Annotated in this window: 50 protein-coding genes, 1 tRNA gene and 1 pseudogene (1 of these 52 running past the window's edge); 30 read left to right on the forward strand and 22 right to left on the reverse strand. The window is 70.2% G+C overall.

Translation table 11 applies throughout. From position 1 onward, the window contains the following. Positions 1-288: 288 nt before the first annotated feature. Positions 289-723: a helix-turn-helix transcriptional regulator gene (locus IWX89_RS11295; RefSeq protein ID WP_196903664.1), complete on the reverse strand. Its 435-nt coding sequence runs from the start codon at positions 721-723 to the stop codon at positions 289-291. 165 nt (positions 724-888) lie between these two features. Here IWX89_RS11295 and IWX89_RS11300 point away from each other — a divergent pair, with 165 nt between their 5' ends. After that, positions 889-4815 carry a Pls/PosA family non-ribosomal peptide synthetase gene (locus tag IWX89_RS11300; protein ID WP_307836523.1) on the forward strand — a complete coding sequence of 1309 codons (3927 nt, stop codon included), beginning with the start codon at positions 889-891 and terminating at the stop codon, positions 4813-4815. Between the two features lie 8 nt (positions 4816-4823). Then, positions 4824-6152, forward strand: a complete 1329-nt coding sequence (locus tag IWX89_RS11305; protein WP_196903665.1) for a M1 family metallopeptidase — start codon at positions 4824-4826, stop codon at positions 6150-6152. A gap of 18 nt (positions 6153-6170) precedes the next feature. Here the strand turns inward: IWX89_RS11305 and IWX89_RS11310 are convergent, their stop codons facing one another. Beyond that, positions 6171-6890: a 4'-phosphopantetheinyl transferase superfamily protein gene (locus IWX89_RS11310; protein ID WP_196903666.1), complete on the reverse strand. Its 720-nt coding sequence runs from the start codon at positions 6888-6890 to the stop codon at positions 6171-6173. Between the two features lie 89 nt (positions 6891-6979). On the opposite strand from IWX89_RS11310, the gene IWX89_RS11315 reads away from it, so the two are divergent. After that, positions 6980-7996, forward strand: a complete 1017-nt coding sequence (locus IWX89_RS11315) for a magnesium and cobalt transport protein CorA (RefSeq protein WP_196903667.1) — start codon at positions 6980-6982, stop codon at positions 7994-7996. Between the two features lie 38 nt (positions 7997-8034). Here IWX89_RS11315 and IWX89_RS11320 read toward each other — a convergent pair whose 3' ends face one another. Further along, complete coding sequence (locus IWX89_RS11320; RefSeq protein ID WP_196903668.1) at positions 8035-9027, reverse strand: adenosine deaminase; 993 nt, start codon at positions 9025-9027, stop codon at positions 8035-8037. 139 nt (positions 9028-9166) lie between these two features. Between IWX89_RS11320 and IWX89_RS11325 the strand changes: the two genes are divergently transcribed. Together IWX89_RS11325 and IWX89_RS11330 are read left to right on the forward strand one after the other, a co-directional pair. Continuing rightward, complete coding sequence (locus tag IWX89_RS11325; RefSeq protein ID WP_196903669.1) at positions 9167-12895, forward strand: AAA family ATPase; 3729 nt, start codon at positions 9167-9169, stop codon at positions 12893-12895. Next, complete coding sequence (locus IWX89_RS11330; RefSeq protein WP_196903670.1) at positions 12892-13125, forward strand: hypothetical protein; 234 nt, start codon at positions 12892-12894, stop codon at positions 13123-13125. Before IWX89_RS11325 ends, IWX89_RS11330 begins: the two co-directional genes overlap by 4 nt. 133 nt (positions 13126-13258) lie before the next feature. Here IWX89_RS11330 and mscL read toward each other — a convergent pair whose 3' ends face one another. The 3 genes from mscL to IWX89_RS11345 form a co-directional block, all read right to left on the reverse strand. Beyond that, positions 13259-13678, reverse strand: a complete 420-nt coding sequence (gene mscL, locus IWX89_RS11335) for a large conductance mechanosensitive channel protein MscL (RefSeq protein ID WP_196903671.1) — start codon at positions 13676-13678, stop codon at positions 13259-13261. An 11-nt stretch (positions 13679-13689) separates the two neighbouring features. Then, on the reverse strand, positions 13690-14019 hold the full coding sequence (locus IWX89_RS11340) for an FmdB family zinc ribbon protein (RefSeq protein ID WP_196903672.1): 330 nt from the start codon (positions 14017-14019) through the stop codon (positions 13690-13692). Between the two features lie 96 nt (positions 14020-14115). Then, positions 14116-14694 (reverse strand): 5-formyltetrahydrofolate cyclo-ligase, encoded by a 579-nt coding sequence (locus tag IWX89_RS11345; protein WP_196903673.1) that lies wholly within the window; start codon positions 14692-14694, stop codon positions 14116-14118. Between the two features lie 34 nt (positions 14695-14728). Here IWX89_RS11345 and galU point away from each other — a divergent pair, with 34 nt between their 5' ends. The 5 genes from galU (at position 14729) to IWX89_RS11370 (ending at position 18602) form a co-directional block, all read left to right on the forward strand. Then, the gene (galU, locus tag IWX89_RS11350; RefSeq protein WP_196903674.1) at positions 14729-15622 is read left to right on the forward strand and encodes a UTP--glucose-1-phosphate uridylyltransferase GalU; all 894 of its coding nucleotides are present in this window, start codon (positions 14729-14731) and stop codon (positions 15620-15622) included. A gap of 96 nt (positions 15623-15718) precedes the next feature. Then, on the forward strand, positions 15719-16378 hold the full coding sequence (locus IWX89_RS11355) for a GNAT family N-acetyltransferase (RefSeq protein WP_196903675.1): 660 nt from the start codon (positions 15719-15721) through the stop codon (positions 16376-16378). 72 nt (positions 16379-16450) lie between these two features. Continuing rightward, positions 16451-17479 (forward strand): hypothetical protein, encoded by a 1029-nt coding sequence (locus tag IWX89_RS11360; RefSeq protein WP_196903676.1) that lies wholly within the window; start codon positions 16451-16453, stop codon positions 17477-17479. 107 nt (positions 17480-17586) lie between these two features. Further along, positions 17587-17659: transfer RNA gene (locus IWX89_RS11365), tRNA-Ala, on the forward strand. A gap of 337 nt (positions 17660-17996) precedes the next feature. Then, positions 17997-18602: a TetR/AcrR family transcriptional regulator gene (locus IWX89_RS11370; RefSeq protein ID WP_196903677.1), complete on the forward strand. Its 606-nt coding sequence runs from the start codon at positions 17997-17999 to the stop codon at positions 18600-18602. 30 nt (positions 18603-18632) lie between these two features. Here IWX89_RS11370 and IWX89_RS11375 read toward each other — a convergent pair whose 3' ends face one another. After that, on the reverse strand, positions 18633-19436 hold the full coding sequence (locus IWX89_RS11375) for an IclR family transcriptional regulator (RefSeq protein ID WP_307836525.1): 804 nt from the start codon (positions 19434-19436) through the stop codon (positions 18633-18635). Between the two features lie 177 nt (positions 19437-19613). On the opposite strand from IWX89_RS11375, the gene IWX89_RS11380 reads away from it, so the two are divergent. From IWX89_RS11380 to IWX89_RS11390, 3 genes are read left to right on the forward strand one after another with little or no spacing between them, the layout of a single operon-like run. After that, positions 19614-20330: a CoA transferase subunit A gene (locus IWX89_RS11380; RefSeq protein WP_196903679.1), complete on the forward strand. Its 717-nt coding sequence runs from the start codon at positions 19614-19616 to the stop codon at positions 20328-20330. Between the two features lie 44 nt (positions 20331-20374). Then, entirely contained in the window at positions 20375-21028 is a 654-nt protein-coding gene (locus IWX89_RS11385) for a CoA transferase subunit B (RefSeq protein ID WP_196903680.1), read from the forward strand. Then, positions 21025-22218 (forward strand): acetyl-CoA acetyltransferase, encoded by a 1194-nt coding sequence (locus IWX89_RS11390; RefSeq protein ID WP_196903681.1) that lies wholly within the window; start codon positions 21025-21027, stop codon positions 22216-22218. The genes IWX89_RS11385 and IWX89_RS11390 overlap by 4 nt, the downstream gene beginning before the upstream one ends. A 72-nt stretch (positions 22219-22290) precedes the next feature. Here IWX89_RS11390 and IWX89_RS11395 read toward each other — a convergent pair whose 3' ends face one another. Together IWX89_RS11395 and IWX89_RS18825 are read right to left on the reverse strand one after the other, a co-directional pair. Next, the gene (locus IWX89_RS11395) at positions 22291-23160 is read right to left on the reverse strand and encodes a metal-dependent hydrolase (RefSeq protein ID WP_196903682.1); all 870 of its coding nucleotides are present in this window, start codon (positions 23158-23160) and stop codon (positions 22291-22293) included. A gap of 111 nt (positions 23161-23271) precedes the next feature. Beyond that, entirely contained in the window at positions 23272-23394 is a 123-nt protein-coding gene (locus tag IWX89_RS18825; RefSeq protein ID WP_255453709.1) for a hypothetical protein, read from the reverse strand. A gap of 188 nt (positions 23395-23582) precedes the next feature. On the opposite strand from IWX89_RS18825, the gene IWX89_RS11400 reads away from it, so the two are divergent. Then, positions 23583-23825 (forward strand): hypothetical protein, encoded by a 243-nt coding sequence (locus IWX89_RS11400; protein ID WP_196903683.1) that lies wholly within the window; start codon positions 23583-23585, stop codon positions 23823-23825. Between the two features lie 30 nt (positions 23826-23855). Here IWX89_RS11400 and IWX89_RS11405 read toward each other — a convergent pair whose 3' ends face one another. The 3 genes from IWX89_RS11405 to IWX89_RS11415 are packed head-to-tail and all read right to left on the reverse strand — an operon-like array spanning position 23856 to position 27235. Beyond that, positions 23856-25202: a threonine/serine exporter ThrE family protein gene (locus IWX89_RS11405; RefSeq protein WP_196903684.1), complete on the reverse strand. Its 1347-nt coding sequence runs from the start codon at positions 25200-25202 to the stop codon at positions 23856-23858. Then, positions 25195-26361: an acyl-CoA dehydrogenase family protein gene (locus IWX89_RS11410; RefSeq protein ID WP_196903685.1), complete on the reverse strand. Its 1167-nt coding sequence runs from the start codon at positions 26359-26361 to the stop codon at positions 25195-25197. The genes IWX89_RS11405 and IWX89_RS11410 overlap by 8 nt, the downstream gene beginning before the upstream one ends. A 10-nt stretch (positions 26362-26371) precedes the next feature. Further along, complete coding sequence (locus IWX89_RS11415; RefSeq protein WP_196903686.1) at positions 26372-27235, reverse strand: DUF4349 domain-containing protein; 864 nt, start codon at positions 27233-27235, stop codon at positions 26372-26374. Between the two features lie 114 nt (positions 27236-27349). Between IWX89_RS11415 and IWX89_RS11420 the strand changes: the two genes are divergently transcribed. The 3 genes from IWX89_RS11420 to IWX89_RS11430 all read left to right on the forward strand — a co-directional run bounded on the left by IWX89_RS11420 (position 27350) and on the right by IWX89_RS11430 (position 30006). Then, positions 27350-28243: an alpha/beta fold hydrolase gene (locus IWX89_RS11420; RefSeq protein WP_196903687.1), complete on the forward strand. Its 894-nt coding sequence runs from the start codon at positions 27350-27352 to the stop codon at positions 28241-28243. A gap of 35 nt (positions 28244-28278) precedes the next feature. Continuing rightward, the gene (locus IWX89_RS11425; RefSeq protein WP_196903688.1) at positions 28279-29265 is read left to right on the forward strand and encodes an aldo/keto reductase; all 987 of its coding nucleotides are present in this window, start codon (positions 28279-28281) and stop codon (positions 29263-29265) included. Between the two features lie 204 nt (positions 29266-29469). After that, the gene (locus IWX89_RS11430) at positions 29470-30006 is read left to right on the forward strand and encodes an SRPBCC family protein (protein WP_196903689.1); all 537 of its coding nucleotides are present in this window, start codon (positions 29470-29472) and stop codon (positions 30004-30006) included. Positions 30007-30119: 113 nt separating this feature from the next. Here the strand turns inward: IWX89_RS11430 and IWX89_RS18525 are convergent, their stop codons facing one another. From IWX89_RS18525 to IWX89_RS11450, 5 genes and pseudogenes are all read right to left on the reverse strand, one after another. Continuing rightward, positions 30120-31088 (reverse strand): hypothetical protein, encoded by a 969-nt coding sequence (locus tag IWX89_RS18525; RefSeq protein WP_231383198.1) that lies wholly within the window; start codon positions 31086-31088, stop codon positions 30120-30122. A gap of 65 nt (positions 31089-31153) precedes the next feature. Beyond that, positions 31154-31801, reverse strand: a pseudogene (locus tag IWX89_RS19130) (hypothetical protein); the annotation flags it as partial. Between the two features lie 213 nt (positions 31802-32014). After that, a complete protein-coding gene (locus IWX89_RS11440; RefSeq protein ID WP_307836526.1) occupies positions 32015-33643 on the reverse strand; it encodes a GMC family oxidoreductase N-terminal domain-containing protein in 1629 nt (542 codons plus the stop codon). A gap of 8 nt (positions 33644-33651) precedes the next feature. After that, on the reverse strand, positions 33652-35259 hold the full coding sequence (locus IWX89_RS11445; RefSeq protein ID WP_196903692.1) for an AMP-binding protein: 1608 nt from the start codon (positions 35257-35259) through the stop codon (positions 33652-33654). Positions 35260-35344: 85 nt separating this feature from the next. Then, a complete protein-coding gene (locus tag IWX89_RS11450; RefSeq protein ID WP_196903693.1) occupies positions 35345-37114 on the reverse strand; it encodes an aldehyde dehydrogenase family protein in 1770 nt (589 codons plus the stop codon). A 181-nt stretch (positions 37115-37295) separates the two neighbouring features. Here IWX89_RS11450 and IWX89_RS11455 point away from each other — a divergent pair, with 181 nt between their 5' ends. Further along, the gene (locus tag IWX89_RS11455) at positions 37296-38531 is read left to right on the forward strand and encodes a CdaR family transcriptional regulator (RefSeq protein ID WP_196903694.1); all 1236 of its coding nucleotides are present in this window, start codon (positions 37296-37298) and stop codon (positions 38529-38531) included. 50 nt (positions 38532-38581) lie between these two features. Here the strand turns inward: IWX89_RS11455 and IWX89_RS11460 are convergent, their stop codons facing one another. Both IWX89_RS11460 and IWX89_RS11465 read right to left on the reverse strand, forming a co-directional pair. After that, entirely contained in the window at positions 38582-39406 is an 825-nt protein-coding gene (locus tag IWX89_RS11460) for an aldo/keto reductase (protein ID WP_196903695.1), read from the reverse strand. 78 nt (positions 39407-39484) lie between these two features. Beyond that, positions 39485-40693, reverse strand: a complete 1209-nt coding sequence (locus IWX89_RS11465; protein ID WP_196903696.1) for an MFS transporter — start codon at positions 40691-40693, stop codon at positions 39485-39487. Positions 40694-40760: 67 nt separating this feature from the next. Here IWX89_RS11465 and IWX89_RS11470 point away from each other — a divergent pair, with 67 nt between their 5' ends. The 10 genes from IWX89_RS11470 to IWX89_RS11510 all read left to right on the forward strand — a co-directional run bounded on the left by IWX89_RS11470 (position 40761) and on the right by IWX89_RS11510 (position 49611). Then, positions 40761-41609 (forward strand): sulfurtransferase, encoded by an 849-nt coding sequence (locus IWX89_RS11470; protein WP_196903697.1) that lies wholly within the window; start codon positions 40761-40763, stop codon positions 41607-41609. A 72-nt stretch (positions 41610-41681) separates the two neighbouring features. Further along, entirely contained in the window at positions 41682-42683 is a 1002-nt protein-coding gene (locus IWX89_RS11475; RefSeq protein WP_196903698.1) for a siderophore-interacting protein, read from the forward strand. Between the two features lie 8 nt (positions 42684-42691). Next, positions 42692-43732, forward strand: a complete 1041-nt coding sequence (locus tag IWX89_RS11480) for an iron chelate uptake ABC transporter family permease subunit (protein ID WP_307836527.1) — start codon at positions 42692-42694, stop codon at positions 43730-43732. Further along, positions 43729-44799: an iron chelate uptake ABC transporter family permease subunit gene (locus IWX89_RS11485; RefSeq protein ID WP_196903699.1), complete on the forward strand. Its 1071-nt coding sequence runs from the start codon at positions 43729-43731 to the stop codon at positions 44797-44799. Before IWX89_RS11480 ends, IWX89_RS11485 begins: the two co-directional genes overlap by 4 nt. Continuing rightward, on the forward strand, positions 44799-45626 hold the full coding sequence (locus IWX89_RS11490) for an ABC transporter ATP-binding protein (protein ID WP_196903700.1): 828 nt from the start codon (positions 44799-44801) through the stop codon (positions 45624-45626). The genes IWX89_RS11485 and IWX89_RS11490 overlap by 1 nt, the downstream gene beginning before the upstream one ends. 47 nt (positions 45627-45673) lie before the next feature. Then, the gene (locus IWX89_RS18535) at positions 45674-46069 is read left to right on the forward strand and encodes a hypothetical protein (protein WP_231383200.1); all 396 of its coding nucleotides are present in this window, start codon (positions 45674-45676) and stop codon (positions 46067-46069) included. 6 nt (positions 46070-46075) lie between these two features. After that, a complete protein-coding gene (locus tag IWX89_RS18540) occupies positions 46076-46672 on the forward strand; it encodes an ABC transporter substrate-binding protein (protein WP_307836536.1) in 597 nt (198 codons plus the stop codon). Between the two features lie 234 nt (positions 46673-46906). Continuing rightward, complete coding sequence (locus tag IWX89_RS11500; RefSeq protein WP_196903701.1) at positions 46907-47794, forward strand: ABC transporter substrate-binding protein; 888 nt, start codon at positions 46907-46909, stop codon at positions 47792-47794. Between the two features lie 3 nt (positions 47795-47797). Continuing rightward, positions 47798-48814: an amino acid ABC transporter permease gene (locus tag IWX89_RS11505; protein WP_196903702.1), complete on the forward strand. Its 1017-nt coding sequence runs from the start codon at positions 47798-47800 to the stop codon at positions 48812-48814. After that, the gene (locus IWX89_RS11510; RefSeq protein ID WP_374220511.1) at positions 48811-49611 is read left to right on the forward strand and encodes an amino acid ABC transporter ATP-binding protein; all 801 of its coding nucleotides are present in this window, start codon (positions 48811-48813) and stop codon (positions 49609-49611) included. Before IWX89_RS11505 ends, IWX89_RS11510 begins: the two co-directional genes overlap by 4 nt. Before the next feature lie 132 nt (positions 49612-49743). Here IWX89_RS11510 and hrpA read toward each other — a convergent pair whose 3' ends face one another. Next, on the reverse strand, positions 49744-53664 hold the full coding sequence (gene hrpA, locus IWX89_RS11515; RefSeq protein ID WP_196903703.1) for an ATP-dependent RNA helicase HrpA: 3921 nt from the start codon (positions 53662-53664) through the stop codon (positions 49744-49746). An 87-nt stretch (positions 53665-53751) separates the two neighbouring features. Between hrpA and IWX89_RS11520 the strand changes: the two genes are divergently transcribed. Together IWX89_RS11520 and IWX89_RS11525 are read left to right on the forward strand one after the other, a co-directional pair. After that, on the forward strand, positions 53752-54513 hold the full coding sequence (locus IWX89_RS11520) for a metalloregulator ArsR/SmtB family transcription factor (RefSeq protein ID WP_196903704.1): 762 nt from the start codon (positions 53752-53754) through the stop codon (positions 54511-54513). A 55-nt stretch (positions 54514-54568) separates the two neighbouring features. Further along, positions 54569-55402, forward strand: coding sequence for an aldo/keto reductase (locus IWX89_RS11525; RefSeq protein ID WP_196903705.1), 834 nt, complete (start codon positions 54569-54571; stop codon positions 55400-55402). Between the two features lie 7 nt (positions 55403-55409). On the opposite strand, the gene IWX89_RS11530 is transcribed toward IWX89_RS11525, so the two are convergent. Both IWX89_RS11530 and IWX89_RS11535 read right to left on the reverse strand, forming a co-directional pair. Beyond that, the gene (locus IWX89_RS11530) at positions 55410-56903 is read right to left on the reverse strand and encodes an aldehyde dehydrogenase family protein (RefSeq protein ID WP_196903706.1); all 1494 of its coding nucleotides are present in this window, start codon (positions 56901-56903) and stop codon (positions 55410-55412) included. Positions 56904-56952: 49 nt separating this feature from the next. Further along, a protein-coding gene (locus IWX89_RS11535; RefSeq protein ID WP_196903707.1) for a PDR/VanB family oxidoreductase crosses the window boundary here: on the reverse strand, positions 56953-57494 show its 3' portion. 442 nt of this gene lie beyond the right edge of the window; 542 of the gene's 984 nt are visible here — the last part of the coding sequence; its start codon lies beyond the right edge, outside the window — the gene reads right to left on this strand; its stop codon occupies positions 56953-56955.

The raw sequence follows: 57494 nt of genomic DNA on the forward strand, positions 1-57494 counted from the left end.
CTGGTACGACCCGAAACAAAACTGGCACCCCGCCAACCAGAACCGCGCCCGCACGGCCAGCACAACCCGGCCCTGACCCCCGGTCACGGGGTCTCTGGGTCTCGGGTCGGGGTACCGGGTCTGGGGTCTGGGGTCTCGGGTCTCGGGTCTCGACAAGCTCGACCACCGACGGTTCGACCACCGACGGTTCGACCACCGACGGTTCGACCACCGACGGCTCGACCGACGGCGGTTCAACCACCCGGGGTTCGCTTCGACCACGGCGAACCGGCGGCCCGGCCGTGACGATCAGCGGCCGGCCGGAACTGCAGTGGCCTGCGCCGGAGTGACCCGGGTCGGCCGGGTCGCCGCTTTCGCCACACAGGCGGGCATCGCGGACACGGCCGGGTGCTCCCGGCGGCGATACGCGCTCGGCGTCTCGCCGACGAGCTCGGAGAACCGTGAACTGAACGAACCGAGCGACGTGGAGCCGACTGCCAGACACGCGTCGGTCACGCTCGTCCCGGCCCGGAGCAGGGCCATGGCCCGTTCGATCCGTCGCGTCATCAGGTAGTTATAAGGGGTCTCGCCGTAGGCGGCGCGGAACTGCCGTGAGAAGTGCGCCGGCGACATGAGGGCGCGGGCGGCCATCGTCGGCACGTCCAGGGGGAGGGCGTAGTCCCGGTCGATCATGTCCCGCGCCCGCCGCAGGTACGCGAGGTCGACGAGTCGTTCGGGGTTCATGAGAGTGAAAGTAGCATTCGCCGGCGGGGCAGGGAAGAGGCGCCGGGCCGGCCCGGGCGGCGGCCTGGACTCGTGCCGACACAGTTTCCCTGCCGGTCACCTGCGGGCTCTAAACTGGGGCATCGCGTCGCGGGACCGCCACTCCGCCGCGGACGAGGAGCCTGCGTGACCCAGATCCAGCCCGACCAGAACGTGCTCGCGGCCGGAACGAAAGCCGCGCCGGTGCGTACCCTCGTCGATATCCTCGTCGAGACGGCGTCCGCCCACCCGAGCGCGCTCGCGCTCGAGGACCAGGACGGCGCCGTCAGCTACCGCGAACTCATGCGCCTGGTCTCCGAGCAGGCTGGGGAACTGAGCGCGTCTGGGGTGCGCCGGGGCGACAAGGTCGGCATCCGGATTCCGTCCGGCACCCGCGAACTCTACGTCTCCATCCTCGCCACCCTCGTCGTCGGGGCCGCGTACGTGCCGGTCGACGCCGACGACCCGGAGGAACGTGCCCGGCTCGTCTTCGGCGAGGCCCGGGTCATCGGGGTCGTCGGACGGGCCGGCCGGTTCGAACTTGCCGACACCGTCGACGAGGCGACGCTGGCCGAACGACCGCTGCCACCGGGGGACGACCTGGCGCTGGCCCACGCGCCCGGGGTCATCCCCACCCCGGACGACGACGCCTGGGTCATCTTCACCTCGGGGTCGACCGGGGTGCCCAAGGGCGTCGCCGTGACCCACCGGTCGGCGGCGGCGTTCGTCGACGCCGAGGCCGGGCTTTTCCTCCGCTCCGAACCGATCGGGACCGCCGACCGGGTGCTGGCCGGCCTGTCGGTGGCCTTCGACGCCTCCTGCGAGGAGATGTGGCTGGCCTGGCGCTACGGCGCCTGCCTCGTCACGGCTCCCCGCTCACTCGTGCGATCCGGCGCCGACCTCGGGCCATGGCTGATCGCCCACGGCGTGACGGTGGTGTCGACGGTGCCCACCCTCGCCGCGCTCTGGCCGGACGAAGCCCTCGAGCAGGTGCGGCTGCTCATCTTCGGCGGCGAGGCCTGCCCGCCGGAGCTCTCCGCCCGTCTGGTCGCCCCCGGACGCGAGGTCTGGAACACCTACGGACCGACCGAGGCCACCGTCGTGGCCTGCGCCGCGCTGATGGACGGAACCGACCCGGTACGGATCGGGCTTCCGCTCCACGGCTGGGACCTCGCCGTCGTGGATGCCGCCGGCACCCGGGTGGTGCACGGCGGCACCGGCGAACTCATCATCGGCGGCGTCGGGCTGGCCCGCTACCTGGACCCGGCCAAGGACGCGGAGAAGTACGCCCCGCACGCGGGGCTCGGCTGGGAACGCGCCTACCGGAGCGGCGACCTGGTGCGGTTCGAGCGGGAAGGCCTGGTGTTCGTCGGCCGCGCCGACGACCAGGTGAAGCTCGGCGGCCGGCGGATCGAACTCGGCGAGGTCGAGGCGGCCCTGCGTTCGCTGCCCGACGTGGCCGGCGCGGCCGCGGTCGTGCAGAAGACCCCCGCCGGAAACCAGGTGCTCGTCGGCTACCTCGCCCTCGCTGACGGGGCGACCTTCGACCGGGCGGCAGCCACCGACCGGCTCCGTGAGGCACTCCCGGCCGCGCTCGTGCCGCTGATCGCCCTCGTCGACGAGCTCCCCACTCGCATCTCCGGCAAGGTCGACAAGGCCGCGCTGCCGTGGCCTCTCCCGGCCACCAGCGGAGGGGAGGCCGCCCCGTTGACCCCCACGGCGGCCTGGCTGGCCGGGCATTGGGCCGCGATCCTCGGCGTTCCGGTCGACGGGCCCGACGCCGACTTCTTCGGCCACGGCGGCGGGTCGCTCTCCGCCGCCCAGTTCGTCTCCGCCATCCGGGAGCGCTACCCCGATACGCGCATCTCCGACGTCTACGACCATCCCCGGATCGGCGCCCTCGCCGAGGAGCTCGACGCCAGGGTGCCCCCGGCGCCGACGATCGTGCGCGAGGTCCTCCCGGTGCCCGCGCGCAGCCGGATCGCCCAGACGCTGCTCGGCATCCCTCTGCACGTTCTCGTCGGCGCGCGCTGGCTCGTCTTCCTCGCCGTGGCGAACAACCTGCTCGCGGCCTGGGCTGGGGCGACGTTCGCGCCGACCATCTCCTGGTGGTGGGTCGCCCTCGGTTTCCTGCTCTTCGTCACCCCGCCCGGAAAGATGGCCATCTCCGTCGTCGCCGCGAGGCTGCTGCTGCGCGGCGTGGAACCGGGGGACTACCCGCGGGGCGGATCCGTTCACCTGCGCCTGTGGCTGGCCGAACAGGTCGCGTTGCTCGTCGACGCGGCCAGCCTGGCCGGGGCGCCGTGGATCAGCTACTACGCCCGCGCCCTCGGCGCGGAGGTCGGCGAGGACGTCGATCTCCACGCGCTCCCCCCGGTCACGGGGATGCTGACCATCGGCGCCCGCGCGGCCGTCGAACCGGAGACCGACCTGGCCGGCTACTGGCTCGACGGGGACGTGCTCCGGCTCGGACGGGTGCAGGTCGGCGCCGAGGCGACCATCGGTGCGCGCAGCACCCTGCTCGGCGGTGCCCGGATCGGCGCCGGCGCCGTGATCGAACCGGGTGCCGCCGTCTCCGGCGAGGTGCCCGACGGTGAACGGTGGGCCGGATCGCCGGCCGTGCGGGTCGGTGCGGCCCGCGGGTCGTGGCCGGCCGAGCGTCCGCCGCGGGCCCGCCGCTGGCTGATCGCGTTCGCGGCAGGGGCGGTCGGCATGACCGCCATCCCGGCCGTGGCCGCCGGGCTCGGCGTGCTGGTGGTGGGCGCCGCCGTGGGCGACGCTGCGACACTCGCCGATGCGCTCTGGCGGGCCGCCTGGGCCACCCCGCTCGCCGTCGTGGTCGCCGGACTGGTCTACGCGACGCTGGTCGTCGCCACGGTGCGGCTGGTCGGAGTCGGCCTCCGGGAGGGGTACTACCCGGTGCGCAGCCGGATCGGCTGGCAGGTCTGGATGACCGAACGCATCCTCGACGGCGCACGCACCCTGCTGTTCCCCATCTACGCGAGCCTGCTCACCCCGGTCTGGCTGCGCCTGCTCGGTGCCAGGGTCGGCGCCGGGGTCGAGGCGTCGACCGTGCTGCTGATCCCGTCGCTGACCACCATCGCCCCGGCCGCCTTCCTCGCCGACGACACCATGGTGGCCTGCTACGAGCTCGGCGGAGGCTGGCTGCGCATCGGCCGGGCCAAGGTCGGACGAAGGGCGTTCCTCGGCAACAGCGGCATCGCCGGCCCGGGTCGCACGGTTCCCCGCAACGGGCTCGTCGCCGTGCTCTCCTCCACGCCGCGCAAGGCCAAGCGCGGCTCGTCCTGGCTGGGCAACCCGCCCGAGCGGCTGCGGCGAACCGTGACGGATGTCGACGAGGCCCGCACCTTCCTGCCGCCGGTCCGCCTGCGCACCGCCCGTGCCCTCTGGGAGGTGTTGCGGATCGTGCCGGTGATCGTCACGGCCCTGATCGCGCTCGGCGTGCTGGCCGCCCTCGACGGGCTGTGGCTCAGCCTCGGCCTCGGCTGGACGGTCGCGCTGTCGGGGATCGTCATGCTCGGCGCCGGCGCCGTCGCCGCCGGGGTCACGACGGTGGCCAAGTGGAGCCTGGTCGGACGGATCGACGCGACCGAGCATCCGCTCTGGTCGTCCTTCATCTGGCGCAACGAAGTCTCGGACTGCTTCGTCGAGATGGTGGCCCGGCCCTGGTTCGCCGCCAAGGCCGCCGGAACCCCGGTGCTCTCGGTCTGGCTGCGCAGCCTCGGCGCCCGGATCGGCCACGGGGTGTGGTGCGAGACCTACTGGCTGCCCGAGGCCGACCTGGTCAGCATCGACGACGGGGCGAGCGTCAACCGGGGCTGCGTGGTGCAGACCCACCTGTTCCACGACCGGATCATGCAGCTCGACCGGGTGCATCTCGGTGCCGGCTCGACCCTCGGCCCGCACAGCGTCATCCTCCCGGCCGCGGCCGTGGACGAGGGGGCCACCGTCGGGCCTGCCTCCCTGGTGATGCGCGGCGAACGCGTGCCGGCCGGGTCGCTCTGGGCAGGGAACCCCATTTCGCCCTGGTACCAGCCGCCGTGGCAGACTTGATCCCCATCATGCCTCAAACCCTGCTCCCGACCTTCGGCTCGGCGTCCGCCGGCGACGCCTACCTTCCCTCGAACGGGAACGGCGGCTACCGTGCCGTGCACTACGACCTCGACCTCGACTACCGGGTGGCCACGAACCAGCTTCGGGCGACCGCGACCATCACGGCCGTGGCCTCGATGCGGCTCGATCGGTTCAGCCTCGATTTCGACGGGCTCAGCGTCGACCGGGTCACCGTCGACGGGGTCAGGCCGCGAAAGGTCTCCCAGTCGGCGCGCAAGCTCACGATCACCGCGGCGACCACGATCGAGGCCGGCCAGCGGTTCGAGGTGACCGTGCGGTACCGGGGGGCGCCGCATCCGCTGCGCAGCATCTGGGGTGAGGTCGGCTGGGAGGAACTGGACGACGGCGTGCTCGTGGCGAGCCAGCCGACCGGCGCTGCCTCCTGGTTCCCGTGCAACGATCACCCGAGCAACAAGGCCTCCTTCCGGCTCCGGGTGACCTGCGAGGACCCGTACACGGTCGTCGCCAACGGGAACCTGGTCTCCCGGTCGTCCCGCTCGGGGCGCACCTCGTGGACCTTCGTGGTGGTCGAGCCGATGGCCACCTACCTGGCCTCCGTGCTGATCGGCCGGTACCGCCGCACCGACGTGGCCGCGGCCCCGGTCGCCCAGCGGATCTTCTTCCCGGCCAACCTCGCCCACGAGACCAGCGTCGACTTCGGCCGGCTGGGCGAAATGATCTCCCTGTTCAGCGGCCTGTTCGGGCCGTACCCGTTCGACACGTACTCGGTCGTCGTCACCGACGACGAACTCGAGATCCCGCTCGAAGCCCACGGCCTGGCCGTCTTCGGCCGCAACCACGTGGACGGGCTGCACGGCAGCGACCGGCTGATCGCGCACGAACTCGCCCACCAGTGGTTCGGCAACAGCCTGACCGTCGGGCTCTGGAAGGACATCTGGCTGCACGAGGGGTTCGCCTGCTACGCCGAATGGCTCTGGGCGGAGGCCAGCGGCGGCCGCACGGCCGACGAGAGCGCCGCTTGGTACCGGGCCAAGGTCGACGCGTTGCCGCGCGACATCATCGTGGGCGACCCGGGCCCGCACGACATGTTCGACGACCGGGTCTACAAGCGCGGCGCCCTGGCCCTGCACGCGTTGCGGCGGGCGCTCGGCAACGACGCTTTCTTCGGGGCGGTGCGCGCGTACACCAGGGAACGACGGCACGGCTCGGTGTCGACCGGCGACTTCGTCGAGTTCTTCACCGTGCACACGGGCAGCGGTGAGGTTCACCGCATCATCGACCGCTGGCTGTTCCGCACCGCACTGCCCAAGCTCTGACCGGGCCACGGCCGCGGGTCAGTCCGGCGGTTCGGCGGCCTCGGTCACGGGCTGCGTCAGGCCGCGGATGCGCCCCGTCGGGAGCACCCGCACGGCCGGCTCGGCCGCGGTGAACACGGCGACCGTGCCCGCCAGGCCGGGCCCGGCATCGAAGGCGGCGAGCCGGGGGAGGACGCGGGGGAGTGCGTGGCCGGGCTGGGCCCTGAGATGCGGGTGCACCTCTCCCGGCCGCGGGAGGCGGACGGTGAGCGTTCTCGGGTCTTCCCGGAGGCCGACCCCGACCGCCTTGAGCGCGGCCTCCTTGCCGGTCCAGATCTCCGCGCGGGCCCGGGCGGCGTCCCCGGCCGGCAGCTCGGCCAGTGCGGCGAGCTCGACCGGGTTGAAGGCTACGTCGTCGAAACCGGCGCGGCCGACCGCATCGACGCTCTCGATGTCGATCCCGACGGGGCCGGCGAACGAGAGCGCGACCCCGACGGTGGCTCCCGCCCGGCTGAGGCTGACGTCGAGCCGGCGTCCGGTGCCGGACGTGCCGCCCGCCGCGATGCCGGCCCCGCGGACGAACGGCCGGCCGTGGTCGGCGCCGCCGCAGGTCGGGCAGCGCCGGTCGAGCGACAGGGTGCTGGGGACGGAACCGAGAACCCAGCCGGCGGCGGCCAGCAGGAAGGCGCGGTCGGCGGCATCCGTCTCGCCGCGCGGCCCCACGACGACGAAGACATCGGGCGTTCGCTCGTCAGTCACGCCCCCACGCTAGCGGGCGGATCGGGCCGTGTCCTGCACTTCCCCGCTCGCCCCGGTGCGACACTGGAACCTGCACACGAGGAGAACCGATGGCACTGATCGACAACGCGATCTACGTGGACGGCCACCGGGCCGCGACCCCGAAGACGCTGGACGAGACCTACGAGGTCATGAAGGCGAACAACGGATTCGCCTGGATCGGCATGTACCGGCCGTCGGAGCGGGAGGTGCGCTCGGTCGCGGCCGAGTTCAGCCTGCACCACCTGGCCGTCGAGGACGCCCTCAAGGGTCACCAGCGCGCCAAGCTCGAGCGCTTCGACGACATCCTGTTCGTGGTGCTGCGCCCGGCCCGCTACATCGACGACGAGGAACGGGTCGAATTCGGCGAACTTCACGTGTTCGTCGGACCGGACTTCGTCGTCACGATCCGCCACGCCGAATCCCCGAACCTGGCCAAGGTGCGCGAACGGATGGAGTCGACCCCCGAACTGCTGGCGTTCGGCCCTGAGGCGGTGCTCTACGCCATCCTCGACCAGATCGTCGACGAGTACGGTCCCGTCGTCGCGGGCCTCGAAAACGACATCGACGAGATCGAGGACCAGCTTTTCGACGGGGACCAGAAGGTCTCCCGGCGCATCTACGCGCTCTCCCGTGAGGTGATCGAGTTCCAGCGGGCCACCCAGCCGTTGGTCGGCATGCTCGAGGCTCTCCAGCGCGGCTTCGGCAAGTACAGCGTCGACGTCGAACTGCACCACCACCTCCGGGACGTGCTCGACCACACCCTGCGCGTCGCCGAGCGCGGCGACGCGTTCCGGCAACTCCTCGACAACGCCCTGATCGTGCACAGCACCCTCGTCACCCAGCGGCAGAATGACGAGACCCGGCGGCTCTCCGAGACCAGCCTGGCCCAGAGCGAGGAAGTCAAGAAGATCTCCAGCTGGGCGGCCATTCTGTTCGCGCCCACCCTCGTCGGCACGATCTACGGCATGAACTTCACCCATATGCCCGAGCTGAAATGGGTGTTCGGTTATCCGTTCGCGCTCGGGCTCATGGTGGCGATGGGGTTCGGCCTCTACTGGGTCTTCAAGAAGAACGGCTGGCTCTAGCTCTAGCTCTAGCTCTAGCTCTAGCTCTGAGTCGAGGTCTAGGCCTGCGCGGCCCGCCAGGCGTCGACCTCGGCGGCCAGCGTCGCCTTCCCGGCGGCGTCCAGGAACGACGCCTCGATCCCGTTCCGGGCGAGCAGGGCGAGCCGGTCCGGGCCGAGCCCGAACTCGCGGTCGAGCGCGGCCAGGTTGTCGTCGATGTACCCGCCGAAATAGGCGGGGTCGTCGGAGTTGATGCAGGCGAGCAGCCCGCGGTCGAGCATCCGCACGATCGGATGGTCGGCGAGGGTGTCGATCACCCGCAGGCGCACGTTGGAGAACGGGCAGACGGTCAGCGGAATCCGCTCCCGCACCAGCCGGTCCAGGAGCACTTCGTCCTCCAGGCTGCGGATGCCGTGGTCGACCCGTTCCACGCCGAGCAGGTCGAGGGCCTGCCAGACGTACGCGGGCGGGCCCTCCTCGCCGGCGTGCGCCACGAGGTGCAGCCCGTTCGCCCGGGCGAGCTCGAAGACCTCGGTGAAAAGCTCGGGCGGGTAGCCGACCTCGGCGGAATCGAGTCCGATCCCGTCGATCCGGAAGTCGCTGGCCAGGATCTCCCCGAGCATGGCCAGCGCCTCGGCGGCCGGCCGGTCCCGCAGGAAGGTCACGATCAGCTTCGTGCTGATGCCCCAGTCCACCTCCGAGGTGTCGAGGGCGTCGCGCACCCCGCCGAGGGCGGTGAGCAGCGGGATGCCCCGGCTGGTGTGGGCCTGCGGGTCGAAGAAGATCTCCGCATGGCGCACCCCGGCCGTTCGTGCCCGCTCGAGGTAGGCGCGGGTCAGGTCGCCGAAGTCGACCCGCTCACGCAGCACGTTGAGGTTGCGGTAATACAGGTTCAGGAACGACTGCAGGTCGTCGAACTCGTACTGCGCTCGCAATTCGGGCAGGGACGCCCAGGGCAGGGTGACCCCGTTGCGCGCGGCCAGGTCGAAAATAAGCTCGGGTTCGAGGGTGCCCTCGATGTGCAGGTGGAGTTCGACCAGGGGGATTTTCATTGCCCCATTCTCGCAAGCGGAGGAGCCGGCTGCCGCCCACCCGCCGCCAGGGGCATTCCCGGGCCGATTTTCCGCGCAAATCCGGCGAAACCCGGGCCGCCTCACCGGGAAACGGGCGAGTCTGACTTAGGGTGTCGATGTGTGGCGCCTCGATAGAAAACTAGATGATGACGGCATCCTGTCGGAAATTCAGGATGCTTCCCCCGCCGACCCGCACAATCTCGCCTCGGCGCATGCGGTCAGCCTCGGCGACCCGGCCCTCTCGGTGGGCAATGTGGCGGACCCGGCCTGGCAGCGCTGGCGTGACGAACTCGCCGACGTCGGCGGCCGTTCGCCGCTGCTGCATTTCAGCGACGGTCCCCGCACCCGGATCGAGCTCAGCGCCACCCACCCGGGCGGGCTCCCGCAGTTCATCACCGGCAAGACCACCCTGCTCTCCAACCTGATCCGCGACGAACTCGCGCTGCGCAACGCGCGTCTCGCGGCCGGGGAGATCACGCAGAAGGGGATCGAACTGCGCTCGATGCGCGGCATCGAGTCGGTGCACCTCGCGATCGGCCTGGCCGAGTGGCGCCACGGCGATGTCGACTACACCGCCCCGGTCCTGCTGCGTCCGCTCGCGATCCGCCGTTACGGCCGCGACTTCGAGCTCAAGCTCAAGGGGGCGCCGTTCCTCAACCCCGAGCTGGCCCGAGCCCTGGCGGACCAGTTCCAGATCACCCTCGATGCTGACGCGTTCGTCGCCCTCGCGGTGACCAACGGTGCCTTCAAGCCGCAACCCGTGATCGACCGGTTGCGCGGGCTCACCTCCCACCTGCCCTGGTTCAACGTCGTCCCGCGCCTCGTCGCCTCGTCGTTCGCCGACGTCGGGCGGGCGCTGGCCGCCGACGCGGCCCGGCTGGAGCATCCGCTGCTCGACGCCGTCGCCGGCAACCAGAACGCGCGACGCGCCATCGAGACCGCCTACAACCCGGTCGTGCCGATCGGGCAGGATGCCCGCCCGCCGGCCACCGACACGCTCCTCCTCGACGCGGACTCCGAGCAGGAGAACGTCGTCGCCCAGATCGCGGCCGGCAACTCCCTGGTCGTGAAGACCCTGCCGGGCACCGGTGGCACGCAGACCATCGTCAATGCGATCGGCTCGCTCATCTCCCAGCACAAGCGCGTGCTCGTGGTCAGCGCCCGGCGGTCCAGCCTCGACGGCATCGCCCACCGCCTGGTGCAGGTGGGGCTGCCCGGCGTGGCCGTCACCCCGCGCACCCTGCGCCGCGACCTGATCCAGTCGATCACCCGCAACGAGAAGGCCGCCCAGCCGATGGTCGGCGATGTGGACGATGCCCTTGTGCGCCTGCGGAAGGTGCTGCTCGACTACCGCTCGGCCCTCACCCGCCGGGACAGTGCCCTCGGCGTCTCGGTGCTCGACGCCCTCGGCGAGCTCGCGCGTCTCGCCCAGCTCCCCTCGCCCCCCTCGACGACCGCCCGGCTTGACCGCCGCGCCCTCGAACGCCTGGCCCAGGGGCGCGCGGCCGCCGCTGCGACGCTGATCAAGGCTGCCGCGCTCGGTGAGTTCCGGTACGGGCCCGGCGATTCGCCCTGGTACGGAGCCTCGTTCACGTCGACCGCGGACGCGTCAGCGGCGCACCAGCTGGCCAAACGGGTCAACCAGGTCGAGCTGCCGCGCCTGCTCGAGCGCGCGGCCGGACTCGTCGGCCAGACCCGGTTGCGTCCGTTCGAGACGATCGCCGAACTCGGGATCTACCTGCGGCTGCTCCTCGACATCCGGGAGACCCTCGACAAGTTCCAGCCTGCCGTTTTCGACCGGCCGCTGACCGAGCTGATCGCCGCGACCGGGTCACGCCGGGAGTCGGCGGAGATGCCCTCATCCAGCCGCCGCCGGCTGCGCAGGCTCGCCGAGGAATACCTGCGTCCGGGCGTGCACGTCAGCGACATGAACGAGAGCCTGCGGCGCATCCAGCAGCAGCGCACCCTGTGGCAGCGCTACGTCGTCGCCGGGGTCACTCCCGAGGTCCCGGTCGGGATCTCGGATGTCCACGTCGCCTTCCAGCGCGTGTCCGAAGACCTGGCGAGCCTGGACATCCCCCTGGGCACCGCCGGCACCACCCGCCAGCTGTCCGCCCGGCCGATCAAGGAACTCATCTACACGATCTCCGGGCTCGCCGCCGAGAGCGAGGTGCTCGCCAACCTGCACGAACGCACCGCACTGCTCGCGACGCTGCGCGAGCACAACCTCGACCCTCTGATGACCGACCTCTCCCAGCGCCACGTCTCCGAGAAGGACGTCGCCGGCGAACTCGAGCTCGCCTGGTGGCAGTCCGTGCTCGAGACCATGCTCGGCGGCGACAAGGCCCTCCTGAACGCGAACACCCAGGTGCTCGACCGACTCGAGGCCGACTTCAAACTCGTCGACGAGGCGCACGCCTCCACCACCGGTCAGTTGCTCGCCTGGCTGCTCGCCGAGACCTGGAAGATCGGCGTCGTCGACTGGCCCGAGGAAGCCGACAACCTCCGCCGGCTGCTCCGCGCCGACCGGGCGACGCCCACCCGGCTGCACAAGGCGGCGCCGCACCTGGGCCGTGTCCTCGCGCCGGTCTGGCTCGCCTCGCCGTACGAGGTGGCCGGCCTCGACGATGTGATGGGCTTCGACACCGTGCTGCTGGTGGACGCCGGGGCGACCACCTTCGCCGAGAACGTCGGCGCCATCCGCCGGGGCAAGCAGATCGTCGCCTTCGGCGACCCGGTGACCCAGACCCCGTCTGCGTTCGAGACCGGGATCAGCGAGTCAGGCGACGACAGGTCGGGCCAGGACACCAACGTCGACGCCCTCCACGCCGACTCCGCCCTCGCTCGCCTCGGCGAGCTGCTGCCCACCCTCACGCTCACCCGCAGTTACCGGGCCGGCGGCGAGGACCTGGCCGAAATCGTCAACCACCGCTTCTACGGCGGCCGGATCGACTCCCTGCCCTGGGCCGGCAGCTTCCTCGGCCACGGCAGCCTCACGCTCAACTACGTCGCGGGCGGGCACGGCATGCCCGACGCCGACAGCGGGGCCGTCGAGAGCGTCGACGCCGAGGTGGCCAAGGTCGTCGAACTCGTCATGGACCACGCCGTCAAGCGGCCCAGGGAATCGCTCATGGTCATCACGGCCAGCGCCCGCCACTCGGTGCGGGTGCACCAGGCAGTGCTCTCCGCGTTCTCCAAGCGCACCGACCTGTCCGACTTCATCCTGAAGGACCGCGCCGAACCGTTCACCGTGCTCACCCTCGAGCAGGCTGTGGCGCAGAGCCGCGACCGGGTCATCTTCTCCATCGGCTACGGCCGTACCCCGCACGGGCGCCTGCTCACCAACTTCGGCTCGCTCGGCGAACCGGGCGGCGAGCGGCTGCTGGCGATCGGGATGACGAGGGCAAGGCGGGCGATGGACATCGTCTCCTGCTTTCGTCCGGCCGACATCGACGAAGACCGCCAACGCCACGGCATCCTCGCCCTGTCCCAGGTGCTCAGCGAAACCGAGGCGCGCCGCAATGAGGCGCAAGTGCCCGACGCGAGCGAGGCCATGCTCGTCGACCTCGCCCGCCGGCTCGAACGCCTCGGCCTGACCGTCTCGCTCGGCCACCGCGGCAAGCTGGCCCTGGCCGGCTCCCACGCCGGCCGTGCCGTCGTCGTCGAGACGGACGCCGTGGTCGGCCGGTCAAGCCTCCGCGAGTCGCTGAGGCTCCGGCCCGAGGTGCTGCGGCGCCTGGGCTGGCACTACCTGCGGGTGCACAGCTTCGAACTGTTCAGCAACCCCGATGCCGTCGCCGCGCGGGTGGCCGCCCTGGCCGGGGTCAAGCGGTCCCCGGCCGAATGAGCGGGGATACCCCCGCCGGCTCGGATTCCAGCAAGCCGCGGCAGGCGGTCGTCAAGCAGCCGGGGCGGTCACGCCGCGCGAAGCTGATGCCCGCGCCGGACACCGACCCCAACCCGCATCCGCCGGTGCTCCGCGAAGAGGGCGGTGTCGCGCCGGCGAGCGGGGACGCCAGGGCTGCCCGCAGCGAGAACGATTCCCGGCTCCGTCAGGACCGTCCGCCGCACTGGTAGGCGCCCGGCGCATCCGAATCCGGATCCGCGCCCGATCCGGCAGGACGCGACCGCCGGGGCGGCAGCGGGGTGCGGAACCGGGCGCGGCGACAGGATCGGCGTCGACGCGGGACTGCCGCGCCGGCCCGTTCGGCTACGGCGCTTTGGGTGCTTCGGTGGCGAGGAGGTCGCGGATCTCCGCGAGAAGGTCGAGCTCGGTGAGCGGAGCCGCGGTCTCGGCGCCGGCGGGAGCCAGGGCGGCGCGACGGCGCTCCTGGGCCTCCTTCATGCGGTTGATCGGCATCACGAAGACGAAATACACGACGGCGGCGATCAACAGGAAGTTGATGATGGCCGAGAGCACGAGGCCGAACGCCAGGTTGCCGCCACCCGGCAGGCCGACCAGCAGCGCGGTCTTCAGGCTGTCCGCGTTGAAGATGGCACCGATCAGCGGAGTGAAGAGTCCCTCGACTATGGCGGTGACGACCGCAGTGAACGCCGCGCCGATGACGACAGCGACTGCCAGGTCGATGACGTTGCCACGCATGATGAATTCTTTGAAACCGTTGATCATTGTCGTACCTCCTAGGGGGCGGCTGGGGTCGCCGCGCTCTTGATGGTAGTGGGTGGCGCGGCCGGGCTGGAGGACTTAGTTTCGGACTTCAAAGAACTAGTCGAGTTCTTCTCAGCTGGCGTGGGTGACGGTTTCGTCTTGGCCTGCTGGGCCGATTTCGCGTCGGATCGGGCGTCGTTCTGGTAGAAACCCGACCCGGTGAAGCTCACGCCGATCGATGAGAACACCTTGCGGAGTTTGCCGCCGCAGCTGGGGCACTCGGTCAGCGTGTCATCGGTGAAGGCCTGCTGGATGTCGAAGGCGGTGTCGCACTCGGTGCAACGGTAGGAATAGGTAGGCACTGGAACTCCGGGGGTGGGACCCGGGCCGCGAGCGCGGACCGTGATCTCCGATTGTGGATGTGATGTGAGAAGGCGTGTTGTGAGAATGGTTTCGGGTTAGAACGCGATGATCCGCGTGGGGGTGACCAGACCGTCGACGGGCTGGTCGTGTACTTCGCGGGGCACCTCGTCGAGGTACTCGCCGTCGAAGACGACTGCGTAGACCGGGGGGCACTTCTCCATCGACCCGAGGGTCTTGTCGTAGTAGCCGCGGCCCCAGCCCATTCGCAGGCCGGTGCGGTCGACGGCCGCCGCCGGAACGATGATGAGGTCGACGTCGTTGATCGCGATCGGACCCAGCAACTCGCCGGCCGGTTCCGGAACGCCGGCGAGACCCTCGACCTCGGTTTCGTCTTCCCCGACGGTCCAGTCGAGCAGTCCGTCGTCACGGGAGACAGGGAACAGCACCTTGATGCCCTGGGCCTCGGCCCAGTTCACGAATGGGCGGGTGTTCGGCTCGTTGCGGGCGGACAGGTAACAGGAAATGGACCGGGCGGAGAGGTCAAGGACGGTGTTCTGCAGGTTTTCGGTGAACCCGGCCGTGGCGGCATCCCGTTCCGCAGACGTCATGTTCTGGCGGCGCTCCCGCAACTCGGCGCGGAGCGCCCGCTTTCGGTGAGCGATGTCGGAGTCCATACAAGTCATCCTAGATGCCGATAGCGTAGGGGCCATGGGTACACGTATTACGAAGGCTGTCATTCCCGCTGCCGGGCTGGGGACTCGCTTCCTGCCGGCGACCAAGGCGATGCCGAAGGAGATGCTGCCCGTCGTTGACAAGCCGGCGATCCAGTACGTGGTCGAGGAGGCCGTGGATGCGGGCCTGACCGATGTGCTGATGATCACCGGCCGCAACAAGAACGCCCTGGAGAACCACTTCGACCGGATGACCGAGCTCGAGTCGATCCTGGAGAAGAAGGGCGACCAGAGCCGGCTGGCCAAGGTCAACCACGCCACCGATCTGGCTGACATGCACTATGTGCGCCAGGGTGACCCGCTGGGCCTGGGCCATGCGGTGCTCCGCGCGAGGATGCACGTGGGAGATCAGCCGTTCGCGGTGTTGCTCGGCGACGACATCATCGACGCCCGCGACCCGTTGCTCTCCAAGATGCTCACCGAGCAGGGCAACCGCAACGCGAGCATCATCGCGTTGATGGAGGTGGACCCGTCACAGATCCACCTTTACGGTGCGGCCGCGGTCGAGCCCACCGATGACCCCGACGTGGTGCGGGTGACCGGCCTGGTCGAGAAGCCGGCCGCGGAGGATGCCCCGTCGAACCTGGCCATCATCGGCCGGTACGTGCTCCGCCCCGAGGTGTTCGACGTGCTCGAGCACACCGCGCCGGGCAAGGGCAACGAGATCCAGCTCACCGACGCCCTGCAGGAGATGGCCGAAACCCCGGAGACCACCGGCGGCGTCTACGGCGTCATCTTCCGCGGCCGCCGCTACGACACCGGCGACCGCCTCGACTACATCAAGGCCATCGTGCAGCTCGCCGTGGACCGCGACGACCTCGGCCCCGACCTCCGCCCCTGGCTGCACGACTTCGTCGCCACCCTCGACTGAACGAGGCGACTCAGGCGCGGCGCCTGAGGAGCGGCGGGCCCGGCAGGTCGGCTACATTGTGTGACACACCATCGGGCATGAGGAGACGGGCAGGCAGTGGCGATCGCGATTCCGACGCTTCACGAGGGTGAAGTGACGTTGCGCCCCGTGCGGCTGCGCGACGACAAGGCGCTCGAGCAGGCGCTGATGGAGAACCGCGGCTGGCTGCGAAAGTGGGAGGCGACAAGCCCGTACGCGCCAATGTCCTTCGACACGAGGTCCAGCATCCGAAGCCTGCTCTCGCACTCACGCAGCGGGCACGGCCTGCCGTTCCTGATCGAGTACGGTGGCGAGCTCGCCGGCCAGCTGAACGTGTCCTCGATCACCTGGGGGTCGCTGTCGTCGGCGACCATCGGCTATTGGGTGGGAGAACGGTTTGCCGGCAAGGCGATCACGCCGATCGCCGTCGCCCTGGCCACGGACTACTGCTTCGGGCAGCTCGGCCTGCACCGGATGGAGATCTGCATTCGCCCGGAGAACGCGCCGTCGCTGCGGGTGGTCGAGAAGCTCGGCTTCCGCTACGAGGGCCTGCGCCGCCGGTACATCCACATCAACGGCGACTGGCGCGACCACTACTGCTTCGCCCTCGTGGCCGAAGAGGTTCGGCAGGGCGTGCTGCGCCGCTGGCGTGAGGGCGCGGTCTCCCCGGAGGCCGCCATGGTGAGCGTGCTGGACCGGGCTGCGGCGGCGCATCCGTTGCCGATCAGCGACCGATGAATTCTGCCGATCTCGGTGACACACCCTCGGTAATCAGCCGCAGATGGCCGCTGCGCTCCTAGCGTAGACAGCATGAGTAGCGAGGTCCTGGGTGGGGGAGTGATGGTGGCGGTCGCCGCTGCCCTCTGGGTGGCCTATCTCATGCCGACCTGGGCGCGCCGGCACCAGTATGTCACCACCGAGAGAAACGCCGTTCGGCTGCAGCAGACGCTGCGCATCCTCGCGGAGACCTCGGAGGTGCCCCAGCAGGTGCGCCTCGAAGCGAACGCCCGCACCGTGGTCTCCCAGCGCAAATTGCTGGCCCAGGCCGAAGACGACGCCAGGGCAGAGGCCCGCGCCGTGGCGGGCGCCGCGACGGCCGAGCGGCGTGCGGTGGCGGATGCCGCGGCCGCCGGGCGTCGTGACACGGCGGCGCGGGCCGCAGCCAACCGTTCGGAAAGGCGAGGACCTCCCATTTCAGCAAGCCTCCTGCGCTCCCGGCGACTTCGTCGCGGTCGGGCGCTCTCCACCCTTGTCCTGCTCGTCGGTGTCGTGCTCCTGGTCAGTGGTGTACTGTCCGGCGTGGCGGGCGGCACCTGGACACTGGCTGCGGTCGGCGCGGCTGCGGCCGCGCTCGCCTTCGGATCCCTGTCGCGACTGGCCCGCACGACCCGGGACGCGTCCCGGCTCCGGGGCAGCGGCACCGGCGGCGAAAATGCGGAAGCGCCGGCGAGGGCCGGCCAGCGGTTCGAGCCGGTTCAGTTCGACGAGGTCCCGGTGGTCACCCCGACCTGGACGCCCCAGCCGCTCCCGCTTCCCCTTCACCTTGCTCCTGGCACAATCGCCCAGACAGCCATGGCGTCGGCGGATGCCGCGGCCGGACTCCGGAAGGCGGCCGCGGAGGCCGAGGTGGCCAGACGCGCCGCCCAGCTCGCGGTAGCCGTCACGCCGCTCAAGCGTGGGGTTGCCGGCCGCGAAGCCGCGCCGGCCGCCGCGCAGACAGCCGCACCGGCCGTCTCTGCCGCAGCGAACCGGTTCGCGTCGATGGGCGTGGTCGGCGAGACCGCCCCGGGAATGACCGACCTCGACGCTGTGCTGCGCCGCCGCCGCGCCGTCGGCTGACCCTCCGAACTGCCGGAGTATTCGGCCCAAGGACCGCCCGAATCGAGGCGCGACGGCCGGTCTGCTCAAACGTGGTCCTCGCGCGTGATATTCTGCATAAGCGGTAAGGGGCTATGGCGCAGTTGGTAGCGCGTCTCGTTCGCAATGAGAAGGTCAGGAGTTCGAATCTCCTTAGCTCCACCGAGCACGATGAGAAGGCCCCCGGGAAACCGGGGGCCTTCTTCGTGCCGCTAATGCGGGCTGGGCGGCATCCGTCTTCGGTCTTCACTCGCCCGGCGCCCACGGTCGAACCGGAGAATTTCGCAACACGCCGGGATTCGCGCCCGCTCAGTCGGCGCGGCGCGGGTTTCTCCGTCGTGGCCGACTGCCTCGCGGGGCGAATCGGAGGGCTGCCCCAGCCAGGCCGTAAGCCTGGCCGGGGTGGCCTCGTCCCGGGCCCCTGTATCCCCCACGGTCATTCGAGTATCGAATCTCACCACGGAACTAGTACGATCGTACAACATGTGGGGAGGTTCTGGTGGTTCGCAGTGATGCTCGCTCCGTGGAGACCCGCGAGCGCATACTCGCCGCCGCCGCGATCGAGTTCGCCGACCGCGGTTACGCCGGCACCTCGATCGCCCTCATCGCCGAGAAATCGGCCACGGGGAAGGGTCTGGTCCAGTACCATTTCAAAGCGAAATCGGACATTGCCCTGGCCATTGTGCGCTCCGCGTTCTCTCAGGCGCCGTTCGCGAATGTGCTCGGAGTCGACACCGTTCACGGGCTCGAAGCCGTGGTCACGTCGATCCGCAGCGTCGCAGGCGCGTTCCGCGACGACGTGCGGGTTCGGGCCGCCGTGCGGCTCATGCGGGAATACCACCTGATTCCCGTCGCACTGCCGATGCCCTACGTGGGGTGGATTGCGCGCATCGGCGCGCTGCTCCGGGAGGCCGAGGCTGCCGGCGAGATCCGCCCGGGGCTCGATGCCGATAGGGAGGCCTGGCACCTCGTCGGCTACTTCTCCGGCGTCCAGGAGATCTCCAATCGCCTCTCCGCGCGGGAGGACCTCCCCGAGCGGATCGAGGAAATGCTGGACCGTGCGCTCGTGACATTGGGGGCCGTAGCACCGGAACGGTACCTCTGACGACTCGACCGCGGTCGCGGCGCGCACTTCTCAGGCGGAATGGCCGGGGAGGCCCGGTTTCTGCAGGAGCCGGGTGATCCGGTTGGCTTCCTCGAGCAGCAGCTGGCCGAGCACCTGCTGCCGCTCGGGCCGGAATCTCGGCTCGATCCCGGTCAGGGAGAGCGCCCAGGTCGGCCGGTTGGCGCGGTCGAAGATCGCGGCGCCCATGCCCCAGCTGCCCTCGAAGATGAGCCCGGGGTTCACCGAGTACCCGGTCACCCTGGTTCGACTGAGGTTGGCGCGGATGGCGTGGGGCGAATGCTCCTCTCCCCACCGGGCGACGAAGGGCTCGTCCTGCACGAGCAGCTGCTCCACCTCTGCGTCGGGGAGGAATGCCAGGATGGCGATCCCGGCCGAGGCGACACCGAGCGGGAAGCGCACGCCCTCGTGCAGCACGAAGGAGCGGATCGGGAAGCTGCCCTCCTCCCGCAGGAGGCAGACGGTCTCAGCGCCGCGCCGGATGGACAGGAACGCGCTCTCCCCGGATTCCTCGGCCAGGCGCCGCAGGCTGGGCCGGGCCAGCTCCTCGATCGGATAGCGCTGGGCGGCGACAGCCCCCATCACGAAGATCTCCGGGCCGTAGTGCCAGGTGTGGCTGATCGGGTCGTGGTCGAGGATGCCTTCAGCCGCCAGCGAGCTGAGCAGGCGGTGCACGGTGGGTCTGGTCAGGCCCGAATCCCGCACGATCTCGGCCAGGGGGGTGCCGGCCGGGTTGCGCCCCACCAATCGGAGCAGCAGGGCGATGCGCCCGACGACCTGCGCGCCCTGCACGGGGCTTCCGTGGTTCTCGGTCACAATCTCTCCAATGCGTCCATAATGTGGATATCCGCGAGCCTGCTGTTCACGGAGTGGTTGATCGCAAGCATAGCGAATCGTAGGCAATTGACAGAGGTCCAATTCGCCGCCTAGCATGGCCGACAGACGACGTGTCCACAAAGTGGATACTCAGAATTGCTCGATGAGGAGAATTCCATGTCCAAGGTTTTGGGAAGCGCCGCCGACGCGCTAGTAGATGTGTTGCGCGACGGGATGGTGCTGGCCGTCGGCGGATTCGGGCTCAGCGGGATCCCCGCGGACCTGATCGACGCGGTGCAGGCGTCCGGGGTGACCGGCCTGACCATCGTCTCCAACAACATGGGCGTCGACGGCCTGGGCCTGGGTCGCCTGCTCGATGCCGGCCAGGTGCGGAAGGTGATCGCCTCCTACGTGGGCGAGAACAAGCTTTTCGCCGAGCAGCTGCTCGCCGGGAAGCTCGAGGTGGAGTTCAGCCCCCAGGGGACGCTCGCGGAGCGACTGCGGGCCGGCGGCGCCGGCATCCCCGCGTTCTACACGAAGACCGGTGTCGGCACTCTGATCGCCGAGGGAAAGCCGCTCGCCGAGTTCGACGGCGTCACCTACCTGCAGGAACGCGCGATCATCGCGGACGTCGCCTTGGTGCACGCGCATCTCGCCGACACAGAGGGCAACCTCGTCTACCGCTACACGGCCCGCAACTTCAACCCGATCGTGGCGACGGCCGGACGCATCACCGTCGCCGAAGCCGAGCACATCGTTGCGCCGGGAGACATCGACCCGAACCACGTAGTGACCCCCGGGGTCTACGTGCAGCGCCTGGTCCAGGCGACCCGGCGCAACAAGAACATCGAGCAGCGCACCGTGCGGCCCCGGCCCGTCGCCGTGCCGGCCTGACGCGGCCTGACCCGGACCGAGATTTTCGACCAAGGAGCCTGACAATGACCTGGACCAGAGACGAGATGGCTGCGATCGCGGCCGAAGAACTGAGCGACGGCGACTACGTCAACCTGGGCATCGGCATCCCGACCCTTGTCGCCAACAATCTGCCGGACGGCATCCGCGTCACGCTGCAGAGCGAGAACGGCCTGCTCGGCATGGGACCGTTCCCGTGGGAAGGGGAGGAGGACGCGGACCTGATCAACGCGGGCAAGCAGACCGTGACGGTGCTGCCGGGAGGGTCGATCTTCGACTCCGCAACCTCGTTCGGAATGATCCGCGGCGGGCACGTGAAGGTCGCCATCCTCGGTGCCATGCAGGTCTCCGGCACCGGCGACCTCGCCAACTGGACCATCCCCGGGAAGATGGTCAAGGGCATGGGCGGTGCAATGGACCTGGTCGCCGGGACACCTCGGGTCGTCGTGCTGACCGAACACGTGGCCAGGGACGGCTCCCCGAAGATCGTCGAGACCTGCACCCTGCCGCTGACCGGAGTCGCGGTGGTCGACCGGATCATCTCCGACCTGGCCGTGTTCGACGTCACCGACGCCGGCCTCGTGCTCCGCCGGCTGGCGCCCGGGGTCAGCGTTGAAGAGATCCGCAACAAGACCGAGTCGGCGTTCAGCGTCGCGATACTGGAAGTGGTGGGCGAATGAGTCTCAAGGAACAATTCGGCACGGACGTGCTCCTGACCGGCTGGGGCCACAGCCGGTTCGGCAAGCTCACCGAGGACACCCTCGAATCGCTGATCGTGCGGGTCGCCGCCGAGGCGATCGAGAACTCCGGCGTCGAGGCCGCCCAGATCGACGAGATCTACCTGGGCCAGTTCAATTCCGGCCTGGTCCCGCTGGGCTTCCCGTCATCGCTGGCGCTGCAGACCGACCCGGCGCTCGCCAATGTGCCGGCCACCCGGGTCGAGAACGCCTGCGCGTCCGGCTCGGCCGCGTTCCAGCAGGGCGTGAAGGCGATTCTCGCCGGAACCGCCCGCACGGTGCTTGTGATCGGCGCGGAGAAGATGACGGATGCGTCGCCGGAGCTGGTCGGTTCGGCCCTCCTCGGCGCGGACTACGACCTGGCCGGGCAACCGTCCACGTCGGGCTTCGCGGGGCTCTTCGCCGTCGTGGCCGGCGCCTACGAGGACCGGTACGGCGCCATCGGCGACGTGCTCGGCTCGATCGCCGCGAAGAACCACCGGAACGGGGTCGACAACCCGTTCGCCCAGTTGCGGCGTGACCTGGGTGAGGACTTCTGCCGGACCGTTTCGGACAAGAACCCGATCGTGGCCGGAACGCTTCGCCGCACCGACTGCTCCCCGGTCTCCGACGGGGCCGCGGCCCTCGTGCTCACGACGGGGACGGCCCGCTCCGCCGGCGCCGCCACCGATCCGGTGCGCCTGGCCGGCTTCGGCCACGCCAACGACTTCCTGCCGGCCGCGCGCCGCGACCCGACGGAGTTCGCGGCCACCCGGGTCTCCTTCGAACGCGCCCTGCGAATGGCGGGGGTCGGGCTCGACGACCTCGACTTCGCCGAGGTGCACGACTGCTTCACCATCGCCGAGCTGATCATGTACGAGGTGATGGGCCTGACCGCCCCAGGCGAGGGGCGCCGGGCGGTCGAGGAGGGCTGGGTCTACCGCGACGGGAGGCTGCCGGTCAACATCTCCGGCGGGCTCAAAGCCAAGGGCCACCCGGTCGGCGCGACCGGGGTCTCGCAGCATGTCGTCTCGGCCATGCAACTCACCGGCACGGCCGGCGACATGCAGCTGCCGGCGCCGCGCCGCGCGGTAGTGCAGAACATGGGCGGCGTCGGCGTCGCCAACTACGTCAGCGTGCTCGAGGCCGTCTGACCCGAGCCCGAGCGGTGTCCGCCGCCCGTGGACGCGCTCTCGAACCGGAATGGAACCCGCCGGCACGGCCGATCAGCCGACGAACGCGACCATGGTCAGCACGGTTGTGCCGTCGATATCGGCGGTCGACAGCTCGACCCGGGCCGAACCCAGTTCCGCCAGCGACGACGGATGCGTGCCGCCGCACGGAATCCGCACGGTGTGCCCGGGAAGTTCGAGCACCCAGTACCGGCGGTCGGTGAGGCGGTCACCGTCTCGGTCGATCCGTACGCTCGCCCCCGTGGCCATCCATTCGGCCAGGCTCGCGTTGACCTGGGCCTCCACCTCGGCGAGGCCGTCGACGAAGCCGTCGGTGACGAAGCCCTTGCGGCGCAGGGACTTGCCGAGCCGGTAGGTGTCGGTGGACCCGTTTTCGCCGATCAGGGACACGTCGATGGCCACGCCGTCGAAATCGGGGTGGCCGAGGCCGTCGGGCCGGGTCTCCTTCTTCCACCGCTCGGCGAGGGCGCGGTTGAGCGCGAGCGAGGCCAGGTGGCATCCGGTATGCCCCGCGGACATCTGGCGACGGTAGCCGGGATCGACGACGGCCTCGGCCTGGTCGCCCTCGGCGATGGCGGCGTCGCCGGCCAGGAGGTGCACGACGACGAACGCCCATCCTTCCGTGCTCTTGCCGACCGGGATGTCCCGGCCGAGGTGCAGCGTGGCACCGTCCGTCGCTCCGACGACGCAGTCCTGCACCGGCAGTTCGGCTCCAGCGACGCGGAGCACGGCACGGTCGGCACCCTGGTCGGGCCAGCCGGCGTCGACCGGGTGCACGCAGGTGCGCTCCAGCAGCACCGCGAGGCGACCGTCGGGCCGGCGTTCGGCGTGCAGGACTGTGGTGGAGTTCTCGGTCTCACCGGACGGGTACCCGACCAGGGTGTCCTCGAGGGGCAGCGTCACGATCGGATCCTTTCGAACGGGCCGCCGCGCGCGGACGGGCGCGGGGCGGACACAGCAAAAGTGCCGCCGCGTACACACGTGGCGGCACCCTCGGTAATGGTGGAGGAGGCGCTAGGCCTTGCGGGCCTTTTCAGCCGTTTCGTTGGACTTGGCGTGCTTGTCGGCACGCTTTTCCTTCAAGGACTTTCCGGCAACCTTCTTGGTCGCGTCTTTTTTGGGCGATTTGTCAGCCATGTGTACTCCTTCGATCCGAGCCCCAGCGGCACCGTGACTTCGACCCTACGCGGATTCGCGGGAATCGGCATCTTCCGGCTCCGCCCTGTGCAACAGTGCTTCTCCGTCGTAGTCTGTCTGCAGCGAGCCGCCGACCCGCGGCGGGCGATCCTGAGCGGCACACCCTGACCGACACAGATTGGGAGATCATGAACGAGAAGACCACCTACCGAGCAATCTTCTACGGCGCCAACCCGATCGCGGCCGGCACGGAGCGGGAGTTGGAATACGTCGACGGCGGCTACCAGCAGACCGTCACTCTCGAGGTGACCGAGGACGGTGCCACCGTTCGCCGCGTATTCAAAATCGGGCATGTGACCGAAGAGCCGATCTCCTACCGCTACGTCGAAGACCTGCACGACACCGAGGGAGAAGCGGACGTACCCAACTAGGGCGTGCCCGACTAGGCCGTTCCCGACTAGTTAGATCCGCTTGCCCGGACTGCGGCTGAGCCGCACAGGCAGTGCCATCAGCGGGCCGACGAACCGACGCTGCAGGCGCCGGGCCGGGCCCCAGACGAACTGAACGACGTATTGGGAGAGGATGGCACCCGCAGCCAGGGCGACCGCGACCGCGCCGGCCGTCAGCAGGCTGAGCAGCCCGTTGATGTCGCCGTCGGAGAGCTGCAACAGCCCGCGGAACAGGATCAGGCCTGGCACGAGCGGCACGAGCGAGGTGACGACGATGACCAGTGGGGGAGTGCGCACGATCCGGGCGGCGACCGCCGCGGCCAGGCCGACGCCGATGGCACTGGCACCGGACGACCAGACCAGACCGAACCCGGCGGAGGCGGCCGCCAGGTAGAGGAACTCGGCAACGGCGCCGAGCGCGCAGACCACCCAGAACGCGCGCCAGGGAACCTGCACGGCCAGGCCGAAACCGATCACGATGACCATGGATGCCAGCAGCAGCACCGGCAGGTCGGCCAGGGTCGGCGTCAGGTTGGCGTCCACTCTCAGCTGGAGTCCGAACCGCGCGAGCAGCAGCGACGCGCCGGCGACGCCGGTGACCAGCCCCCCGGTGATCAGGAGCGCCTCCATCAGCCGCGCCGTGCCGGTCAGGTAGAACCCGGAGAGGGTGTCGTGCACCGCGCCGAAGGTGGTCACCCCGGCGAGGAGCATGATGATGGTCGCGATGACGACGAGGGACGGGTTCGCCGTCGGGTCGATCAACGCCACGATCGCGGCCACGATCGGGCCGATCGCGCCGCCGACGACGTTCTGGTAGAACAGCGGAGCCTGGCGCCGGTCGAGGGCGGTCGTGATCATGTCGATGAAGAAGGTGGCCACGAACGCCGCCGCGAGCACGATCGGCCCGCCGCCGATGAGCACGGCGGCCCCGGCGCCGACGAGGCTCCAGCCCAGTCGCCGGTAGAGGGCCGGGACCTGCGGCTTGGAACTGACGATGGTGGCGAGGGCCTTGCGGGCGTCCGAGACCTCCATCGGCTGGTCGAGCAGGTCCACGATCAACTCGGAGGTGGCGGTGAGCTTGCCGTAGTTGAGAGATCGGTACTTCACATTGCGGCTGCGGGTGATCGACTCGTGGGTTCCCGGGTCTTCGTGTGTGAGCGAGATGATCGTGTGGGTGATGTTGGCCTCGGTGCCCTTCAGCCCGTAGGCGCGGGTGATGGCCTCCATCGCGGCCGTCGCGTCCTCCGCGCCGGCGCCGGCGGCGAAGATGACCTCGGCCAGGCGCATCGTGAGGTCGAGAACCGAACGGGTGTAGGCGGCGTTGTCGAAGACGCCGATGCTGGTGGTCGGATCAGACATCGATCGGCCCCAGCCAGGCCGCCGCGACCGTGGAGTGTGCGGATTCGGCGTCGGACGGGTGGAACAGACCGGCAAGCACATCCCGGTAGAGCCGCCCGAGCTCGCTGCCCGCGTAGTAGCTGCTGCCGCCGGTCACGCGAATGGCCTGGTCGACGGTCAGCCTTGCGGTCTCGGTGGCACGGTGCTTGAGCCCGGAGAGCAGGGCGAACCACTGTGGGCCGTGGTCGACGAGGGTGTCGACATCGGCGGCGAGCGCGTCGATCTGCGGATAGATGCCGTCCATCAGGATCGCGGCCTCCGCGACGCGCCAGCGGATGTCCGGATCCTGGGCGAGGGTGCGCCCGTCATGTCGCAGGGAGGTGCGTCGCTCGGCCGCTTCGACGGCGAGTTCGACGGCGCGGCGGCCGATGCCGCTGTACACGGCGGCGAGGAGGATCTCGAAGTTGGCGAAGATCGCGAAGATCAGCCGGTCGCGGCTGGGCCCGGGATCGAGCCGGCGGAACACCCGGTCGGGCCGGGCGAGGGCGCCGTCGAGCACGGTGGTCTGGCTCTGGCTGGCGCGCATGCCGAGCGTGTCCCAGTCGTCCTTGCGGCTGATGCCGGGATCGCTGCGGTCGAGGAAGGCCCACACGATCTTCGGTGCGTCCGGGAAGGTCGTGTCCAGCCCCATGGTGCCGAGCCTGGTCCAGGCAGGGGAGAGGGTGGTGAAGATCTTGGTGCCGGTGAACCGGTAGCCGCCGCCTGGCTGCGGGCGGGCATCCGTGATCGAACCGGTCAGGACCAGGTCGTTACCTGGCTCGCTCACGCCGAAACCGAAGATCTCCCCGGTGCCGGCCTCGTGCAGGAGGAACGAGAGTGACGTGTCGCCGTGGTCGTGCAGGGTGCGGGCGACCCCCGTCCAGACCAGGTGCATGTTGACGGCGAGGGCCGTCGCCGGGGCGTGGGCCGCGAGGCGAACCTGGTCGCGGGCGACGTCGCGGAGGCTCCGGCCGAGGCCGCCGAACTCGATCGGAACGAGGGCGCGGAGGTAGCCGCAGGCGGCGAGCTCGGCGAGGTCCTCCGTGGGGAAGGTGTTGGCCTGGTCGTGGCCGGGGGCCCGGGAACGGATTCGTTCGAGGAGGTCGTCGCCGAGCGGGGAGAGGCTGTCGGACGTCGTCACAGACTCCAGCCTAGGCAGCCTTGCGCTTCCTCGTCGACAGCCAGACGATCAGCAGCACGATCGCGGCGACCGCGCCGAGCGCGAGCAGCCACGGCAGGACGAAGCCGATTCCGATCAGGGCGCCGCCCAGAGCCGCGACGAGGGCGTTCCAGCCGGCGACGATTCCGGTCCAGAAGCTGTCGGGGGAACCGGGAGCGACCGTGCCCGTGGAGTAGAGGTCGAGGCTGATGGTCGAAAAATCAACCTGATCGGAGAGGTAATCACGCTGGGACTGGAGCCCCTCGAGCTCGCTCTGCCTGGCGGACAGGGCGCTTTCGATGGCGATCAGGTCGGTGGTGTTGGTGGCCTGCTGCATCAGGGTGAGCAGCCGGTCGACCGAGGTCTTCAGCGACGTGATGCGGGCGTCGAGGTCGGTGGTCTGCTGGGTGATATCCGATGCGTTGAGTGAGACGAAATTGACGGTGCCGAGCTTCTTCAGCTCGGCGAGCGTGCGATCGAGCTCGTCAGAGGGGATGCGCAGGGTCAGGTTGGCACTCGCCGGCTGGTTCGGGGTGGCCGGATTCTCGGTGCGGCTGTCGATGCGTCCGCCCGCCTGTTCGGTGATCATCACGGCATCCTGGGCGGACTTGATCGGGTCGTCAACGGTGATCGACACCGACCCGGTCGTGATCACGTCGCGGTTGGAGGACTTGATCTCACCCGTTGTGCCTCCCTTGGCGGCTGAGTCGGGCGAGACGGGTTGGGGGGCTCCGACGACGCCGCCGGACGAGTCGGAACTGGACGAGCCCGACCCCGATGTCGACGCACCCTGCGCGGTGCAACCGGCCAGCAGCAGAACGGCGACAGCCAATGCGACAACGGATATGCGCTTCATGGCCCCACTTTAGGGTCAGGGTTGATGCCACTGTCTGAATGCTCTCTGGGAGTCGAATCACAATCGGATCTCGGTCCCCTGAACGGACACGGCCCGGGCGGGGATACTGGAACCATGACGTGGTGGACGGCTCTGATCGAACGGCTTCGCCGGCGACGCCCACCGCTCCTGCACATCGCCACAGACGAGGGCAGTGGGCCGGTCGTGATCCTGGTCCACGGCATCGCGTCGTCGTCGGTGACCTTCCGGGAGGTCGTGCCCCTGCTCGTCCCCGGGCATCGGGTGATCGCCGTCGACATCCTCGGTTTCGGTGAGTCACCGGCCCCCGAGGGCTGCGAATACCGGCTCGAAGACCACGTCGAAGCGCTCGACGCGACGATCCGGTCCCTGAACCTGCGGGAGCCGATCATCCTCGTCGGGCACTCGCTCGGCAGCCTGATCGTGGCCCGGTACGCGTCGCTGCCGCGAACGCGGATGTCCCGGCGCAGCCAGGTCTCCCGGGTGGTGCTGGTCGGGCCGCCGGTCTACCTCTCGCCCTCCGACATCGGCGACCGCTGGGTGCGGGCGCGGGTGAGCGCCTACCTGCGTGCCTACGATTTTCTGCGTCTGAACAAGGACTTCACGATCAGCAACGCGGCCATCATCTCCCGGCTGCTGCCGAAGGGGATCTTCGAGATCTCCGAGCGCAACTGGACCCCGTTCGTGAAGTCCCTCGAGCACTGCATCGAGTCCCAGACAGTGGTCAGTGACATCGCCAGCCTCGCGGTGCCGGTCGACGTGGTCTACGGCACCCTCGACGCCTTCATCGCACTGGGCAGCATGACGGTGATCGAACGGATGCGCCACGTCACCATGCATCGGGTCGAGGCCAACGACCACCTGATCCGGCCGAGGCTGGCGAAGGCGCTCGTGGCAGTGATCGACGCGGATGGCGCGGTCGAGACAATGGCGTCGCCGGTGACGGAACCGGCCGGTGAACCGAGCGGAGAGCCGGCCGCAGACCGATGACCCGTCGGCGGGCGTGCGGTGGCTAGGCTGGACGTATGGACACTCGAACCCTCGGCAAGACCGGCCGCACCGTTTCCGTGATCGGCCTCGGCACCTGGCAGCTCGGCGCGGACTGGGGTGACGTGTCGGAGGCCGAGGCGACGACCGTGCTCGCGGCATCCGTTGACGCCGGAGTCACCTTCTTCGACACCGCCGACGTCTACGGCGACGGCCGGAGCGAGCAGATCATCGGCCGGTTCCTCGCCGGCAGCCCGGCTGGCGCCGGCATCACCGTGGCGACGAAGATGGGCCGCCGGGTCGACCAGCTCGCGGAGAACTACGTGCTCGCGAATTTCCGGGCTTGGACCGACCGGTCGCGCGCCAACCTCGGCATGGACACCCTGCACCTCGTGCAGCTGCACTGCCCGCCGAGCGCCGTGGTCGAGTCGAATGAGGTCTACGACGCGCTCGACACCCTCGTGGCCGAGGGCGCGATCGCCAGCTACGGCGTCAGCGTGGAGACCTGCGACCAGGCCCTCGCCGCCATCAGTCGGCCCGGCCTGGCCACCGTGCAGATCATCCTCAACGCATTCAGGCTCAAGCCGCTCGAAGAGGTCGTGCCGTCCGCGCGCGCCGCGGGTGTCGGAATCATCGCCCGGGTTCCGTTGGCGAGCGGCCTGCTGACCGGCAAGTACACCCGCGACACGGCCTTCGCGACGAACGACCACCGCAATTACAACCGTGACGGCAGTGCCTTCGACGTGGGCGAGACCTTTTCCGGGGTCGACTATGAAACCGGCCTCAAGGCCGCGGCGGAGTTCGCGGCGATCGTGCCCGACGGCCTCACTCCGGCGCAGGCTGCGCTGGCCTGGGTCGCGCAGATCGACGGCGTGAGCTCGGTCATCCCCGGCGCCCGGTCGGTGGCCCAGGCCGAGGCCAACGCTGCGGCAGGCTCCATCCCGCAGCTCAGCCTCGAGTTCAATGAAGGCGTGCAGGACATCTACGACCGGATGCTGCGCGACCAGATCCACCCGCGCTGGTAGCGGATCCGTCACTGGTCGGGACCTCGGCCCTGCCGTCGAGTCTGCCCTGCCGGTGGCCCGAGGCTGTCGCCGGCGATTGAGCCTGGCCCAGGCGATTGAGCCTGGCCCAGGCGATTGAGCCTGGCCCAGGCGATTGAGCCTGTCGAAATCCGAGGCCATACTGGTGCGCAACAACGGGTGCAACAGGTCCCCGAGGAGGCCGCCATGGGTGACGACTACAGCTTCCACACCGAGTGGCGGATCGCCGGAACGACGGCCGAAGTGGCCAGGGTTCTGGGCGACGCGCGGAGTCTCCCCGTCTGGTGGCCCTCGGTCTACCTGTCGGCGCGCATCCTGGCCCCGGGTGCGGCGGATGGCCGTGGCGCGGTCACCGACCTGCACACCAAAGGCTGGCTCCCGTACACGCTCCGGTGGACCGTGACGGTGAGCGAGCCGGTCACCGAGGCCGGCTTCGCGGTGACGGCGACCGGCGACCTGATCGGCACCGGCCGTTGGAGCTTCGCCCAGGACGGCCCGGAGGTCGAGATCGGCTATGACTGGCAGGTCAGCGCGGCCAAGCCGCTGCTCCGTCGGCTGACGTGGCTGCTGCGGCCCGCGTTCTCGGCCAACCACCGGTGGGCGATGAGGCGTGGCGAGGAAAGTCTCAGGCTGGAACTACGCCGGCGCCGAGCGGCGACAGCCCAGGACGCGAAGCGAATCCCCCAGCCGCCGGGCCCCACCTTCCGCCGCCGCACGGTGTGATCCACCGGCCACCCGGTTCACGCCGCGGCCCTGCGGCGGTCGAGCTTGTCGAGACCCCCGTGTCATGATTCGGCGAGGTCGCCGACGGTACTGGCGGCGGTCCCGTGTACCGGTCAGTGCGTGTCCTGGTCCAGGGCCGCCGTGCCCGGGTCGAGCTGCCGGTGGGTCTTGCCGGGGAGGGCGATGAGCGTTTGCGCCGGGTCGACCGAGACCGGTGGTTTCAGCCAGTACTGGTCGCCGTCGCGGAGGATGACCCAACCCTTGTTGTGGAGGAGCAGGTGGTGGGGGTGGCAGAGGCAGACTCCGTCGGCGAGGTCGGTGAGCCCGTGTTCGAGGAGCCATTTCTTGACGTGGTGGGCTTCGGTCCAGGATGGTGGCCGGTCGCAGTCGGGCCAGACGCAGCCGCCGTCGCGGGTGCCCATGGCGGTGCGTTGGGCGGGGGTGAAGAGGCGTTGCTCTCTCCCGACGTCGAGGGGTTGGCCGGTGTTGTCGAAGAGGATTCCGATGTAGCCGGTGTCGCAGAGTTGTCGTTCGACGGTGGCGAGGGAGATCGGGGCGGGGCTGCCCTCGATGGAGCCATGCCCGTTCGCCAGGACCACGGCCGTCCCGGGCTGATCTGGCTGGCCGGGCTCGCTGGGATGGCCGGGCTGGCCGGACAGGTCGGGGCGGCTGGGTTGGCCGGACAGGTCGGGTTGGCTGAGTTGGCTGGGTTGGCCGGGTTGGCTGGCTTGGCCGGGTTGAGTGGAGGTGGTGTGGGGTGTTGATGGTGTTGAAGGGAATGCACCGGCAGCGTCGGCTGCGTCGGGTGCGCTGCCGCTCCCGATGCCGGTGTTGGTGCGGGTGGTGTTGGTGAGGTCTTTTTGGGTGACGATGATGCGTACGGCGGGGCGGCGGCCGCCGAGCATCTGGCCGGGGTCTGCTTCGCCGGCGATTTTGAGTAGTTGCACGAAGGAGTCCGCGGCGATCTGCGCGGTGCTGCGCGGGTCGTCCTGGATGGCCTTGGCCCAGGCGGTGCGCTTCGGGTCCACGAAGCGCACCCCGCCGCGTCTCGGGCTGGTGATGGAGTCGTAGGTGGAGAGCACGAACTCGCCGTCTTCGGGGCGAAGAGGCCGTGCAGGCGGACCTTGCCGTCGGGGAGGCGGTAGACCTTGAGGAACCGGTCGTCGTAGGCCTGTTTCTCGCGGGCGGCGATGCCGGCCTGGTCGAGGTCGTCGCGCATCCGTCGGGCCCGGGTGAAGCACTGGTCCGCGTTGAGCGTCGCGGACTCCGCCAGCAGCTGGGTGAGGGCGGTGGCGAGTTTGTCGGCGGTGACGGCGGTGTCGATGTCACCCAGGCCCTTGCGGATGGATTCGGCGGCGTCGACGGAGAGAGTTCCCGCGGTCACGGCCCGGGCGATCGGCGCCTGCCACGACCCGGCTCTGCCGCTCTCGGGAGTGGAATCGGTGGGGCCGCCAGTGCCGCCCGTGCCGTCGAGGCCGCCCGAGTCGCCGCCAAAGCCCGTCCCGTCGACAGCAGTCCCGTCGGCGTCGGTCCCTTCGACACCGGTCCCAGCGACACCGGTCCCGTCGGCACCGGCCGCCTCGAGCGCCTCTGCGGCCTGCCGGTCGGCGGCCTCCGCCCGGGCGAGCATCGTGCCCACCGCGACGAGCTTGAACGCTTCGTTCTTGCTCGAGCCGGTGACCTTCTGGATCATCGCCTCCGGGGAGAGGAAACCCTGCTGCGCGGCCAGGCCGGAGTGGCCCAGCTCCGGGCGGGAGCGGTCGGCGATGGTCGCGGCCATCCACGCCGCGTACATCTCGAGCAGGCGGCGGGCCTCCGCGATCTGGGACTGACCGGTCAGCACCGCCGCATCAGGAAGGGCCGCCAGGTCAGCGCTGGAGCAACCCAGGCGGGCGACGGCATCCGCCGCCTCTCTGAGCTGCTCTGCTGGGTTAATGCCACGAAGATACCAAAACACGAACACAAATATGAGCGTTTGTCACGTCTTGTGGATATCTCATTCGAAGATTCATTCCCGGGTCTCGACAGCCTCACCCAGCGCGGCCCTGGCTGCGAGTAACAGGTCTGCCGCCTTCTCTCCGATGACGATCGTAGGAGCATTCGTGTGGCCGCGGATGATCATCGGCATGATCGATGCATCGGCAACCCGGAGCCCGTCGACTCCGCGCACACGCAACTCCGGGTCGACGACCGAGTCGGGGTCGGAGCCCATCCGCGCGGTGCCGACCGGGTGGTAGAGGGTGTGCGCATGGTCGGTGACCGCCCGGGCCAGGCGCTCGGCGCTGCTCATGGCAGCGCTGTCGGGCGGCATGATCAACCGGCCGGTGGTGTCTCCCCGCATCGCCGGGGTCTGGAGGAGCCGTTCGCACCAGGCCAGTCCGGCGAGCAGGGTGGCGAGGTCCGCCCCGTCGGGGTCGCTCAGATACCGAGGATCGACGATCGCCTTGGCGAACGGGTCCGGTGAGGCCAGGCTGACCATCCCGGTGCTGCGGGGCTGCAGCAGGATCGCCCCGACCGTCAGCCCGTGCTCAGGCGTGGGCACCAGACCCTCCCCGACGTAGGCGACCGGCGCGAAGATGATCTCGATGTCCGCGAGGTCCAGCTCGGGGTTCGTACGGATGAACCCGTAGGCTTCGGCGACGTTCGAGGTGAGCATACCGCGTCGGCGGAGCAGATAGTCGGCGATCTGGCGGGGTTTCTGCGCGTCGAACAGAGTGTCGCCGGCAGTTTCGGCGACGAGTCCGGAAAGCAGGTGGTCGCGGAGGTTCGCGCCGACCTCCGGCGAGTGGGCCACGACCGGGATGCCGTGCCGTCGCAGTTCGCCGGAGTCGCCGATGCCCGACAGCATCAGCAACTGCGGGGTGTTCACGGCGCCGCCGCACAGGATCGTCTCCCGCCGCGCGACCACCCGGTGCCGGCTGCCGCCCTGCAGGTATTCGACCCCGCTGGCACGACGGCCCTCGAACAGAACCCGGGAGGCCTGGGCGCCGGTGCGCACGGTGAGGTTGCGTCGTCGCCTGGCCGGCTTCAGATAGGCGTCCGCCGTGCTGACCCGTGCGCCCCGATGCTGGGTGACCATGGTCTGGCTGAAACCCTCCGGCTGGGCGGCGTTCGGAGACTCGACTCTCAGGCCGAGCTCGGACACCGCGGCCAGGAAAGCCTTCGTGTGGCGGCTGGGACTCCTCTGGGGTTCGACGCTGACCGCTCCGTCACGGCCGTGCGAGGCATCCGTGCTTCCGGCGACGCGTTCGACCCGGCGGAAATAGGGCAGCAGCGCCGCCCAGGACCACTCCGGTCCGGCCTGGTCGGCCCAGCTGTCGTAGTCGGCTGCGAACCCTCGCACCCACATCATGGCGTTCATCGAGGAGGAACCGCCGAGCACCTTCCCGCGCGGCCAGTAGACGCTGCGCCCGCCGAGGGGAGCCTGCGGGGTGGTGTCGTAGTTCCAGTCCAGGCCGGAACGGAACAGCTGCGCGAACGCCGCCGGAATGTGGATCTCCGTCTTCGTGTCGGCCGGCCCTGCTTCGAGGAGCAGCACCGAGCAGTCCGGGTCGGCGCTCAGCCGGGCCGCGAGGGCGGAGCCGGCCGACCCTGCCCCCACGATGACGTAGTCGAAGGTCTCCGTAGTGCCCGGCACCGGCCCGCTCATCGCGTTGCCGCCGCAACCCGCAGCGCCTCGGCGGCGCGCAGGTCCTTCCGCAGGATCTTGCCCGACGTCGACTTGGGGATGCGGTCGACGAATTCCACTCGGCGCACCTTCTTGTGCGGGGCAACCTGCCCGGCCACGAACGCGATCACCTCCGCGTCGGTGAGCTCGGCGCCCGGCTGCAGCACGACGAACGCCTTCGGCACCTCTTCGCCGTGTTCGTCCGGAACGCCGATGACGGCCGCGTCGTAGATCGACGGATGCCCGAGCAGCAGCGCCTCCAGCTCGGCCGGCGCCACCTGGTAGCCCTTGTATTTGATCAGCTCCTTGAGCCGGTCGACGATCGTGACGTAGCCCTCCGAGCTGACCGTGGCGATGTCGCCGGTGTGCAGGAACCCGTCCGCGTCGAGCGTCTCGCTGGTGGCCTCGTCGTTGCCGAGGTAGCCGAGCATGATGTTCGGGCCTCGGCAGAGCAGCTCGCCGGGCTCGCTCGTGCCCTCGGCCGGCTGGTGGATCTCTTCCCCGGTGGCCGGGTCGATCAGCTTGCACTCGATGTTCGGCAGCGTCAGTCCCACCGAATCGAGCGGGATGTCGTCGCGATCGAGAGGGATGGCGTGCGAGACCGGGCTCATCTCGCTCATCCCGTAGCCCTGCCGCACCCGGCAGTCCAGCCTGGCGGCCACGGCGGCGCCGAGCGTGTGGTTGAGCGAGGCGGCGCCGGAGAAAATGGTGTGCACGCTGGTCAGGTCGTAGTCGTCGACGAGCGGATGCTTCGCCAGGGCCACCGCGATCGGCGGCGCGATGAAAACATAGGTGGCCGAGTAGTCCTGGATGAAGCGCAGGAAGTCGGTCAGGTCGAAGCGGGGCATGGTCACCAGTCCGGCCCGGCCGGCGAGGGCGATGTTCAGCAGCACCGTCATCCCATAGATGTGGAAGAACGGCAGCACGGCCAGCACCCGGTCGTCGGGCTTCGCGCCGAGCAGCGGCAGGGACTGGGCGACGTTCGCGACCAGGTTCCGGTGCGTGAGCATGACGCCCTTGGGGTGCCCGGTCGTGCCGGAGGAGAACGGCAGCACGGCCAGGTGCGTGGCCGGGTCGATGCTCACCGTGGGGGCAGGATATCCCGCGGCCAGGAGGTCCCGGAGGGACGCGTGCCCGGGGGAGCCGTCGAGCACGATGATCTGGTCGGCGCCGAGACCGGCCAGGCGGGCGGCCTGCAGTGCCTGATCGAGCAGCGGCGACACCGTGAACAGCAGCCGCGCCCCCGAGCCGCGCAACTGGCCGGCGATCTCCTCCGCGGTGTACAGCGCATTGACCGTCGTCGCGGTGGCTCCGGCCCGCAGGATGCCGTGGAACACCGCGGCGAAGGCCGGCACGTTGGGCGAGTGCAGTGCCACGACCTCGCCGGGGGCGATCCCGCGGGCGGCGATCGCCCCCGCGATCGCGCCGATCTGGCCGATCAGAGCCCGGTAGCTGGTCTCCGCCCCGGACGGCCCGTCGATCAGGGCGACCCGGTCGAGGTCGTGTTCGGCGATCCCGCCGAACAGGTAGTCGTAGACGCTGAGGTCGGGGATGACGACGTCGGGAAGAGGACTGGTGAATACCACGGCGAACTCCAGTGTTCGGGGAAAGTGCTGTTCGGGGAAAGAATACTGCGCGGCGCGGCCCGGAGGTGCTCGCCCGGGCCGATGCTCAGGCGCGGAAGGCCGCTGCGAAGACCCGGGGCATCCGCAGCCCGGACGGCCGGGCGGCGAAACCGGCGAGCAGGCGCCCGGTGGAGGCGGCGCTGCGTGCCGAGACGAACCACGGCGGTTTCGGGAAGAGCGCGAACTCGCCGTGGGCGACCGACCGGGGGAACGGGCGGAACGGCCCGGTGACGACCGTGCGTTCCGGCGCGTCGATCAGCAGAGCGTTGTGCACGACGCCGATTCCGCTCTGCACGTCGCCCAGGGTGTGCCCGGGGTAGGCACCCCAGGGAGCCGCGGCGGTCAGGAACCCGAGGCCGGTCCAGGTGTTGATCGCGATGGTGCCGTAGCGCAGCCGGGCGAGCGCGTCCCGGAATGCGTGGCCGAGCCCCCGGATCGTGCGCGGCTCCGCGATGACATTCGCGCCGAGGGTGCCGAGGAAATCCCGGTTGACGGTCTCTATGGCGGCGTCGAGGAAGGATGCCCCGGTGCCGGGCAGCTCGATCACGCCGAGCACGGGCGAGAACGTCTCGGTCGTCCTGATCGGCTCCGGGTCGTCACCGTCGCCGACAACGACGAGGAGCCGGCCGCCGTCGCCGAGGCGCTCGGCGACAGGATAAGCGGCGGCGGCCGCCGCCACCCTCCCGTCGCTGCCCGGGTACCAGGCCGGGCGGGCCGGGGCGCGGCCGATCGCGCCCCGCAGCTCGGCCAGGAACGCGTCCTTCTGCGGCCAGTCCCGACTGAGCACGACCACCTGCCCGGCGATGCAGTTGTAGCCGCCGTTGTGCAGCCGTTGCGTCGCCACATGCTCGGCCTGGTAGCGCAGGTCGCGGCGGGTCCAGCGGCCGGGCAGCAGGATGATCGGGGCCACTCCGCCCAGTTCGCTGGTGATCGGCTTGGCCAGCACGGGGGATCCGGCGGCCTTGCGAGCGGCGCCGCCCGCGCCCCGGCCGAAGACGACAGTGTCGTGGGTGGCCGCACTGCCCGTGATGTGAACGTGTGAGATGCCGGCGTGGTGGGCCAGGTAGCCGCCGACGTCGCCGTCGCCCGTCACGATGCGCAGCGCGCCGTGCCGCACCAGTGGGGCGAGCGCGGCCTGGTAGACCGGCAGCATCCGGTCCAGCACCGGGTTCAGCTTGAGCAGCACGACCCGGTTGTTCGCGATGATTTCGTAGAGCACGTCGAGCGGCGGGATCGAGGTGATGTTGCCGGCGCCGAGCACGAGGCCCACGCCCCGCGTCTGCGCGGGATGGAGCTCGGCCAGCCCGGCCTGCGCCCTGACCGTGTCGGCGGTGACGCCGGGCGGCATCCACACCTCTGCCCGGAAACCGTGCAGCAGGACCGACTCGTGGGCGCTGTGCGGCAGTACCTGCACCGTCACCCGGTCGCCGGGGGCGGTGCCGAAGCGGGACCCGGCCAGCGGGCTCTCGCCCCGGCTGATCCGGGCCACGCTGCCGGCCAGCGTCGATGTCGCGGTCAGCACCGGGTACGGGCCGGAGATCCATTCCTCGCCGACCAGGGACGATGCGGCGTCGAGGCCCTTGATCTCGCTGGCGGTGCGCACCCAGTTCTCGGCCTGCTCCGCGACGGCGGAATGCACGGCGCGCAGAAGGCCGACGCGCTCGGGCAGCGGGGTCCGGGCCCAGCGCTGCTCGCCGGTGGCGAGTTCGGCGATCAGGGCGTCGAGTGCGGCGTGCCCGGCCGCGGTTTCCGGGGCGAGGCCGGTGCCGGCGGTCGAGGCGCTGGTTCGGTCGGATGCCGGTTCGGTGACGGTCATCAATCTCCTGTGATCGTTGACGGGTGCGCGCCGCCTGTTCGAGTGCACAACGCGGCGCCGTGATAGTGCTCCACTCTGTCGCCGCATCCCGGCTCGCGCCATGGGCGGTCGCCGTCAGATCTGACGCCATTATTGTGCGGTCGCACAAACGGATTGCCCCGAGGCGCCGTAGCATGGCGTCATGGCGGATCAACGGGGAACCCTGGCACGCGGCGACGGCGATGGCACGACCGGTGTGGGCGCCACCCCGGCGGGCACCACCAGGGGGATCGCGATCGAACTCTTCACCGGCTTGATCGACTCCGCCGACGTGCTGACGGATGCCGTGTGCGCCCAGATCGTCGCCGGGGAGCAGGCCTACGGGGCCAGGAGCCTGCTGCCCTACGAGGTGCTGCACGGGATCGTCGGCGAGAACATCGCCGCCCTGGCGCGGGCGCTCGTTGGCGGCACCGCGACCCTCGACGCACCGCGGCGGGCCGGGCAGGTCAAGGCGGAACACGGCATCCCGATGGCCAGCCTGCTGCACGCCTATCGCCTGGCGGGACTCCAGATCTGGGAGGTGCTGGTCACCCGCTCGGTCGCCAGCCAGAGTTTCGAGGCGCTGCTGCTCGTCTCCGGCGAGGTCTGGGGCATGATCGACACCTTCTCGAACGCCGCCGCCGAGGCGTACCGGGCGGTCGTCGACGCGCAGGACCGCCGCAACCAGCAGGCGAGGAGCCTGCTGCTGCTCAGCGTGCTCGACGGCAGCGCCACCGCGGTCGACGCCGGACGTGCCCTGCGGGCGCTCGGGCTTCCCGAGCACAGCACATTCCTGCTCGTCGCCGCCGAGCTGAGCGCCACGGGGGCGGATTCGCTGCCGGGGCTATCCCAGACGCTGCGCGCCGCCGGGATCGCCTCCGCCTGGACCACCCTGCAGGGCGATCAGATCGGCCTGCTGGGCCTCGCCACGGCGGGCGGCACGGCCATCGTCCAGGCGACCCTCGCGTCGGCGGCGACGACCCGGGTCGGGGTCAGCCGGCCCTTCACCGCCGTCGGCAAGGCACCGGATGCGCTCCGTCAGGCACGGTTGGCGGTCGGTTGTGTCAGGCCGGGGGATGCCGGGGCGCACTCCTACGGTACCGCGCCGCTCGACCTGCTGCTGGTCGCGCAGCCGGGCTACGCCGCCGAGCTGCAGGAGACGGTGCTCGGCGGTCTCCTTGCGGCGCCGGACCGTGACGTGCTGCTCCAGACCCTCGAGGAATGGTTCGCCGCCGACGGGTCGACGGCGGTGACGGGCCGCCGCCTGCACTGCCATCGCAACACCGTTTTGTACCGGCTGGCCCGGATCACGGAGCTCACCGGGCGGATGCCGTCGCGCCCGGCCGAAGCCGCCGAACTTCACGCGGCGCTACGAGCCACCCGGCTGGCCGGGCGCTGAGGCGCCGATCAGTCCAGGTCGGTCAGTCCAGGCCGGTCAACCCAGGTCGGTCAGTCCAGGTCGTCAGGGTCCTTGCCGGTGCGCTCGCCGGAGTCGAGGGCGCCGATCGCGGCCAGGTCCGCCTCGTCGAGGGCGAAGTCGAACACATCGAAGTTCTCACGGATTCGCACCGGGGTCACCGACTTCGGGATCACCACGTTGCCGAGTTGGAGGTGCCAGCGGATGACCACCTGGGCGGCAGACTTGCCGTGCCGTGCCCCGATCCGGTCCAGGGTCGCATTCCCGATCGCACGGCCGCGGGCCAGCGGCGACCACGCCTCGGTCAGGATGCCGTGGGCCGCGTCGTACTCGCGCAGGGCGGCCTGCTGCAGCCAGGGGTGCAGCTCGACCTGGTTGATCACCGGGGCCAGGGCGCTCTCCGCGAGCAGCCGGTCCAGGTGGTGGGTGTGGAAGTTGGACACCCCGATCGAGCGGGCCCGTCCCTCCGCGCGCAGGACCTCGAGGGCGCGCCAGGTCGCGAGGTAACGGTCCTGGCGTGGTGCGGGCCAGTGGATCAGGTACAGGTCGACATAGTCCAGGCCGAGCTTGCCGAGACTCTCGTCGAAGGCGCGCCGGGTCTCGTCGAAGCCGTGGCGGTCGTTCCACACCTTCGTAGTCACGAACACCTCGTCCCTGGGCAGACCCGACCGCGCGATGCCCTGGCCGACACCCGACTCGTTGTCGTAGAGCGCGGCCGTGTCGATGTGACGGTAGCCGGCCTCGAGCGCGACCTGTACAGTGTCGGCGGCCGTGGCATCCGGAACCTTGTACACACCCAGGCCGAGCTGCGGGATGCTGTGTCCGTCGGTGAGCCGAAGCGAGGGGGAAAGGGTCATCTCCCCATTAAACCGTCCTCGGGACTTGCTCGCCGAACTGGGCGGAAGGGGGTTTCATGCTGCGGGGAGCAACGGATGCTAGGAGACCTGCACCTGGATGGGGGCAGTGTCGGGGATCGGGCTGGCGTCGCGGCCGCGCAGGTCGGGGTGCCAGCGCCGGCCGATCGCGGGGATCAGCGTGCCGAGCGCCGCGAAGCCGGCCGCGACCATGATCGCCGCGCCTGCCCCGCTGTGATCGATCATGAAGCCGGCGATCGCGGACCCCATCGCGGCGCCCATCAGTTGGCCGGTGCCGACCCAGCCGTAGGCCTCGGCGGTGTCGCTGAACTTGACGCTGGCGGAGACGATGCCGAAGAGCACGGCGAACGCGGGAGCTATGCCGATGCCGGCGAACAGGAGGGTGCCGGCGAGCCACCAGAAGTTGAGGCCGAGGGTGGCGAGGCCGAGGCCCACGGTGACGATGAGCATCCGGCTGGCGAGCGCCCACGGCCCTATCGGCGCGTGCCCGAGGGCGAGGCCGCCGACGAGCGACCCGGCCGCGAAGATGCCGAGCACCCAGCCGGAGTCCGAGCTGCCGTGGCCGAAGGCGGCGACGACGCCCGCCTCGACCGCGGCGCAGGCGGCCACGAGCATGAAACCGACGATGGTGCTGAGCATCACCGGCGGGCGTTTGAGCACGGCGCCGAGCTTGCGCCGGCTGCGGGGGATGCGCACCCGCCCGACCTCCGGCAAGGCCACGAACCAGATTCCGCCGCCGACCAGGAACGCGGCGGCGAGCAGGATGCCGGCGACCGAGCTGACCTGGATGGCCACGAAGGTGGCGATCACCGGGCCGAGCACCCAGATGATCTCCTGAGCGGAGGCGTCCAGGGAGAACAGCGGGGTGAGCTGGCGGGAGTTGACGATCTTCGGATAAATGGTTCGCACGGCCGGCTGGATCGGCGGCGTGGACAGTCCCGCGACCAGGCCGATGGCCATCAGCCCGTAGATCGGCAGGGTCACCAGGGCCATCACGATGATCGAGCCGGCGCAGACCACGAGCGTGGCGACGATGACCGGGCGCATTCCCCAGCGGCCCATCAGCCGGCTGGTGAGCGGCCCGGCGATGGCCTGGCCGATGCTCATCGCACCGAGCACGAGGCCGGCCGAGCCGTAGGAGTCGTAGACCTGCTCGATGTGGATCAGGAACGCCAGCGAGAGCATCCCGAAGGGGAAGCGTGCGGTGAGCTGTGCGGCGATGACGCGAGCGACGCCCGGGGTTTTCAGAAGGGTCCAGTAGCTGCTCACAATTACTCAAGTCTATGGCCGCGGATGCCCGCGCCCCCAGCCGAGGGGCACGGACTAGCGTTGACACGTGCAAACACTGATTTCGGCCGATGACCTCTCCCGCCGGCTGGCCGGGCGGGACGATATCCGCGTGCTCGACGTGCGCTGGCAGCTCGGCGGCCCACCCGGCCTCGCCGAGTACCGCTCCGGCCACATTCCCGGAGCCGTCTACGTCGACCTCGACACCGAACTCGCCGGGCACGGCAGCCCGGAGGACGGACGGCATCCGTTGCCGGCCATCGCCGATCTGCAGTCAGCGGCCCGGCGCTGGGGACTCCACGACGGCGACACCGTCGTGGTCTACGACGACCTCGGCTCCCAGTCGGCGGCGCGGGCGTGGTGGCTGCTGCGGCACGCCGGGATGCGCGACGTCCTCCTGCTCGACGGCGCGCTGGCCGCGTGGCGCTCGGCCGGCCTTCCCGTCGCCGGGGGTGACGAGACGCCGCCCGTCCCCGGCACCGTCCACCTGGGCTACGGCGCCCTCGGGACCATCGACGCGGACACCGCCGCGGCGGTCGCGCGCACCGGGGTGCTGCTCGACGCGCGCGCCGGGGCCCGTTACAGCGGCGAGACGGAGCCGATCGACCCCCGGGCCGGCCACATCCCCGGGGCGATCAGCGCCCCCACGAGCGACAACCTCACACCCGACGGGCGCTTCCGCTCGGCCGAGGAGCTCCGGGAGCGGTTCGAGGCGCTGGGCGTGACTGCGATGCGGCCCGTCGGCGTCTACTGCGGGTCGGGCATCACCGCCGCGCACGAGGCCGCGGCGCTGGGAATCGCCGGCTTCGTGCCCTACCTCTATCCGGGCTCGTGGTCGCAGTGGTCCAACCTGCCCGATCGCCCGGTCGAGACCGGCGAGGTTCCGGCGAAGGGGTAGCCGGCGGGCCTGAGGGAAGCGCCGACCGCGCCGAGCGGATGCGACCCTGTTCGGCTCTGGCATACTTAGGTAATGCTAACCTTGCCTAGCGTCGAGAGTGCTGCTGCCGAACGACCGTCCTACCGGCCGTTCCGGGCGACGGTCTCGCACGTGCGGAGGTTGAGCCCACACTTCACCCGGGTGACGTTCACGGGCCGCGACTTCGGCGATTTCGGTGCCGTGGGCCTCGACCAGCGGCTCAAGCTCGTGCTGCCCCTGCCGGGGATCGGCGTGAGCGACTTCGGTGTGGACGACCCGGCCACCCACGCCGATGGCAGCTGGTACACGCGCTGGCGGGCACTGCCCGATGATGTTCGAAACCCCATCCGCACCTATACGGTGCGCGCCGTGCGGCCTGAACGGCGCGAGATCGACGTGGACTTCGTCGCCCACGCCCACGGCACCGGGCCTGCCGTCGAGGAGAGCCGCGACGCGAGCGGCGGACCGGCCGCCGACTGGCTGCGTGCGGCCGTCCCCGGTGCCGAACTGGTGATTGTGGGTCCGGATGCGCGCGGCAGCGACCCGACGGCCGGACTCGACTGGCGCCCGGGCGCGGCCACCCGGCTTCTGCTCGTCGGAGACGAGACGGCGGTGCCCGCGATCAGCAGCATCCTCGAATCCTTGCCGGCCGGCCGCGAGGCGCGCGTCTTCCTCGAGGTGCCCACCGGAGGCGACGCCCTGCCGATCCGGGTGCCGGAGGGCTGCGAGGTCACCTGGCTCGACCGCGGGACCGAGCCGCGCGGGCACCGCCTCACGGCCGCCGTGCGGGACTGGGCGACGCGGGAGCGGTTCTTCCCTGACCGCGCCGCTTCCGCCGTGCACGCCGAAGACGGCGCCATCGGCCCCGACCCCGACAGCGAGCCGCTCTGGGACACCCCGGTCACCGCTCCCGTGGGCGAGTTCTACGCCTGGCTGGCGGGTGAGTCCGGGGTGATCAAGCTGCTCCGGCGTTTCCTCGTCCGGGAGATCGGCATCGACCGCACGAGTGTGGCCTTCATGGGCTACTGGCGCCTCGGCGCGTCCGAAGCGTCCTAGTGGCGGGCGTGGCGGCAGGCCTCGCGTCCGGCGGGGTGGTCGGTGTTCGGCGCCGGAGGCGATTTCCCCTGACCATGGTGCTCGCGGGGCTGCTCCTGGTCGTAGCGGTCGCGGCATCCCTCCTGGTCGGCGCGCGCGACCTTGCCTTCGGTGAGGTCGTCACCGCGGTTCTCCGGCCCGACGACAGTGGTCCGGCCGGGGTGGTCGTGCAAGGGCTGCGGATGCCCCGCACCGTCGTCGGCCTGCTCGCCGGGCTTGCCCTCGGCGTGGCCGGCGCGCTCATGCAGGGGATCACCCGCAACCCGCTCGCCGACCCCGGACTGCTCGGCGTCAACGCGGGCGCATCCCTCTTCGTCGTCGTCGGCATCGCCTGGTTCGGTGTCACCGCGGCGGGAGGCTACGTCTGGTTCGCCTTCGCCGGAGCCCTCGTCGCCGCGTCGATCGTCTACCTGATCGGTTCGCTCGGCCGGGACAGGGGTACCCCGATCAAGCTCGCCCTCGCAGGCACGGCCCTGTCGGCGGCCCTGACCTCGCTGATCACGATCGTGCTGCTGACCGACTCGGCCGCTTTCGATCGGTACCGCTTCTGGTCGGCGGGGTCGCTCGTCGCGCGCGGCCTGGACTCCGCGGTGCAGCTCGCCCCGTTCATCGCGGCGGGGGCTCTGCTCGCGGTGGTCGCCGGGCGGATGCTCAACGCCCTCGCCCTCGGCGACGACCTCGCCCGCGGCCTCGGCCAGAACGTCGTCACGGCGCGGATCGTCTGCGCCGTCGCGGTGGTGCTGCTCTGCGGTTCGGCGACCGCCCTGGCCGGCCCGATCGTCTTCGTCGGGCTCGCCGTGCCGCACCTCGCCCGCTGGTTCGCCGGGCCGGACTATCGGCGCGTCCTGCCGCTCTCCGCGCTGCTCGGCCCGGTCCTCCTGCTCTCGGCGGATGTCCTGGGCCGGGTGATCGCCCGGCCGGGAGAGATCGAGGCCGGCCTGGTCGTCGCGTTCCTCGGCGCGCCGGTGCTGATCGCCCTCGTGCGGCGCGCGCGGCCGGTGGCGCTGTGAACGACGACACGGCCGCGGCCGCCGTCGCGGCGGGCATGGGTGTGGAGGCCCTGTCGGCCGATCGTTCGAGGCGGCGTCGCCGCTCACGGCGGGTCTGCCTCGCGCTGGGCGGCGGCATCCTGCTGATGGCCGTGCTCAGCCTGTCGGCCGGCGCCTACTCGATCGGTCCGGCCGACCTCGTGAGAACGTTGCTCGGGCTCGGCTCGGGCAGCGAGAACTTCATCGTGCTCACCCTCCGGCTGCCGCGGCTGGTGCTGGCCCTGCTCGCCGGCGCCGCCTTCGCGGTCTCGGGAGCGCTCTTCCAGGGCGTCCTGCGCAATCCTCTGGCCAGCCCGGACATCCTCGGCGTGACCGGAGGAGCGAGCGCGGCAGCCGTGTACGGGATGCTCGTTCTCGGCTTCGGCGGTCTCGCCACCTCCCTCTCGGCCGCCGCCGGGGCGATCCTCGTCGCCGCCGCGATCTACCTCCTCGCCTGGCGCGGAGGCATGGCCGGCTCCCGGTTCGTGCTCATCGGCGTCGGCGTGGCCTTCATGGTGCAGGGCTTCCTCGGCTACCTCCTCACCCGGGCGGACCTCCGTGACGCCCAGTACGCGCTGACCTGGCTCGTCGGCAGCGTCAGCGGCGCCCGCTGGTCCGACATCCTCACCGTCGCGGCCGGCCTCGCCGTGCTCCTGCCGGTCGTCTGGGCTCTCGCAGGCCGGCTGCGGATGCTGCAGCTCGGCGACGACCTGGCGACCACCCTCGGTGTCGCCGCCGAACGCTCCCGGCTGGTGCTCCTCGGGCTCGCCGCCCTGCTCGCGGCCGTCGCCACGGCCGCGGTCGGCCCGCTGGCCTTCGTCGCCTTCGTGTCCGGTCCGATCGCCAGGCGGCTGCTCGGCGACGGCCGGCCCGCTCTCCTGCCGTCCGCGATGGTCGGCGTGCTCGTCACCCTCACCGCCGACTTCGCGGCGCAGCACCTCCTGCCGGGCGGCATCCAGTTGCCCGCCGGGATCGTGTCCGGCGCGATCGGCGCGCCCTACCTGCTCTGGCTGCTCGCCACCGCCGACACTTCCGGAAAGGGCGCCTGATGCCCCCCTCCCCACCAGTCCCGCACACCCTCGCCGCCGTCGGACTCAGCCTCGGCTACGACTCCCGGCGGATCATCGACGACCTCGACCTCGAGCTGCCGAGCGGCCGGATCACGGTCATCGTGGGGGCCAACGCCTCCGGCAAGTCGACGCTGCTGCGCGGGCTCGCCCGGCTCCTCCGGCCGGAGAGCGGCGTCGTCCTCCTCGACGGCGACGATCTGTTCGGACTGCCGGGCAAGCGGGTTGCCACGGTGGTCGGGCTGCTTCCGCAGCATCCGGTCGCCCCAGCGGGGATCAGCGTCAGCGACCTGGTCGGCCGTGGCCGCCATCCGCACCAGGGCTGGTTCGGGCGGTGGTCGGGCACCGACGACGCCGTCGTCTCGGCGGCGCTGGCCGCGACCGACACCCTCGAGCTTTCCGCCCGGCGCCTCGAAGACCTGTCCGGCGGCCAGCGGCAACGGGTTTGGATCGCGATGGCGCTGGCCCAGGACACCGACATCCTCTTGCTCGACGAGCCGACGACCTTCCTCGACGTGGCCCACCAGCTCGAGGTGCTCGACCTGCTGCACGAGCGCAACCGCGGGGAGGGCACCACGATCGCCATGGTGCTCCACGATCTCAACCTCGCGGCCCGGTACGCGGACCACCTGGTCGTGCTGCGCGAGGGGCGGATCCTCGCCCAGGGTGACCCCCGCGACGTACTGACCGCCGCGGTCGTGCTCGACGCCTTCGGTCTCTCGGCCCGGATCATTGACGACCCCGTCTCCGGGACCCCCCTGATCGTGCCGATCGGCCGGTTCCACGACAATCACCCTCGGATAAGTTAGGTTAGGCTTACCTTAGTCAACTAGTCCTCCCAGATTCGGAGCCGCCCGTGCCACGTCCCCTGCCCTGCCTCCTGGCCGCCGCGACAGTGCTCGCCCTCACGCTCAGCGGGTGCTCCGCGCCCGCGCCGGCGACGGATGCCCCGGCCACCGGAACTTTCCCGGTCACGCTGGAGCACGCCTTCGGTTCCACCACCATCGATTCGGCTCCGACCCGCGTCGTGGCGTGGGGCTGGGGGAGCGCCGACGACGCCATCGCGCTCGGCGTCGTGCCGGTGGCCATTCCGTTCCAGGAATACGGCGGTGACGAGGACGGTGTGCTGCCGTGGATCGCCGAGGCCCTCGCGGCGAAGCAGCTGGCGACCCCCACGGTGCTGCCGAACTCGACCGAGCCGCCGTATGAGGAGATCGCCCTCGCCGCGCCCGATGTGATCCTGGCCGGCTAGTCCGGCATCACGGAGGAGCAGTACGACCTGCTCAGCGAGATCGCGCCGGTCGTCGCCTACCCCGGCGAGCCCTGGGCGACCGACTGGCGGGAACTGATCACCCTGACCGGCACGGCCCTCGGCAGGACCGCGGAGGCCACGACGCTCCTCGCCGACATCGATGCCGAGATCGCGGGCCAGGCCGCGGCGCATCCGGAATTCGCCGGAAAGAGCATCGCACTCACCAGCGACAGCGGCGGAACCTTCTACGTGTACAAGAAGGAAGACCCCCGGGTGGCCTTCACCCTCGACCTCGGCTTCGCCAGCGCACCGAGCGTCGACGCCCTCGCGACCGGCGAGGCGAGCTTCTTCTACACGCTGAGTCACGAACGACTGGGCGAACTCGACAGCGACGTGCTGGTGAACTTCGGTTCGACCAGGGAAGAATCCGACGCCTTCCTCTCGGCCGGGTACGCCCGGGCCATGCCCCAGGTGGCGGCCGGCCGGGTGGCCTCGCCGGTCGGCGCGGCGTTCATCGCGTCGGTCTCGCCTCCCACGGCGCTCTCGCTGCCGTGGGGGATCGACGACTACGTCGCCCTCCTCTCTGCGGCTGCAGCGGAATAGGCGATCCCGGGGCAGCCTGCGCAGGCCCAGAGAGAAGGGGCGTAATCCGCGTGAAACACAAGGGTGGCCATACTGGTCACGGGCGGGTCCGACGCTCAGGATAGCTGGCTCAAAACGTTATCTGCGCACGGAATCCGCGTCATCGAGGTGTTATATGCTCGCATTTGTCGCAAACCGTTCACGGACCTCAATGACGAACCCGCAACATCCGACAACCACGAAGAAGGCCTCGCAATGCGCGCTAAATACCTACTCCCGGCCCTCGCCGCCGTCACAGCCCTGATGCTCACCGGCTGTGTCGACAACTCCACTCCCGCCACCGGCGGTTCGACCGCCGGAAGCGTCACCAAGGACGAGAAGGCCGCGGCCCTCGTTCCCGCCGATGTCGCCAAGACGGGCAAGCTCGTCGTCGGCACCGACCCGACCTACGCCCCCAACGAGTTCAAGGACGAGGCCGGCGCGCCGATCGGCTGGGGCATCGAGATCGCCAGCGCCGTTGCGGGCAAGCTCGGCCTCAAGGCCGAGTTCCAGGTCGCCAAGTTCGACAACATCATCCCGAGCGTCACCGGCGGCAAGGCCGACATCGGCGAATCATCGTTCACCGACACGGTCGAGCGTGAGAAGCAGGTCGACTTCGTCAACTACTACACGGCCGGCATCCAGTGGGCCTCCGCCAAGGGCAAGGAGGTCGACCCCGACAACGCGTGCGGCCTCAAGGTCGCCGTGCAGGCCACCACGTTCGAGGACACCGACGAGGTCCCGGCCAAGAGCGACGCCTGCGTCGCCGCCGGCAAGCCGCCGATCGACAAGCTCAAGTTCGACACCCAGGATGCCGCCACCAACGCGGTCGTGCTCGGCCAGGCCGACGCCCTCAGCGCCGACTCGCCCGTCACGCTCTACGCGATCGAGCAGACCAAGGGCAAGCTCCAGCCCGCGGGCAAGACCTTCGACGTGGCACCGTACGGCATCGTCGTCAAGAAGGGCTCAGACCTCACCAAGGCCGTGCAGGCCGCCCTCCAGTCCATGGTCGACGACGGCTCCTACGGCAAGATCCTCGACAAGTGGGGTGTGGCCGACGGCGGCATCGACAAGATCACGATCAACGCGGCCGCGAACGGTTAACCCATGAGCACCACAGAACGCAGTGGCGCGTCGGCGGGGGAGACCCCGCCGACGCCAGAACCGGCCTCCGTGCCGATCAAGGCGATCAGGCTGCGGCATCCGTGGCGGGCGGTCTTCGCGGTCCTCATCGTCGTGGTCTTCGCACTCCTGATGATCGATGCGGCCTACCGGCCGGCCTACGACTGGCCGTCGGTGGGCAAGTACCTCTTCGACCGGCGCATCTCCCAGGCCGCCCTGGTCACCCTCGAACTGACGGTGTACTCGATGGTGATCGCGATCATCCTCGGCGTCATCCTGGCCGTGATGCGCCTGTCGCCCAACCCGGTGGTCAAGAGCGTGGCCTGGTTCTACCTGTGGGTCTTCCGCGGCACCCCGGTTTACGTGCAGCTGACGATCTGGGGCCTGATCTCGCTGATCTACTCCAGCATCGACATCGGCATCCCGTTCATGGAGCCGTGGGTGTCATTCCAGACCCAGGCCGCGCTGAACACGTTCACGCTGGCCATCATCGGGCTGGCGCTCAACGAGGCCGCCTACATGGCCGAGATCGTGCGCGCCGGCCTGCTGGCCGTTGACCGCGGCCAGGAGGAGGCGGCGACCGCCCTCGGCATGAGCTGGTCGCAGACGATGACCCGCGTCATCCTGCCGCAGTCGATGCGCGTGATCATCCCGCCGACCGGGAACGAGGTCATCAGCATGCTGAAGACCACGTCGCTGGTCACGGCCGTGCCGTTCAGCTTCGAGCTGTTCACCCGGTCGAGGGACATCTCCGCCGAGACGTTCAACCCCATCCCGCTGCTGATCGTCGCCTCGCTCTGGTACCTGTTCTTCACCTCGATCCTGATGGTGGGACAACACTTCCTGGAGAAGCGCTTCGCCCGCGGTCTCGCCGATCGCCAGCCGGAGAAGAAGGAACCCGGCGTGGCCACCGGCGCCTTCACCGGCGTGATGCCCGTGGTCGGGTCCGACCCGCCTGCCATTGTCCTGCCGCCGAAGGATCGACCAGGAGGTCAGCGATGAGCGACACGAACACGACGCCCGCGGCACCCCGTAAAGACGTGCCGATGGTGCTCGCCGAGCAGGTCTCGAAGAGCTTCGGCTCCAACGAGGTGCTCAAGAGCATCTCGCTCGAGGTGAAGCGCGGAGAGGTGATGTGCCTGGTCGGCCCGAGCGGGTCGGGCAAGTCCACTTTCCTGCGCTGCATCAACCACCTGGAGGTGCTCTCCGCGGGGCGGTTGAGCGTGGACGGCGAACTGATCGGCTATCGCGAGGCGAACGGCAAACTGTACGAGATGGCGCCGAAGGAGGCGGCCAGGCAGCGCCGGGACATCGGCATGGTGTTCCAGCGCTTCAACCTGTTCCCGCACATGACGGCGCTGCAGAACGTGATGGAGGCGCCGATCCGGGTGAAGGGCCTGCCGAAGGCCCAGGTCGAGCAGACCGCGCGCGATCTGCTCGCCCGGGTGGGGCTGGCCGAACGCGCCGACTACTACCCGGCGCACCTGTCCGGCGGCCAGCAGCAGCGGGTCGCCATCGCCAGGGCGCTCGCGATGGAGCCCAAGCTGATGCTCTTCGACGAGCCGACCAGCGCGCTCGACCCCGAGCTCGTCGGTGAGGTCCTCGACGTGATGAAGGGCCTGGCGAAGTCGGGAATGACCATGATCGTGGTCACCCACGAGATGGGCTTCGCCAAGGAAGTGGCCGACTCGCTGGTGTTCATGGACGGCGGCGTGGTCGTCGAAGCCGGCGACCCCGACCAGGTCCTCACCAACCCGCAGCACCGCCGCACCCAGGCGTTCCTCTCCAAGGTGCTGTAGCCGGTTCCGCAGGCGGCATCCGGGCAACGGATGCCGCCTGCGACCTCGTCGAGTTCCACCGTTTCGGTCGAGACCGAGTCGCGCACCTGACGGGCTCGACCGAAAAGGTGGATCTCGGCGGGAAGCGGAGGCTCAGCTCGTGAGGACCTTGTGGATGCGCTGGAGGGAGACGGACTCCGCGGCCTTCAGCTCCTGGGCGAACAGGCTGATCCTCAGCTCCTCGATCATCCACCGTGCGCGCACCAGGTTCGCCTGCGAGTCGGGGGCCAGCGGAATCCGGCCGCCGGCATCCGTGTACCGGGTGGTGGCGGCCTGGCTCTCGTTCATCCAGACCCGGTCGCGGCTCGGGTTGTCGCCCAGCTTGACGATCCGGGAACTGATCCCGCCGAGGTAGCGGGGCAGGTGGCGCAGCTGGGCGAGACCCGTAGCGCTGACGAAACCGGGGTAGATCAGCCCGGCCAGCTGGCTGCGGGCATCCGTCAACGCCGGCAGCAGCGCCATGCTGGTGGAGGCCTTGAGCGCCTTGTCGGCTGACCTGGCCGCGGTGAGGATGCGCGCGACGAGCCCGACCGTCTCGAACATCGAGTCCATCACGACGCCGGAGACCCGGTCGCGGATGGTGTCGAACTCGGCTTTCATGAAGACCTGGCCACCCGGAGTGACCCGGAACAGCACGTCGTCGACGCTCGCCGCCAGGCAGTCGTCGAAGAGCGCCTGGGTCGACCGGTACGGGCTGGTCGCGAGGCTGAGCTTCTCGGCCCCGGTGAGGTGCTGCTGCACATAGGCGACCGGTGACGGCGTCGCGAGCAGGAGCAGGCGGCGCACCCCGCCGGGCAGGGTGCGGGCCTGCTCGGCCTCGGTGCTCATCATCCGGATGCTCACCGACTGGCCCTCGTCGACGAGGGTCGGGTAGCCGCGGATGGTGTTGTCGCCCTGCCGGGTGTCGAGGAAGCGGGGCAGCTCCGGGAAATCCCAACTGGTCAGCCCGGAGCGCTCGATCGCATTGGTGGGGGTGGCGGCGGATGCCGCGGCGACGCTCTCGCGGGCCTGGCTGCCGAGCCGGCGCTGCAGCTCGAGCAGGTCCTTCCCGGAGGCGATCGGGCGACCGTGTTCGTCGACGACGCTGAACGTCATCCTCAGGTGGGCGGGCACCCGGACCAGTTCGAAATCGTTCGCGGTCACCGGCACATAGGTGAGCCTCTGGATCAGGCCGGCGAGCGTCTCGGTGAAGGGCACGTCGTCTCGGTCGAACAGGTTCCGGCCGGCGGGCCCGCCGGTCGAAGCTCCGGTCGATACCCCGATCGAACCGCCGCTCGCGCCTGAAACCCCGACCGACACCTCTCCCGGCGCCGGCGGCAGCTCGGTCAGCAGCCGCTTCGCCCAGTCGCCCGCGGGCACCACGTTGCGACGGATGCTCTTGGGCAGCGACTTGATCAGCGCCGTGACCAGGTCGGCGCGGAGGCCGGGCACCTGCCAGTCGAAGCCGGTGGGGGAGAGACGGGCGAGCAGGGCCAGCGGGATTCGAACGGTCACGCCGTCATCGTCCGCGCCGGGCTCGAACCGGTAGCTGAGCGTGAACTTCTGGTCGCCCTGGCGCCAGATCGGCGGGAACACGGCCTCGTCGATCTCCGGCGCGTCCTCCGGGACGAGCGCGTCGGCGGTCATCGTGAGCAGGTCGGGCGTCTGGGTGCGCGCCTGGCGCCACCAGGTTTCGAAGGTGCGGGTGGAGCAGACGTCGGCGGGGATGCGCTTCTGGTAGAACTCGAACACGGCCTCATCGTCGAAGAGGATGTCGCGGCGGCGCGTGCGCTCCTCGAGCTCGGCGAGCTCGGCGCGGAGCTTCTTGTTGGCGCGGTCGAACGCGGTGACCCGCTGGTCGATGCGGTCGAGGTCCCACTCGCCCTCGACCAGGGCGTGCCGGATGAACAGGTCGCGCGCGTAGGCCGGGTCGACCCGGGAGAACTGGATCCGGCGGCGCGGCACGATCGGCACCCCGTAGAGGGTGACCCGCTCGTAGGCGACGACGGCGCCCTGCTTCTTCTCCCAGTGCGGCTCGGAGTAGCTGCGCTTGCACAGGTCACCGGCGAGCGGCTCGGCCCAGGCCGGGTCGACGACGGCGTTCATCCGGGCGAACAGGCGGCTGGTCTCGACCAGCTCGGCGCTCATCACGGCGTTCGGCTGCTTCTTCGCCAGCGCCGAGCCGGGGAAGATCACGAACCGCTGCTGGCGCGCCCCGATGTAGTCCTTCTTGGCGGTGTCCTTGAGGCCGATGTGCGAGAGCAGGCCGGCCAGGAGCGAGCGGTGGATGCCGTCGGGGTTCACGCTGGGGTCGCCGACGTGCAGGCCGAGCGGCTTGGCCATCTGCCGCAGCTGCTTGTACACGTCCTGCCACTCGCGCACCCGCAGGTAGTTGAGGAACTCGTTCTTGCACAGGCGCCGGAACGCGCTCGAGCCGAGTTCCTTCTGCTGCGTCTCCAGGTAGTTCCAGAGGTTGAGCAGGCTGAGGAAGTCGCTGGTCGGGTCGGCGAAACGGGCGTGCTGCTGGTCGGCCTGGGCGCGGCGTTCGAGCGGGCGTTCGCGCGGGTCCTGAATGGTGAGGCCGGCCACGATCGCCATCACCTCGCGGCTCGTGCCCTGGGTCTTCGACTCGACCACCATCCGGCCGAACCGAGGGTCGATGGGGAGCTTCGCGAGCTGCTGGCCGATCCGGGTGAGTTTGGAGACGCCGCCGGACGCGTTGCTGCCTCCGGTTCCGGGGGCGACCGCGCCTAGTTCGGCGAGCAGGTCGAGGCCGTCCTTGATGCCGCGGGAGTCCGGCGGGGTGAGGAACGGGAACGCGGCGATGTCGCCGAGGCCGAGCGAGATCATCTGCAGGATGACCGCGGCCAGGTTCGTGCGCAGGATCTCCGGCTCGGTGTACTCGGGGCGGCGGGTGAAGTCCTCCTCCGAGTACAGCCTGATGGCGATGCCGTCGCTGGTGCGTCCGCTCCGGCCGGAGCGCTGGTTCGCGGACGCCTGCGAGATCGCCTCGATCGGCAACCGCTGCACCTTCGAGCGCACGCTGTACCGGCTGATCCGCGCGGTTCCGGCGTCGATGACATAACGGATGCCCGGCACGGTCAGGCTGGTCTCGGCCACGTTCGTGGCGAGCACGATCCGGCGCCGCACCCCGGCCACGGTCGACGGCTGGAAAACCTTGTGCTGGTCGGCGGCGGAGAGCCGGCCGTAGAGCGGGAGGACCTCGGTGGGGTTGCCGCGACCGCCGGTGGCGAACTTGCCTTGCAGGGCGTCGGCGGCGTCGCGGATCTCGGTCTCGCCGCTGAGGAAGACGAGCACGTCGCCGCTGGACTCCCGGTCGAGCTCGTCGAGCGCGGCGGAGATGCCTTCGATGTAGTCACGGTCGACGGCGGGTGCGGCATCCGTCAGCTCATCGTCGTCCATCGCCTCGGCGACGAGCGGGCGGTAGCGGATCTCGACCGGGTAGGTGCGGCCGGAGACTTCGATGATCGGGGCCGGGCTGCCGTCGGCGGCCGCGAAATGCTCGGCGAAGCTCTGCGGGTCGATCGTCGCGGAGGTGATGATGAGCTTGAGGTCGGGGCGCTGCGGCAGGAGCTGGCGCAGGTAGCCGAGGAGGAAATCGATGTTGAGGCTGCGCTCGTGCGCCTCGTCGATGATGATCGTGTCGTACTTGCGGAGCATCCGGTCGCGGTGCATCTCGTTGAGCAGGATGCCGTCGGTCATCAGCTTGATCCGGGTATCGGGCCCGACCTGGTCGGTGAAGCGCACCTGGTAGCCGACGGTCTGGCCGACCTCCTGGCCGAGTTCCTCCGCGATGCGCTCGGCGATGGTGCGGGCGGCGAGGCGGCGCGGCTGGGTGTGGCCGATGCTGGTGCGGCCGAGTTCGAGGCAGATCTTCGGCAGCTGGGTGGTCTTGCCGGAGCCGGTCGCGCCGGCGACGATCACCACCTGGTTGTCACGGATGGCGCGCGCGATATCCTCGCGGCGCTGGCTGACCGGGAGTTCGGGCGGGAAGGTGATGACGACGGGGATCATGAGCCTTCCATCGTATTCCAAGCCGGGGAACACCCGGGTGCCCGGTCGCCACCGCCGCCTTAAACCGCACGATGTTAGCATCAATGCATGACAGACGAGGAAGCGAGCGGGGGGCGGTACGCCGCCCTGGCCTCCGACGCGCGCCGCCAGGTGCTCGAACTCCTGATGTGGTCCGACGTCGCGCTCGACGCGGCCGCCGTGGCGGCGCAGGTCGGGCTGCATGTCACGACGGTGAGATTCCACCTCGAGCAGCTCGAGAGCGCGGGGCTGATCCGGCGAGCGGTCGAGCGTGCGGGTGCGCGCGGGCGTCCGCGCATCCTCTTCAGCGCAGGGCCGGCCGCCCGGGAGGACGAGGCACGGCATGACCTGAGCCAGGCACTGGCCGGTGCGCTCGCCGAGGACGCCGACGGCGGCCGGGCCAGGGCGGTCCGGGCCGGCGAGCACTGGTCGGCCTCGTTCGCCGGCGAACTGCGGGGGAACGCGGGGGAGGGCGTCGCACCGCTCGTGCGCATCCTCGACCGGCTGGGCTTCGACCCGGAGGTCGAGGTCCCGGTCGGCGAGATGGCCGACGCTGACGGGCCCGCCGGGACCGAGGCGGTCGCGGATGGGGCGGATGCTCCCGGCCCGCCGGCTCCGCCGGTGGTCAACCTGCTCGCCTGCCCGTTCCGGGCGGATGCGAGACAGGCTCCGGAGGTGATCTGCTCCGTGCACCTGGGCCTGATCCGCGGCATCGCCGCCACCCTCGGTCACGACCCGGAGGGCACCGAACTGCGCCCGTTCGTCGGCCCGGAGCTGTGCCAGGTGCGGCTTCGCGGTCCCTGGGCCGCTGACGCAGCGCCGGCGGAGTAGTCCGACCGCGGGTTCGGTCAGTTTCCGTTCGGTTCGGACCCCTAGGGTGGGGCGCATGACGACTCCAGTTCCCACTCTGACCCTCAACGACGGCCACACCATCCCCCAGCTCGGCTTCGGTGTGTTCAAGGTCGAGCCTGAGGAGACCAGCCGGATCGTCTCCGACGCGCTCCAGGTCGGCTACCGGCACATCGACACCGCCGCGGTCTACGGCAATGAGGAGGGCGTCGGCGCGGCGCTCGCCGCATCCGGGATTTCCCGCTCCGACCTGTTCGTCACGACCAAGCTGTGGAACGACAAGCAGGGCACCCGGTCCGCGTTCGACGCTTTCGACGAGAGCCTCGAGAAGCTCGGCCTGGACTACGTCGACCTCTACCTGATCCACTGGCCCACCCCCGCCAAGGACCGTTACGTGGAAAGCTGGAAGGCGCTGGAGAAGATCCGTGAGTCCGGCCGGGCCCGGTCGATCGGCGTCTCCAACTTCCTCGAGCCGCACCTGGACCGGCTGCTCAGCGAGACGGACATCGTGCCGGCCGTCAACCAGATTGAACTGCACCCCGCGCACCAGCAGCCCGAGGTGGCCCGGTTCGCCCGTGCCAACGGCATCCAGGTCGAAGCCTGGGGGCCGCTCGGCCAGGGCAAGTACCCGCTCCTCGAGGAGCCCGTCGTGGCCGTCGCCGCCGAGGCGCACGGCAAGACGCCCGCCCAGGTCGTCATCCGCTGGCACCTGCAGACCGGGAACATCGTCTTCCCCAAGTCGAACCGGCGCGAGCGGATGATCGAGAACCTCGACGTCTTCGACTTCGAGCTCAGCCGCACCGAACTGAACACCATCTCCTCGCTCGAACGGGTGGGCCGGGTCAGCGCCCACCCGAACGACGTGAACTAGCCGCGACTCAGAACGGGTAGCTGCCCGGCGTGCGGCGCAGGGTGATCCAGCGCGTCTCTGTGAAGGCGTCGATGTTCGCCTCCGCGCCGCCCTGCCGTGAACCCGTGCCGGACGAGCCGACGCCGCCGAACGGCGTGTTCGCCTCGTCGTTGACCGTCTGGTCGTTGATGTGCACGATGCCCGAGGGGATCCGCTGGGCCAGTTCGAGGCCGCGCATGGCGTCGGCGGTCACGATGCCGAGCGAGAGTCCGTACTCGGTCGCCGAGGCGATGGCCACGGCCTCGTCCTCGGTGCTGAACCGCACCACGGACGCGACCGGGCCGAACACCTCCTCGCAGAAGGAGGGGGCGTCCAGCGGCGAATCGGCCAGCACGGTGGGCCGGTAGAACAGCCCGTCGTAGCTGCCACCCGCCCGCAGCTGCGCGCCGGAATCGATCGAGGCAGTGACCAGTCGGTGGATGCGGTCGCGCTGGTTCTCGTCGATGATCGGGCCGAGGTGCACGTGCTCGGTGGCGGGGTTGCCCACTGCGAGGGAGTCCGCCTTCGCCGCGAGCTTCTCGACGTACTCGTCGAAAATGCTTTCGTGCACGATGTGCCGCCCGACCGTCATGCAGATCTGGCCCTGGTGCAGGAACGATCCCCAGGCCGCGAGGTTGACGGCCTTGTCGACGTCGGCGTCGGCGAGCACGAGGAACGCGGAATTGCCGCCAAGTTCGAGGTGTGCGCGTTTGAGGTGCTTTCCCGCGAGTTCGCCGACGGCGCGCCCGGCCCTGGTCGACCCGGTGAACGCGATCACGCGGACGTTCGGGTCGGCGACGATGGCCTCGCCGACGTCGGCGCCGCCGGTCACCAGCTGCAGGAGCCCGGCGGGCAGGCCGGCCTCCTCGAAGATGCGCACCATCATCACACCGCCGGTCACCGCGGTGCGCGGGTCCGGCTTGAGCACGACCGCATTGCCGAGCGCGAGCGCCGGCGCCACCGCGCGGATGCCGAGGATGATCGGCACGTTGAACGGCGACACCACGCCGACGACGCCGACCGGCACCCGCTGGGCGATGGAGATCCTCGGCTCCTCGCTCGAGAGCACCTGGCCGAGCGGATGCGACGGCAGCGCCGCCGCCTCGTAGCATTCCTGTGCGCCGACGTGGAGGGCGAAGCCGGCGAGCCCGGGAACGGCGCCGACCTCCCGCACGTTCCAGTCCATGATCTCGTCGGCGTGTTCCTGCAGGAGCGCGGCGGCCCGGCGCAGCACGGCGGCACGCACGGGGTGCGCGGTCGCGGCCCAGGCCTTCTGCGCCGTGGCCGCGCCCGCGGCGGCCCTGGCCACGTCGGCAGGGGTGGCGATCCCGATCCGGCCGATTTCGGCGCCGGTCGCCGGCTCGATGACCGGGATGTCGCCGCCCGACCCGGCGACCCACTCCCCGTCGATGTAGATCTTCCCCGACCACGCCGCGGGGTCGAGGAACGGGGTCGTCGCGGTCTCAGTCACGGTGAGTGTCATGGGCGGTTCTCCTTCATGGTGATGGCGGTTGGGTGGGGGTGCGGGGGGTTCAGGAAATGTCGATCGTCACCACGGCGGTGCCGCCGGGCGGCGCGACGACCCGCGACACGCAGCAGCACATCTTGCCGCGGGAGTCCTTCTGGCGCTCGCTGTAGAAGACGTCGCGGTGGTCGATGTCTCCATCGAGGTCGAGCACGCGCACCTCGCAGAGTCCGCACTCACCCTTGCGGCAGTCGAACATCAGGTCGACCTCAGCGGCCTCGAGCGCCTCGAGCATGGTCTCGGTCGCCCGGACGGTGACCTCGGCGCCGATCCGCGGGATGCGCACGACGAAGTCCTCGGGGGCGAACCAGCCGCTGTTGCCGAAGGTCTCGAACCGGAGGTCGGGGTAGGGGAGCTCGCGTTCGATCCAGGCCCGGCGCACCGCGTCCATCAGCCTGATCGGACCACACAGGTAGAGTTCGGTGCCCGGTTCGACCCCGCCGACGAGCTCGGTGACGTCGAGCGGGCTGCCTTCGCCGGTGATGTGGAGTCTCAGCCGGTCACCGTGCGCATTCAGCAATTGGTCCAGGTAGGCCAGCGCCGGCCGGC

The organism is Cryobacterium sp. MP_M3 (genome assembly GCF_015752155.1).
Taxonomy (GTDB): domain Bacteria; phylum Actinomycetota; class Actinomycetes; order Actinomycetales; family Microbacteriaceae; genus Cryobacterium.

Coding starts and splice junctions, on each gene's coding strand:
- IWX89_RS11295 (WP_196903664.1), bottom strand. CDS start 723: ATGAACCCCGAACGACTCGTCGACCTCGCGTACCTGCGGCGGGCGCGG.
- IWX89_RS11305 (WP_196903665.1), top strand. CDS start 4,824: ATGCCTCAAACCCTGCTCCCGACCTTCGGCTCGGCGTCCGCCGGCGAC.
- IWX89_RS11315 (WP_196903667.1), top strand. CDS start 6,980: ATGGCACTGATCGACAACGCGATCTACGTGGACGGCCACCGGGCCGCG.
- IWX89_RS11320 (WP_196903668.1), bottom strand. CDS start 9,027: ATGAAAATCCCCCTGGTCGAACTCCACCTGCACATCGAGGGCACCCTC.
- IWX89_RS11330 (WP_196903670.1), top strand. CDS start 12,892: ATGAGCGGGGATACCCCCGCCGGCTCGGATTCCAGCAAGCCGCGGCAG.
- mscL (WP_196903671.1), bottom strand. CDS start 13,678: ATGATCAACGGTTTCAAAGAATTCATCATGCGTGGCAACGTCATCGAC.
- IWX89_RS11345 (WP_196903673.1), bottom strand. CDS start 14,694: ATGGACTCCGACATCGCTCACCGAAAGCGGGCGCTCCGCGCCGAGTTG.
- galU (WP_196903674.1), top strand. CDS start 14,729: ATGGGTACACGTATTACGAAGGCTGTCATTCCCGCTGCCGGGCTGGGG.
- IWX89_RS11360 (WP_196903676.1), top strand. CDS start 16,451: ATGAGTAGCGAGGTCCTGGGTGGGGGAGTGATGGTGGCGGTCGCCGCT.
- IWX89_RS11380 (WP_196903679.1), top strand. CDS start 19,614: ATGTCCAAGGTTTTGGGAAGCGCCGCCGACGCGCTAGTAGATGTGTTG.
- IWX89_RS11385 (WP_196903680.1), top strand. CDS start 20,375: ATGACCTGGACCAGAGACGAGATGGCTGCGATCGCGGCCGAAGAACTG.
- IWX89_RS11390 (WP_196903681.1), top strand. CDS start 21,025: ATGAGTCTCAAGGAACAATTCGGCACGGACGTGCTCCTGACCGGCTGG.
- IWX89_RS18825 (WP_255453709.1), bottom strand. CDS start 23,394: ATGGCTGACAAATCGCCCAAAAAAGACGCGACCAAGAAGGTTGCCGGA.
- IWX89_RS11400 (WP_196903683.1), top strand. CDS start 23,583: ATGAACGAGAAGACCACCTACCGAGCAATCTTCTACGGCGCCAACCCG.
- IWX89_RS11405 (WP_196903684.1), bottom strand. CDS start 25,202: ATGTCTGATCCGACCACCAGCATCGGCGTCTTCGACAACGCCGCCTAC.
- IWX89_RS11415 (WP_196903686.1), bottom strand. CDS start 27,235: ATGAAGCGCATATCCGTTGTCGCATTGGCTGTCGCCGTTCTGCTGCTG.
- IWX89_RS11420 (WP_196903687.1), top strand. CDS start 27,350: ATGACGTGGTGGACGGCTCTGATCGAACGGCTTCGCCGGCGACGCCCA.
- IWX89_RS11425 (WP_196903688.1), top strand. CDS start 28,279: ATGGACACTCGAACCCTCGGCAAGACCGGCCGCACCGTTTCCGTGATC.
- IWX89_RS11430 (WP_196903689.1), top strand. CDS start 29,470: ATGGGTGACGACTACAGCTTCCACACCGAGTGGCGGATCGCCGGAACG.
- IWX89_RS11450 (WP_196903693.1), bottom strand. CDS start 37,114: ATGACCGTCACCGAACCGGCATCCGACCGAACCAGCGCCTCGACCGCC.
- IWX89_RS11455 (WP_196903694.1), top strand. CDS start 37,296: ATGGCGGATCAACGGGGAACCCTGGCACGCGGCGACGGCGATGGCACG.
- IWX89_RS11460 (WP_196903695.1), bottom strand. CDS start 39,406: ATGACCCTTTCCCCCTCGCTTCGGCTCACCGACGGACACAGCATCCCG.
- IWX89_RS11475 (WP_196903698.1), top strand. CDS start 41,682: ATGCTAACCTTGCCTAGCGTCGAGAGTGCTGCTGCCGAACGACCGTCC.
- IWX89_RS11490 (WP_196903700.1), top strand. CDS start 44,799: ATGCCCCCCTCCCCACCAGTCCCGCACACCCTCGCCGCCGTCGGACTC.
- IWX89_RS11500 (WP_196903701.1), top strand. CDS start 46,907: ATGCGCGCTAAATACCTACTCCCGGCCCTCGCCGCCGTCACAGCCCTG.
- IWX89_RS11505 (WP_196903702.1), top strand. CDS start 47,798: ATGAGCACCACAGAACGCAGTGGCGCGTCGGCGGGGGAGACCCCGCCG.
- IWX89_RS11510 (WP_374220511.1), top strand. CDS start 48,811: ATGAGCGACACGAACACGACGCCCGCGGCACCCCGTAAAGACGTGCCG.
- hrpA (WP_196903703.1), bottom strand. CDS start 53,664: ATGATCCCCGTCGTCATCACCTTCCCGCCCGAACTCCCGGTCAGCCAG.
- IWX89_RS11520 (WP_196903704.1), top strand. CDS start 53,752: ATGACAGACGAGGAAGCGAGCGGGGGGCGGTACGCCGCCCTGGCCTCC.
- IWX89_RS11525 (WP_196903705.1), top strand. CDS start 54,569: ATGACGACTCCAGTTCCCACTCTGACCCTCAACGACGGCCACACCATC.
- IWX89_RS11530 (WP_196903706.1), bottom strand. CDS start 56,903: ATGACACTCACCGTGACTGAGACCGCGACGACCCCGTTCCTCGACCCC.